The 56711-nt window shown below is 64.5% G+C and carries 49 protein-coding genes and 3 tRNA genes (2 of these 52 cut by a window edge); 37 read left to right on the top strand and 15 right to left on the bottom strand.

The window, feature by feature from the left end; all coding sequences use genetic code 11:
- The 5 genes in view from GB927_RS19935 to hutI are tightly spaced (at most 52 nt apart) and all read right to left on the bottom strand, a layout consistent with a single transcriptional unit that may run on beyond the window.
- Nucleotides 1-78, bottom strand: the start of a protein-coding gene (locus tag GB927_RS19935) for a HutD/Ves family protein (protein ID WP_256118959.1). 498 nt of this gene lie to the left of the window's left edge; only the first 78 of its 576 coding nucleotides appear in the window; its start codon is at nt 76-78; its stop codon lies beyond the left edge, outside the window.
- A gap of 2 nt (nt 79-80) precedes the next feature.
- On the bottom strand, nt 81-1757 hold the full coding sequence (gene hutU / locus GB927_RS19940) for a urocanate hydratase (protein ID WP_256118960.1): 1677 nt from the start codon (nt 1755-1757) through the stop codon (nt 81-83).
- A gap of 18 nt (nt 1758-1775) precedes the next feature.
- Nucleotides 1776-2576 carry an N-formylglutamate deformylase gene (gene hutG / locus GB927_RS19945; protein WP_256118961.1) on the bottom strand — a complete coding sequence of 267 codons (801 nt, stop codon included), beginning with the start codon at nt 2574-2576 and terminating at the stop codon, nt 1776-1778.
- A gap of 1 nt (nt 2577) precedes the next feature.
- On the bottom strand, nt 2578-4113 hold the full coding sequence (hutH, locus tag GB927_RS19950; RefSeq protein WP_256118962.1) for a histidine ammonia-lyase: 1536 nt from the start codon (nt 4111-4113) through the stop codon (nt 2578-2580).
- Between the two features lie 52 nt (nt 4114-4165).
- Nucleotides 4166-5392, bottom strand: a complete 1227-nt coding sequence (gene hutI, locus GB927_RS19955) for an imidazolonepropionase (protein ID WP_256118964.1) — start codon at nt 5390-5392, stop codon at nt 4166-4168.
- 109 nt (nt 5393-5501) lie between these two features.
- Here hutI and GB927_RS19960 point away from each other — a divergent pair, with 109 nt between their 5' ends.
- Together GB927_RS19960 and hutC are read left to right on the top strand one after the other, a co-directional pair.
- Nucleotides 5502-6845 (top strand): formimidoylglutamate deiminase, encoded by a 1344-nt coding sequence (locus GB927_RS19960; protein ID WP_256118965.1) that lies wholly within the window; start codon nt 5502-5504, stop codon nt 6843-6845.
- A gap of 31 nt (nt 6846-6876) precedes the next feature.
- On the top strand, nt 6877-7683 hold the full coding sequence (hutC, locus tag GB927_RS19965) for a histidine utilization transcriptional repressor HutC (protein WP_256118967.1): 807 nt from the start codon (nt 6877-6879) through the stop codon (nt 7681-7683).
- Nucleotides 7684-7832: 149 nt separating this feature from the next.
- Here the strand turns inward: hutC and GB927_RS19970 are convergent, their stop codons facing one another.
- Nucleotides 7833-9791 carry a CHASE2 domain-containing protein gene (locus GB927_RS19970; protein ID WP_256118968.1) on the bottom strand — a complete coding sequence of 653 codons (1959 nt, stop codon included), beginning with the start codon at nt 9789-9791 and terminating at the stop codon, nt 7833-7835.
- A 170-nt stretch (nt 9792-9961) separates the two neighbouring features.
- Here GB927_RS19970 and GB927_RS19975 point away from each other — a divergent pair, with 170 nt between their 5' ends.
- Both GB927_RS19975 and GB927_RS34305 read left to right on the top strand, forming a co-directional pair.
- The gene (locus GB927_RS19975; RefSeq protein ID WP_439655518.1) at nt 9962-10504 is read left to right on the top strand and encodes a Pycsar system effector family protein; all 543 of its coding nucleotides are present in this window, start codon (nt 9962-9964) and stop codon (nt 10502-10504) included.
- Nucleotides 10505-10600: 96 nt separating this feature from the next.
- Nucleotides 10601-11563, top strand: a complete 963-nt coding sequence (locus GB927_RS34305; RefSeq protein WP_305112014.1) for a CatB-related O-acetyltransferase — start codon at nt 10601-10603, stop codon at nt 11561-11563.
- A gap of 18 nt (nt 11564-11581) precedes the next feature.
- Here the strand turns inward: GB927_RS34305 and GB927_RS19985 are convergent, their stop codons facing one another.
- Both GB927_RS19985 and GB927_RS19990 read right to left on the bottom strand, forming a co-directional pair.
- Nucleotides 11582-11773 carry a hypothetical protein gene (locus GB927_RS19985; RefSeq protein ID WP_256118969.1) on the bottom strand — a complete coding sequence of 64 codons (192 nt, stop codon included), beginning with the start codon at nt 11771-11773 and terminating at the stop codon, nt 11582-11584.
- A complete protein-coding gene (locus tag GB927_RS19990) occupies nt 11770-11937 on the bottom strand; it encodes a hypothetical protein (RefSeq protein ID WP_256118970.1) in 168 nt (55 codons plus the stop codon). Before GB927_RS19990 ends, GB927_RS19985 begins: the two co-directional genes overlap by 4 nt.
- Before the next feature lie 291 nt (nt 11938-12228).
- Here GB927_RS19990 and GB927_RS19995 point away from each other — a divergent pair, with 291 nt between their 5' ends.
- The 3 genes from GB927_RS19995 (at nt 12229) to GB927_RS20005 (ending at nt 14917) form a co-directional block, all read left to right on the top strand.
- Nucleotides 12229-13305: an MraY family glycosyltransferase gene (locus tag GB927_RS19995; RefSeq protein ID WP_256118971.1), complete on the top strand. Its 1077-nt coding sequence runs from the start codon at nt 12229-12231 to the stop codon at nt 13303-13305.
- Nucleotides 13306-13321: 16 nt separating this feature from the next.
- Complete coding sequence (locus GB927_RS20000) at nt 13322-14155, top strand: glycosyltransferase family 2 protein (RefSeq protein WP_256118972.1); 834 nt, start codon at nt 13322-13324, stop codon at nt 14153-14155.
- 177 nt (nt 14156-14332) lie between these two features.
- The gene (locus GB927_RS20005; protein WP_256118973.1) at nt 14333-14917 is read left to right on the top strand and encodes a putative colanic acid biosynthesis acetyltransferase; all 585 of its coding nucleotides are present in this window, start codon (nt 14333-14335) and stop codon (nt 14915-14917) included.
- 3 nt (nt 14918-14920) lie between these two features.
- On the opposite strand, the gene GB927_RS20010 is transcribed toward GB927_RS20005, so the two are convergent.
- From GB927_RS20010 to GB927_RS20020, 3 genes are read right to left on the bottom strand one after another with little or no spacing between them, the layout of a single operon-like run.
- Nucleotides 14921-16108: a glycosyltransferase gene (locus GB927_RS20010; protein ID WP_256118974.1), complete on the bottom strand. Its 1188-nt coding sequence runs from the start codon at nt 16106-16108 to the stop codon at nt 14921-14923.
- Nucleotides 16105-17346: a glycosyltransferase family 4 protein gene (locus GB927_RS20015; RefSeq protein ID WP_256118975.1), complete on the bottom strand. Its 1242-nt coding sequence runs from the start codon at nt 17344-17346 to the stop codon at nt 16105-16107. Before GB927_RS20015 ends, GB927_RS20010 begins: the two co-directional genes overlap by 4 nt.
- Complete coding sequence (locus GB927_RS20020) at nt 17343-18605, bottom strand: glycosyltransferase family 4 protein (protein ID WP_256118976.1); 1263 nt, start codon at nt 18603-18605, stop codon at nt 17343-17345. Before GB927_RS20020 ends, GB927_RS20015 begins: the two co-directional genes overlap by 4 nt.
- A gap of 291 nt (nt 18606-18896) precedes the next feature.
- Between GB927_RS20020 and gmd the strand changes: the two genes are divergently transcribed.
- Entirely contained in the window at nt 18897-19967 is a 1071-nt protein-coding gene (gene gmd, locus GB927_RS20025) for a GDP-mannose 4,6-dehydratase (protein ID WP_256118977.1), read from the top strand.
- Nucleotides 19951-20940 carry a GDP-L-fucose synthase family protein gene (locus GB927_RS20030; protein WP_305112021.1) on the top strand — a complete coding sequence of 330 codons (990 nt, stop codon included), beginning with the start codon at nt 19951-19953 and terminating at the stop codon, nt 20938-20940. Before gmd ends, GB927_RS20030 begins: the two co-directional genes overlap by 17 nt.
- Before the next feature lie 2 nt (nt 20941-20942).
- Here GB927_RS20030 and GB927_RS20035 read toward each other — a convergent pair whose 3' ends face one another.
- Entirely contained in the window at nt 20943-25268 is a 4326-nt protein-coding gene (locus GB927_RS20035) for a chemotaxis protein CheB (RefSeq protein WP_256118978.1), read from the bottom strand.
- A 497-nt stretch (nt 25269-25765) separates the two neighbouring features.
- On the opposite strand from GB927_RS20035, the gene GB927_RS20040 reads away from it, so the two are divergent.
- The 4 genes from GB927_RS20040 to GB927_RS20055 all read left to right on the top strand — a co-directional run bounded on the left by GB927_RS20040 (nt 25766) and on the right by GB927_RS20055 (nt 30492).
- Entirely contained in the window at nt 25766-26323 is a 558-nt protein-coding gene (locus GB927_RS20040) for a response regulator transcription factor (RefSeq protein ID WP_256118979.1), read from the top strand.
- Between the two features lie 243 nt (nt 26324-26566).
- Nucleotides 26567-27937, top strand: coding sequence for a glutamate-1-semialdehyde 2,1-aminomutase (locus GB927_RS20045; RefSeq protein ID WP_256118980.1), 1371 nt, complete (start codon nt 26567-26569; stop codon nt 27935-27937).
- Nucleotides 27938-28068: 131 nt separating this feature from the next.
- Nucleotides 28069-29139, top strand: coding sequence for an NAD-dependent epimerase/dehydratase family protein (locus GB927_RS20050; RefSeq protein WP_256118981.1), 1071 nt, complete (start codon nt 28069-28071; stop codon nt 29137-29139).
- Between the two features lie 9 nt (nt 29140-29148).
- Nucleotides 29149-30492: a DUF4910 domain-containing protein gene (locus GB927_RS20055; RefSeq protein WP_256118982.1), complete on the top strand. Its 1344-nt coding sequence runs from the start codon at nt 29149-29151 to the stop codon at nt 30490-30492.
- On the opposite strand, the gene rfbC is transcribed toward GB927_RS20055, so the two are convergent.
- The gene (gene rfbC / locus GB927_RS20060; RefSeq protein WP_256118983.1) at nt 30483-31016 is read right to left on the bottom strand and encodes a dTDP-4-dehydrorhamnose 3,5-epimerase; all 534 of its coding nucleotides are present in this window, start codon (nt 31014-31016) and stop codon (nt 30483-30485) included. The genes GB927_RS20055 and rfbC overlap by 10 nt on opposite strands.
- A 260-nt stretch (nt 31017-31276) precedes the next feature.
- Here rfbC and GB927_RS20065 point away from each other — a divergent pair, with 260 nt between their 5' ends.
- The 6 genes from GB927_RS20065 to GB927_RS20090 all read left to right on the top strand — a co-directional run bounded on the left by GB927_RS20065 (nt 31277) and on the right by GB927_RS20090 (nt 38393).
- Entirely contained in the window at nt 31277-32572 is a 1296-nt protein-coding gene (locus GB927_RS20065) for a class I SAM-dependent methyltransferase (protein WP_256118984.1), read from the top strand.
- Entirely contained in the window at nt 32569-33381 is an 813-nt protein-coding gene (locus tag GB927_RS20070) for a glucose-1-phosphate cytidylyltransferase (RefSeq protein ID WP_256118985.1), read from the top strand. Before GB927_RS20065 ends, GB927_RS20070 begins: the two co-directional genes overlap by 4 nt.
- Nucleotides 33378-34031 carry a PIG-L deacetylase family protein gene (locus GB927_RS20075; protein ID WP_256118987.1) on the top strand — a complete coding sequence of 218 codons (654 nt, stop codon included), beginning with the start codon at nt 33378-33380 and terminating at the stop codon, nt 34029-34031. The genes GB927_RS20070 and GB927_RS20075 overlap by 4 nt, the downstream gene beginning before the upstream one ends.
- 219 nt (nt 34032-34250) lie before the next feature.
- On the top strand, nt 34251-34922 hold the full coding sequence (locus GB927_RS20080) for a response regulator transcription factor (RefSeq protein WP_256118988.1): 672 nt from the start codon (nt 34251-34253) through the stop codon (nt 34920-34922).
- 26 nt (nt 34923-34948) lie between these two features.
- A complete protein-coding gene (locus GB927_RS20085) occupies nt 34949-37120 on the top strand; it encodes a GumC family protein (protein WP_256118989.1) in 2172 nt (723 codons plus the stop codon).
- A 64-nt stretch (nt 37121-37184) separates the two neighbouring features.
- Nucleotides 37185-38393: a polysaccharide biosynthesis/export family protein gene (locus GB927_RS20090; protein WP_256118990.1), complete on the top strand. Its 1209-nt coding sequence runs from the start codon at nt 37185-37187 to the stop codon at nt 38391-38393.
- Between the two features lie 27 nt (nt 38394-38420).
- Here GB927_RS20090 and GB927_RS20095 read toward each other — a convergent pair whose 3' ends face one another.
- Complete coding sequence (locus GB927_RS20095; protein ID WP_256118991.1) at nt 38421-39605, bottom strand: polysaccharide pyruvyl transferase family protein; 1185 nt, start codon at nt 39603-39605, stop codon at nt 38421-38423.
- Nucleotides 39606-39849: 244 nt separating this feature from the next.
- Here GB927_RS20095 and GB927_RS20100 point away from each other — a divergent pair, with 244 nt between their 5' ends.
- Nucleotides 39850-41046, top strand: a complete 1197-nt coding sequence (locus tag GB927_RS20100) for a glycosyltransferase family 4 protein (protein WP_256118992.1) — start codon at nt 39850-39852, stop codon at nt 41044-41046.
- 70 nt (nt 41047-41116) lie between these two features.
- Here GB927_RS20100 and GB927_RS20105 read toward each other — a convergent pair.
- Nucleotides 41117-41192 (bottom strand) — tRNA-Val (locus GB927_RS20105).
- 245 nt (nt 41193-41437) lie between these two features.
- Between GB927_RS20105 and GB927_RS20110 the strand changes: the two genes are divergently transcribed.
- The 17 genes from GB927_RS20110 to GB927_RS20190 form a co-directional block, all read left to right on the top strand.
- Nucleotides 41438-41514 (top strand) — tRNA-Asp (locus GB927_RS20110).
- A 45-nt stretch (nt 41515-41559) separates the two neighbouring features.
- A tRNA-Asp gene (locus GB927_RS20115) sits at nt 41560-41636 on the top strand.
- A gap of 467 nt (nt 41637-42103) precedes the next feature.
- On the top strand, nt 42104-42469 hold the full coding sequence (locus GB927_RS20120; RefSeq protein WP_119258712.1) for an NADH-quinone oxidoreductase subunit A: 366 nt from the start codon (nt 42104-42106) through the stop codon (nt 42467-42469).
- On the top strand, nt 42460-43035 hold the full coding sequence (locus GB927_RS20125; protein WP_256118993.1) for a NuoB/complex I 20 kDa subunit family protein: 576 nt from the start codon (nt 42460-42462) through the stop codon (nt 43033-43035). Before GB927_RS20120 ends, GB927_RS20125 begins: the two co-directional genes overlap by 10 nt.
- A 17-nt stretch (nt 43036-43052) precedes the next feature.
- On the top strand, nt 43053-43655 hold the full coding sequence (locus GB927_RS20130) for an NADH-quinone oxidoreductase subunit C (protein WP_256118994.1): 603 nt from the start codon (nt 43053-43055) through the stop codon (nt 43653-43655).
- Between the two features lie 193 nt (nt 43656-43848).
- Entirely contained in the window at nt 43849-45039 is a 1191-nt protein-coding gene (locus tag GB927_RS20135; RefSeq protein ID WP_256118995.1) for an NADH-quinone oxidoreductase subunit D, read from the top strand.
- Entirely contained in the window at nt 45039-45278 is a 240-nt protein-coding gene (locus tag GB927_RS20140) for a hypothetical protein (RefSeq protein ID WP_256118996.1), read from the top strand. Before GB927_RS20135 ends, GB927_RS20140 begins: the two co-directional genes overlap by 1 nt.
- A 16-nt stretch (nt 45279-45294) precedes the next feature.
- A complete protein-coding gene (locus GB927_RS20145; RefSeq protein ID WP_256118997.1) occupies nt 45295-46428 on the top strand; it encodes an NADH-quinone oxidoreductase subunit E in 1134 nt (377 codons plus the stop codon).
- An 11-nt stretch (nt 46429-46439) separates the two neighbouring features.
- A complete protein-coding gene (gene nuoF / locus GB927_RS20150) occupies nt 46440-47744 on the top strand; it encodes an NADH-quinone oxidoreductase subunit NuoF (protein WP_256118998.1) in 1305 nt (434 codons plus the stop codon).
- Between the two features lie 5 nt (nt 47745-47749).
- Nucleotides 47750-48370, top strand: coding sequence for a helix-hairpin-helix domain-containing protein (locus GB927_RS20155; RefSeq protein ID WP_256118999.1), 621 nt, complete (start codon nt 47750-47752; stop codon nt 48368-48370).
- 121 nt (nt 48371-48491) lie between these two features.
- Nucleotides 48492-50570 (top strand): NADH-quinone oxidoreductase subunit NuoG, encoded by a 2079-nt coding sequence (gene nuoG / locus GB927_RS20160; RefSeq protein WP_256119000.1) that lies wholly within the window; start codon nt 48492-48494, stop codon nt 50568-50570.
- Between the two features lie 20 nt (nt 50571-50590).
- Entirely contained in the window at nt 50591-51637 is a 1047-nt protein-coding gene (gene nuoH, locus GB927_RS20165) for an NADH-quinone oxidoreductase subunit NuoH (protein WP_069059114.1), read from the top strand.
- 36 nt (nt 51638-51673) lie between these two features.
- Nucleotides 51674-52165, top strand: a complete 492-nt coding sequence (nuoI, locus tag GB927_RS20170; protein ID WP_256119002.1) for an NADH-quinone oxidoreductase subunit NuoI — start codon at nt 51674-51676, stop codon at nt 52163-52165.
- Nucleotides 52166-52264: 99 nt separating this feature from the next.
- Nucleotides 52265-52879, top strand: coding sequence for an NADH-quinone oxidoreductase subunit J (locus GB927_RS20175; RefSeq protein WP_256119003.1), 615 nt, complete (start codon nt 52265-52267; stop codon nt 52877-52879).
- A 27-nt stretch (nt 52880-52906) separates the two neighbouring features.
- Nucleotides 52907-53215 (top strand): NADH-quinone oxidoreductase subunit NuoK, encoded by a 309-nt coding sequence (gene nuoK / locus GB927_RS20180; RefSeq protein WP_160860343.1) that lies wholly within the window; start codon nt 52907-52909, stop codon nt 53213-53215.
- Between the two features lie 7 nt (nt 53216-53222).
- Nucleotides 53223-55220, top strand: a complete 1998-nt coding sequence (gene nuoL / locus GB927_RS20185) for an NADH-quinone oxidoreductase subunit L (protein ID WP_256119004.1) — start codon at nt 53223-53225, stop codon at nt 55218-55220.
- A protein-coding gene (locus tag GB927_RS20190; RefSeq protein WP_256119005.1) for an NADH-quinone oxidoreductase subunit M crosses the window boundary here: on the top strand, nt 55220-56711 show its 5' portion. It continues 20 nt past the right edge of the window; only the first 1492 of its 1512 coding nucleotides appear in the window; the start codon lies at nt 55220-55222; its stop codon lies beyond the right edge, outside the window. The genes nuoL and GB927_RS20190 overlap by 1 nt, the downstream gene beginning before the upstream one ends.

Raw genomic sequence — 56711 nt, forward strand, 5'->3', positions numbered from 1 at the left:
GACGATCACCTCGACCGTCTCGCCGCCGCCGTTCTTCCACGGCATGCGGCGATGTTCGACGTTGCGGAGAAGCCGCATCCTCAATTACCGAGGATGCCGGGCAGGCGCAGGCCCTTTTCCTTGGCACAATCGAGCGCGATGTCGTAGCCGGCATCCGCGTGGCGCATGACGCCGGTCGCCGGATCGTTCCACAGCACGCGGCCGAGGCGTTCGGCTGCCGCATCCGTGCCGTCGGCGCAGATGACGACGCCCGAATGCTGCGAGAAGCCCATGCCGACGCCGCCGCCATGGTGCAGCGAGACCCAGGTCGCACCCGAGGCGGTGTTGAGCAGCGCGTTCAGCAGCGGCCAGTCGGACACGGCGTCCGAGCCATCCTTCATCGATTCCGTCTCGCGGTTCGGCGAGGCAACGGAGCCCGAATCGAGGTGGTCGCGGCCGATGACGATCGGCGCGCTCAGTTCGCCGTTCTTGACCATCTCGTTGAACGCGAGGCCGAGGCGGTGGCGATCACCGAGGCCGACCCAGCAGATGCGCGCCGGCAGGCCCTGGAAGGCGATGCGCTCGGCGGCCATGTCGAGCCAGTTGTGCAGGTGCTTGTTGTCGGGCAGCAGTTCCTTGACCTTGGCGTCGGTCTTGCGGATGTCCTCCGGATCGCCGGACAGCGCAGCCCAGCGGAACGGGCCGATGCCGCGGCAGAACAGCGGGCGGATATAGGCCGGCACGAAGCCCGGGAAGGCGAAGGCGTTTTCGAGGCCCTCTTCCTTGGCGACCTGGCGGATGTTGTTGCCGTAGTCGAAGGTCGGGATGCCCATGTCCTGGAAGGCGATCATCGCTTCGACATGCTCGCGCATGGAGGCGCGGGCGGCCTTTTCGACGGCCTTCGGGTCGCTTTCGCGCTTTTCCTTCCACTGCGCCATCGTCCAGCCCTTCGGCAGGTAGCCGTTGATCGGGTCGTGGGCGGACGTCTGGTCGGTGACCATGTCCGGGCGGATGCCGCGGCGGACCATTTCCGGCAGGATCTCGGCGGCGTTGCCGAGCAGGCCGACGGACTTGGCTTCACCGGCCTTCGTCCAGCGATCGATCATTGCGAGCGCCTCGTCGAGCGTGTCGGCCTTTTCGTCGATGTAGCGGGTGCGCAAACGGAAATCGATCGAGTCCGGGTTGCATTCGACGGCAAGGCACGAGGCGCCGGCCATGACGGCGGCGAGCGGCTGGGCGCCGCCCATGCCGCCGAGACCGCCGGTCAGCACCCACTTGCCCTTGAGGTCGCCATTGTAATGCTGGCGGCCGGCTTCCACGAAGGTCTCGTAGGTGCCCTGAACGATGCCCTGGCTGCCGATATAGATCCACGAGCCGGCCGTCATCTGGCCGTACATGGCAAGGCCCTTCTTATCCAGCTCGTTGAAATGGTCCCAATTGGCCCAATGCGGCACGAGGTTGGAATTGGCGATCAGCACGCGCGGCGCATCCTTGTGCGTGCGGAAAATGCCGACCGGCTTGCCGGACTGCACGATCAGCGTCTCGTTTTCTTCGAGGTCACGCAGCGAGGCGACGATCTTGTCGAAATCGGCCCAGGTGCGGGCGGCACGGCCGATGCCGCCATAGACGACCAGTTCATGCGGGTTTTCCGCGACGTCGGGGTCGAGATTGTTCATCAGCATGCGCAGCGGCGCTTCCGTCATCCAGCTCTTGGCGGTGAGCTCGGTGCCGCGGGCAGCGCGGATTTCGCGGATGTTGTGGCGGGGATTGGTGGTCATTGGCTGGTTCTCCCGGGATCAGCGTGGAAGGGTGGAGGCGAGCGCCTCAAGACGGTTCAGGATGTCTGTCAAAACAATGCGCAGCCGCGCGGCCTTCTCCTCGTCGAGGGCGAAGGGCGGGGCTTCCGTGGCAAGATGGCTCACCTGCGCGAGTTCCATCTGGATGGCGTGCGCGCCGGTTTCCGGCTTGCCGTAATGGCGCGTCGTCCAGCCGCCCTTGAAGCGGCCGTTAAGGATGCTGGTGTAGCCCTCTGCCTTCGCACAGGCGTCGAACGTCGCCGTCTCGATGGCCTTGTCGCAGGTGCGGCCCATGTCGGTGCCGACGTTGAAATCCGGCAGCCGGCCTTCGAACAGGAAGGGGATCAGCGAGCGGATAGAGTGGCAATCGTAGAGGATGGCCACGCCGTGGATCGCCTTGACGCGCTCGATTTCGGCGGCAAGGGCCGCATGATAGGGCGCGTGGAAATTGGCGAGCCGGGAGGCGATGTCCGCCTCGGTCGGCGCCTCGCCGTCCTTCCAGATCGGCTTGCCGTCGAAATCCGTTTCCGGAACGAGGCCCGTCGTGTTCTGGCCGGGATAGAGGCTGACGCCGGCCGGATCGCGATTGGCATCGATGACGTAGCGGTGGAAGGTGGCGCGCACGGTCGTCACGTTCGGCAGCAGGCCGTCATACAGACGCTCGATATGCCAGTCCGTATCGGCGAGGATGCGGCCGTTGTCGTTCAGGCGTTCCCATATGTCGGCCGGCACGTCCGTACCGGTGTGCGGGAAGGCGAGGATGACGGGCGAGGTGCCCTGGTGGGTTTCGAACACCGCCATGTCAGGCCTCCAGAACCGGCAGGATGCCCTTGGAAACAGAGGCGCCGAGCGCGCCCGACGAGACGAAGCTGCTGGCGGCGGCGAGATCCGGGGCCATGTAGCGGTCCTCTTCCAGCGTCGCGACGACCGTGCGCAGCGTTGCCACGACCTTCTGCAATTCCGGGCTGGTGACGAGCGGCGCGCGGAACTCGATGCCCTGGGCGGCCGTCAGCGCCTCGATGCCGATGATGGCGGAAAGGTTTTCCGTCATGCGCAGCAGGCGGCGGGCGCCGTGGCAGGCCATGGAGACGTGGTCTTCCTGGTTGGCGGAGGTCGGCGTCGAATCGACCGAGGCCGGATGCGCCATCTGCTTGTTTTCGCTCATCAGCGCGGCCGAGGTGACTTCCGCGATCATCAGGCCGGAATTGAGTCCCGGCTTCTTGGCTAGGAAGGCTGGCAGGCCGAAGGACAGCGCCGGGTCGACGAGCAACGCGATGCGCCGCTGCGAAATCGCGCCGATCTCGCAGACCGCAATGGCGATCTGGTCGGCGGCAAAGGCGACGGGTTCAGCGTGGAAGTTGCCGCCCGAGATGACGCTGTTGTCGGACAGCACCAGCGGATTGTCGGTGACGGCATTGGCTTCGATTTCGAGCGTGCGGGCGGCGGAGCGCAGGATATCAAGGCAGGCGCCGTCGACCTGCGGCTGGCAGCGGATGCAATAGGGGTCCTGCACGCGCTCGTCGCCGGTGATGTGGCTTTCGCGGATGACGGAGCCGGCAAGCAGCGCACGCAGCGACGCGGCGGCATCGATCTGGCCCTTGTGGCCGCGCAGCGTGTGGATGTCCGGATGGAACGGTGCGGAGGAGCCCATGGCGGCATCGGTGGACAGCGCGCCCGTAACCAGCGCAGCCTGCGCGGCGCGGTGGGCGCGGAAGAGGCCAGCGAGCGCCAACGCGGTCGAAACCTGCGTGCCGTTGATGAGCGCGAGGCCCTCCTTGGCGGCGAGCACGACGGGCTTCAGGCCGGCTTTCGCGAGGGCTGCACCGCCGGAGAGGCGTTCTCCGGCATAAATCGCTTCGCCTTCGCCGATCATCACGGCCGCCATATGGGCGAGGGGCGCGAGGTCACCGGAGGCGCCGACGGAACCCTGTTCGGGGATGACCGGGATAACGCCCTTTTCCTGCATGGTTTCCAGCAGGCGGACGATATCGAGGCGCACGCCGGAGGCGCCGCGGCCGAGCGAGATCAGCTTCAGCGCCATGATGAGGCGCACGATGTTTTCGGACAGCGGTTTGCCGACGCCGCAGCAATGCGACAGGATCAGGTTGCGCTGGAGCGTGGCGACATCGGCAGCTGCGATCTTGATGGAGGCGAGTTTGCCGAAGCCGGTGTTGATGCCGTAGACCGGCTCGTCGCCGCCGGCGATTTCCGCGATGCGGGCGGCGGCCTTTTCGATACCGGCGTCGAAGGACGGTTCGAGACGGGCGGAGATGCCGGTCCAGTAGATGGATTCAAGGGTTTTGAGGGGCACGGAGCCCGGATGAAGCGTGATCGTCATTTTGCATTCCTCGATGCAGCCCGGCCTTCGAATTGACCTGCTGCGAATTGACCTAATGTCCGCTGCGGATACGGGCAAACATGGGATTGAAGCCCATGCGGTAGACCAGTTCCGCCGGCCGGCCGATGTCCCAGAGGACGAAATCGGCCCACTTTCCGGCTTCGAGCGTCCCCACTTCGTCGACCAGGCCCAGCGCGCGGGCGGCTTCGCGGGTGGTGCCGGCAATGCATTCCGTGACGGTCATGCCGAAGAGGGTGGCGGCCATGTTCATGGTGAGGAGGAGCGAGGTCAGCGGCGAGGTGCCGGGATTGGAATCCGTCGCGACGGCCATCTTCACGCCGTGCTTGCGGAAGAGCTCGACCGGCGGCTTCTTCGTCTCGCGGATGAAATAGAAGGCGCCCGGCAGGATGACGGCGACCGTGCCCGCCTGCGCCATGGCGGCGGCACCCGCATCGTCGGTATATTCGAGGTGGTCGGCCGAAAGCGCGCCGTAGGAGGCGGCAAGGGCCGCGCCGTTGAGGTTCGAAAGCTGGTCGGCATGCAGCTTGACCGGCAGGCCGAAGCGCTTGGCGGCATCAAAAACCTTCGCCATTTCCCCCGGCGAGAAGGCGATACCTTCGCAAAAACCGTCCACCGCATCGGCAAGGCCTTCCGCCGCGATGGCCGGCAGCATTTCGCCAATGACCTTGTCGATATAGGCGGCCTTGTCGCCGTTCATCTCCGGCGGCAGCGCATGGGCGCCGAGGAAGGTGGTGCGCACGGTCACGTCGCGCTGCTCGGCAATGCGTCGGGCGGCGCGCAGCGACTTCAGTTCGTTTTCGGTATCGAGGCCGTAGCCGGATTTCAGCTCGACGGTCGTGACACCCTCGGCGATCAACGCGTCGAGGCGGGGCAGCGTCTGGCGCACGAGATCGTCTTCGCTGGCAGCGCGCAGCGCCTTGACCGAGGAGACGATGCCGCCGCCGGCGCGCGCGATCTCCTCATAGGAGGCGCCGGCAAGCCGCAGCTCGAATTCATGGGCGCGGTCGCCGGCATGCACGAGATGGGTGTGGCAATCGATGAGGCCGGGGGTGATCCACCGGCCTTCGCAATCGACGGTTTCCGCAGCGGAGAATTCGGCAGGCAGGTCGGCTTCAGGACCGACGAAGGCGATGCGGCCGTCGCGCACGGCGATCGCGCCATCTTCGACGATGCCGAGGCCGGGCAGGCTCTCGTTGAGCGTCGCCAGCCGGGCATTGCGCCAGACGCGCACTGTGTCCTTTTCCGCTGCTGATACCATGATTGCCTCTTCCCTGTGATGAAGATAATGTATATACATAATCGCAGAGGACGCAAGAGCGAATTTGCGGATCGGCGTCGAAGATAGATCGGAAGAGGGAGGGAGCGGCATGGCCGTCATTCATGCAAGGCAGGCGCTGCTTACGGGCGGTTGGGCGAAGAATGTGCGTCTCCATATCGAAGGCGGCCGCATCGCGCGCCTCGAAACGGATGCCGCCGCCGCAGCGGGTGACGAACGCCACGACACCATCGTCGCCGGCATGCCGAACCTGCACAGCCACGCCTTCCAGCGCGGCATGGCGGGCCTTGCGGAAACGCGCGGGCCGGGCAGCGACAGCTTCTGGAGCTGGCGCAACGTCATGTATCGCTTCGCACTGTCCATGACGCCCGATGATGTGGAAGCCGTCGCCGCCCAGCTCTATGTTGAGATGCTGGAGGCCGGCTTTACCCGCGTCGGCGAATTCCACTACCTGCACCATGACAAGGACGGCGGGCACTATGGCGACATCGCCGAAATGGCCGTGCGCATCGCTGCGGCCGCGTCCGACACCGGCATCGCTTTGACGCTGCTGCCCGTCTTCTACGCCCATGCCGGCTTCGGCGGCACGGCGCCGGGCGAAGGGCAGCGCCGTTTCATCAACGACCGGGACTCCTACGCCGTGCTGCTGGAGCGTTGCCGCACGCTGACGGATGCGCTGCCCGGCGGCGTTACCGGCGTCGCCCCGCACAGCCTGCGCGCCGTCACGCCGGAAGAGCTTTCCGCCGTCGTCACCATGGCCGGCGACAAGCCGATCCACATCCACATCGCCGAGCAGGTGAAGGAAGTGGAGGACAGCATCGCCTGGTCCGGCCGCCGCCCGGTGGAATGGCTGCTCGACAACCAGGCCGTCGACGGTCGCTGGTGCTTCATCCACGCCACGCACATGACGGACACCGAGACGCGCGGCATGGCGGAAGCCGGCGCGATCGCCGGCCTCTGCCCGATCACCGAAGCCAATCTCGGCGACGGCATCTTCCCGGCGGAGTTTTTCGCCGCCGGTGGCCGATTCGGCGTGGGTTCTGATTCCAACGTGCTGATCGGCCTGCCGGACGAACTGCGCCAGCTGGAATATTCCGAGCGTCTCGCCCACCGCGCCCGCAATGTGCTCGCCGCCCCCGGCGGCTCGACGGGCCGGGCGCTGTTTGATGGCGCGCTGGTCGGCGGCGCCGCGGCGTTGGGCGTGGATGCGGGGATCGCCGCCGGCAACGCGGCAGACTTCGTCAGCGCCAAGGCCCGTCACGGCCTTGATCTTGCGGGCGACGCACTGCTCGACGGCTGGATTTTTGCCAACGGTGCCGAGGTCGATTGCGTCTGGGTGAACGGGCGCAAGCAGGTCGAGGGTGGCCGCCACGCGGCGCGCGAAAAAATCGGCCGGCGCTTCACCGCGACGATGCGGGCGCTCACGGACGCCTGAGGGCGTATTGTAAGGCGGGCCTGCCTTTCCTATGACTTGTCCCACCGGGCGATTGCGTCCGGCAAGCGCGGAGGCGACCATTTCCATCGACCAGGAGAAGACACGGACCGAGGCCAAGGAGCCGCCGCTGCATCGCCGCATCTTGGAGGAAGTGGAAGGCAAGATCCTCTCGGGCGAATGGCCGCCGGGCCACCGCATTCCCTTCGAGCACGAGCTGACCGAGCAGTACCAGTGCTCGCGCATGACGGTGAACAAGGCAATCACCGAGCTGGTCAAGCGCGGCCTCATCGAGCGGCGGCGCAAATCCGGCAGCTATGTCACCCATCCGCATGCGCAATCGGCCGTGCTGGAGATCCACGATATCCGTCTGGAGGTCGAATCGCTCGGGCTGCGCTATCGCTACGAGAAGCGCACGCGCCTCGACCGCTCGGCAAAAGCGGCCGACCGCCGCCTGATGGACCTGCCGGAACCCGCACCGCTGACGGAGATTTCCGCGCTGCATTTCGCCGGCGCCCAGCCGTTCTGCCTGGAGGATCGCCTGATCAACCTCGTCGCCGTGCCGGAGGCCGCGGCCGAAACCTTTGACGATACCGCGCCCGGCGCCTGGCTGATCAGCCGCGTGCCGTGGAGTGCCGCCGAACACCGCATCCGTGCCGTCGGCGCCGATGCCCGGGCCGCGGACCTGCTGGCGATCGCCCCCGGCACGGCCTGTCTGGTCGTCGAACGGCGCACCTGGAGCGGCGGCGTCTACATCACCCATGTGCGGCTGACCTATCCGGGCGAAAAACACGAGCTCGTCGCCGAATTCGCTCCGTCGCATCCCAAGCAAAACGCCTGAACCCTTAGGACCAATCGACATTCAGCCCATGCCGGTCTGCAGATGGCGCTTTTGCGTGCTTCCGGTGCTCACGTACATTGAGTACGCTGCGCTCCGGGTCACGCAAAACCACCATTTTCGCCACGGCCTGAGCTGAATGTCGATTGGTCCTAGGCGCCGCCCGCGAAATGTTCGGACCGGATGGTGGCGTAATAGGGCGCCAGCGACGGGCTTGCCTCGCTCAGCACATCGAAGGTCGCGTCGTCGGCCGTCAGCCGTCCGGCATATTTGTCCTCGATGAAGCGGGCATGCTGGGCCTTCGCAGCATCCGGCAGGCTGCGCAGGGCGGTGAACACCGGCGCGGCCCCGCTGCGCCCCTTCACCGTGATACGGTCGAGCTCCAGCACGGCGAAATCCGTCGCCGCCAATATCGCCGTGCGCTCGCCGATGAGCAGCGGCACGCCATAGGCCTTCGACGCCCCCTCCAGCCGCGAGGCGAGGTTCACCGCGTCGCCCAATACCGAATAGTCGAAGCGCTGCGAGGAGCCCATGTTTCCGACCACGCAGTCGCCGGTATTGATGCCGATGCCGATGCGCAGGGCGTGATAGGGCGTGCCGCTCGCTGCCGCCTCCGCCTTCAGCTTGGCATTCAGCGTCGCCATCGCATCGAGCATGTCGAGCGCGGCGGCGACCGCATGCCTGGCATGGTGCTCGTCGTCGAGCGGCGCATTCCAGAAGGCCATCACGCAGTCGCCGATATATTTGTCGATCGTGCCGCCATGTTTCAGCACGATGTCGGACAGCGGCGTCAGCAGCCGGTTGATCAGCGTGGTCAGTTGTTCAGGGTCGTCCTTCATCGTCTCGGCGATGGTGGTGAAGCCGCGTACGTCGCAAAACAGGATGGAGAGCGTGCGCCGCTCGCCACCGAGTTTCAGCTGCGAGGGGTCGCGGGCGAGCCGCTCGACGAGGGCGGGCGAGAGATATTGCGAGAAGGCGCGCACGATCTCGCGCCGCCGCCGCCGCTCCTCCGCATAGTCGAGCGCCGTCTGGCCGGCAGCGACCAGCAGCAGCGCGACGGTGGGGCCGATCGGTGAAACGAAGAGCGTCGCCTCGCGGATCAGCGCGAAGCTCAACAGCGCGAGCACCGCCGTGGCAAACATGCTGAGCACGACCGTCTGCCAGCGCGTCGCGCGCCGCACGAGCGCCGCCGAAAAAAGTGCCGCAAGGGCGACGGACGCGATGGCGAGCGGCGTATCGGCGCGGGTGATCGCCGCACCCGTGGTGAGGTTGTCGAAGATCGTCGCCTGGATTTCCGCCCCCGCCACCAGCCGGCCGGTATGCACCGTATAGGGCGTGGCGAAGGCGTCGGCGCCGCCGGAATTGATGACGGGTGCATTCTGCAGGCTGAGGCCGACGATGACCACGCGGCCCTTGAACATGTCCTTCGGCAGCATGTTTTCCGGGTCGAGCGCCTGGTAGTAGGAGACGGTCGGGTAGCTGCGCGAGGGGCCGAAGGATTGCAGCAGTTTTCCCGCGGGCGAGACCGCCGCCTTGCCGGCGATGCGGGCAAGCGCCAGCGCAAAGCCATCCTCGTAGCGCGGCAGGTCGCGAAAGACCCCGTCGCCGCCGAGCGTGATGGAAGCGATGCCGGTCACGGCGCCGGCTTGCGAAAAGGCCGGCAGCGGCGTGGTGCGCAGGAACTGCTCGGCCTGTGGCGTGACGATGACGCTCTCGTCGCCGGCGAGCACCACGTCCGGCCCGAGCGCCTTGGCGAGCGCCGCATCGGAAGCCGGGTTGGACGGCTCGGCGAAGATGATGTCGAGCCCGATCGCCGTGGCGCCGGCCTTGCGCAGGCTTTCGATCAGCCGGGCGTGCAATTCGCGCGGCCAGGGCCATTGCGCGTTGATCTCGGCCAGCGACGGCTCGTCGATTGCCACGATGACGGGGCTTTCGGCCGGCGGGCGTGGGTCGTCGAGGGTGGAAAAATAGTCGAAGGCGCGCAGGTCCGCGAGCGACCAGCCCGGAAGCTGCGGCAGCGCGGAAACCAGCACGATGACCGCGAAGGTGAGCACCGCGAGGCGCTTGCTGCGGCGCGACCATCGGTACGGAAAGCGCAGTCCCGTCTTCATGCGCCGGTGCTCCGGGCAGGGCGCGGCAGGGTAGGACGGGAGGGCGGGACGAGGCTTCGCATGGCGCCAGCACTCGACATCCCCTCAAAAAAGTCAAGCGGCGCCGCATGCATGCCGTTGCTTTCCAAAACCTCTCGGCTATCAGGAAGAAAACGGGGAACGAAAGCGACATGGCGGCGGCGGATGATCGGCAAAGCATTCTCGAACGGGCAATGGGCGGCGCTCCGGGCATTGCGGTCGAGCATTTCGACCATATCCGCCGCATCAACGACGTGTTCTACGACCAGGTGAAGATTTCCGACCAGAAGGCCGCCTATATCTTTACCTTCATGCTGGCGCTGCTCGTCACCTCCACGGAAAGCCGCGCCGTGTTCACCTGGTCGCGCTATGCGGACGCCGACCTGTCCACGATCGTCTTTTCCGGCCTGCTCGCCTTCGCGCTGGTCTTTTCGATGGTCTCTGCGATCCTCGTCGTGCTGCCGCGCCGCGTCGACAAGGCGACCTCGCTCTTCTGGGGCGCCTGGCCGCACCATCGCGAGGGGTTCCGCAAGGCCGCCGAGACCCGCGATATCGACTATCTCTTCGAGCAATACATGCAGAACGCCGACGCCATCGCCGTGATCGCCAACGACAAATACCGCTTCGTCGGCTTCGCCTTCCGCGGCCTGCTGTTGACGGTCATCGCCTATGTCGCGCTGCTCGCGACGCGGTGAAGGCAGCGATAGGGGTTCGGGCGGCATTTTGCTGTTGGCTTTGCCAGCAGGAATTCTAAGGTGCGGGGCGGGTTCACCTCCTAACGAGGATCGAGAATGATGGACATGCACGGCCTGAACGCTGCTGCTTATCGCAATGACAATGCAGAAGAGGGACGGCGTCCGCTCGAAAGCTTCGGCATTGCCAACATTCATGTCCACCGCGCGAAAATCTGGCACAAGGGCCATCTTCTTGTTGAAAGCCCGGTCTGGCTTGCCGGCGATATCTCTTCGCGCGGAATGATCGGCGCCTACACTTTCCTGCGGGGCAATGTCCGGATTTCCGGGCAAACGGCGCATATCGGGCGATACTGTTCGATCGCCCCCGGTGCGGTGATCGGCGACAGCAACCACCCGACCGACTGGCTCTCGACGCATTCCTTCCAGTGGGGAGACGGCCAGTGGATTCCGTCCGAGGCGATGCGGCAGTTCACCAGCCCGCCCAAGCAAGTGCCGCAGCGCACGATCGTGGGCAGCGACGTCTGGATCGGCGCCAACGCGATCATCCTGCCCGGCGTGAACGTGGGCGATGGCGCCATCATTGCGGCGGGCTCCGTCGTCTCGCGCGATGTTCCTCCCTATGCGATCGTCGGCGGCATCCCTGCGCGCATCATCCGGCACCGTTTCGACGAAGAGACGGTCGCCCGCCTGATGCGCGTACGGTGGTGGCGGTTCCGGCTCGACGACCTGTTCGACATACCGTTCAACGATATCCAGCTGGCTCTCGCCGAGCTGGAAAAGCGGCTGGCCGCTGGTAAACTGCGTGAACTGGAGCCGAAACTCTACGCGGTGGCGAAAAAAGAGATCACCGAACTGAACGATGCGAAGGCGCTGCGATTGTTCCGCAAGCGTCTCCACGGTGCCGAAACCAAGGCCAAGACGCCTGCCGCCGCCCCGCCGAATGCGGAGCCGGTTGCCGCCGTGTCCTCGTTTGCCCGGCTCAAGCCGTTCCTACCGTGGATTACGGCGTTCATTGCCGGCATCGTGGGAAGTGCAGCCTGGGAGATCGCGTTCGGCTGACGGCCTGAAACGTTGTCGTCACGAAGGCCGCCATGCCTCGTCGTCTCCGCGCGCCATGATCAATGTCGCGATGGCGAGCCGTTCCTCGACGGCGTCCCGCTCGGCGATCATCGTGCGCAAGGCTTCCAGGGCATTGCCGTTGTGAAAGGCCAGGATTTCCAGCGCTTCCTCGCGAAAAACCTGCTTTTGCCGTCGATCCGCGCGCATCATTGAAGCCGGAGCTCCAGCTGGCGCTTGCTCTTCAGCACGTAAAGGGGCTTGGCGACCGCCTCCAGCTTGCGCTGGAACTCGGCCCGGTGGGCCTGCTGCTTTTCGCGCAGCGCCCGGCAGGCGGCGACTTCGGCAAGGGCACGTTCGACGGCATCGGTTTGCATCGGCACCTCCATTTGTTCTCTTTATGTTCCATTTTCATCGACGGATGTCAAGCCGCGAATCGGCGCGCCAAAACAAGGCGGTGCCGTGTGAAACCTGTCCAAAGGGAGGAGAAGGGCGCGGAAAGGGAGTAGGCGTGTGTACCCCTGCGGGTGGATTCCTTCGCTTCGACGAGGGTCCCTTGACCTTTTGCTCAAATGTCGGCCCCGCATTTCTATCGCTATGCTTGCATCATCGTCCATGCAACCTGATCGCTCCAGATCAGGGCATCGCGGCGATTGCAGGGGCGTCATATGATTTTCTTGCTGCTCGAAAGCTCGGCGTCTCTTGCGTTGAGCGCCTTCTTCGTCGTCCTGTTGCGTTCATTGTCAGTTCCCCTTCACCTCATGGATCTGCCGGATCACCGGAAGATCCATGAGGGTGCCATCCCGCTGTGCGGCGGCATCGCGATCTTCCTGGCGTTCGCCGGCATCAGCCTGCTCGCTTCAGGCCCGATGGCTTGCGGGCCGGGCTTCTGGGCGGCGACGCTGCTGATCGTCGGGCTCGGCGTCGCGGACGATCGGTTCGCGCTGCCCGCCCGCTTCCGCTTCGGGGCGCAGGTGCTGATCGCGATCACGCTGATCTCCGCCGAAGGACTGGGACAAGTGTCGTTCGGCGACCTGCTGGAACTGGGGATCGTCTTCGGCCCCATCGGCCTTCTCGTGCTCTCCGTCGCTTTCATCGTCGGGCTGATCAACGCCTGGAACATGCTGGACGGCGTCGACGGGCTTGCCGGCGGCAGCGCCGTTGCCGCGCTGGTGTGGATCCTCCTCCTGTCGCTGCACGCGGGCGCCGAGGGGCTGGTCGTTCCGGTCGCCCTCCTGCTGGCGGCGATCGGCGGCTTTCTCATCTTCAACCTGCGCAGCCCCTGGCGCGCCCGCGCTTCGGTCTATCTGGGCGATGCCGGCAGCACGGCCCTGGGCGGCATTATCGCCTACCTGATCCTGTGCCTGTCGAACGGCGCGGAGGGGCTCGCCTTCCAGAGCCTGCTCTGGCTGGTGATCATTCCGGTGGTCGATACGCTGAGCCTGATGGTGCGCCGCATGCTCGATCACCGCAGCCCCATGTCGGCGGATCGCCGGCACCTGCATCACCTGCTGATCGATACCGGGTTTTCGCCCGCGGCCACCAGCTATGTCATCGTCCTGGTGTCGTTCCTGTGCGGGGGCGTCGGCTATCTCGGCCTGGTGTTCAATCTTCCGGGGCCTGTGATGGTGATCGGCCTCGTCTTCGTCGCGATCGCCCATACCGCATTCGTGCTCGCCGCCGAGTCCGCCACACGCCGGCGGGTCCATCGCGCCGCCCGTCCCTCAATTAAGCTGCAGATGTAACGGGGGAGGGCGGCCGATGTCGATTTCCGTACTGATCATGACGCTGAACGAGGAGAGAAATCTCCCCGCCTGCCTGGCCTCGCTCGACTGGTGCGACGATATCGTCGTGCTCGATTCCTACAGCACCGACAGGACGGTGGAGATCGCAAAGGCGGCGGGCGCCCGGGTCTACCAGCGGGTGCACGATACCGAATCGCACCAGCGCACCTACGGGCTGAAAGAAATCACCTACAAATATCCCTGGGTCTATACGCCGGACGCCGACGAGGTGACGCCGCCGGACCTGCGCGACGAGATGCTGGCGATCGCCCGCGATCCGGTGCGCCCCGAAAGCTCCTTCCGCATCCGCTACAAGAACATGTTCATGGGACGCTGGATCAAGCACAGCAGCCTCTACCCGACGTGGATCACCCGCCTCGTGCGGCCGGATCGCGTGCGCTACGAGCGCGACGCCCATTCGCGCTGCCTGCCCGAGGGGCCGGAGGGGCGGCTCAACGCCCATTTCATCCATTACAGTTTCAACAAGGGCCTGAACGCCTGGTACGACAAGCACAACCGCTATTCCTCCTCGGAGGCGCGCGAGACGGTGATCAGCCTGCGCGAGAAACGCGTGCCCTGGCGCGACCTGCTGAGCGGGGTGCCCGAGGTGCGGCGCCGCGCCATGAAGGAACTGTCGATGCGCCTGCCGTTCCGCCCGGCCGCGCGTTTCCTCTACATGTATATCCTGCGCGGCGGGTTCAGGGACGGCTGGGAAGGCTACCACTACTGCCGCCTGCTCGCCGCCTATGAATACATGATCGTCATCAAGACGGAGGAGCTGCGGCGGCGGGAGGAAGGCCTGCCCGTTTGACCAGGTTCGTCCGTACGGGGTTGTGGGCGGTACCCCTTGCCTGCGACCGCCGCCGGGAGCGGGAGATGCGAGGCCCCCGCCTCCTGGCGGTTGCTTGTCCGGGGATGCCGACCGTCGTGGCCAGCGGACGCGGCGTTGAAACTCATTGCGTCACGCCGATGCCAGGGAGGCCCATCCATGAAATCCCGTTATGACGATCCGGCCTTCGACACGCTGGGCCTTGCCGCACCGCTGCTCGGCGGGCCGACCTTCGCGCTGCGCTTCCGGCTGATGCGGCTTGCCTGGCTCATCGCCTGGCGGTGCCTTGCGGCATGGACGCCGTCGCCCTTCCATCCCTGGCGCAATCTTTTGCTCCGCCTTTTCGGCGCCAAGCTCGACCCCACGGCGATCGTGCATGGCAGCACGGTCATCTGGTGGCCGGGCAACCTCACCATGGGGCCGAATGCCTCGATGGGGCCGGGCGTGATCTGTTACAATGTCGCGCCCGTGACGCTGGAGGCGCTGGCGATCGTGTCGCAGCGCGCGCATCTGTGCACGGGCACGCACGATATTCAGCAGCCGGCCTTTCCGCTCGTGGCGCGGCCGATCGTGCTGCGCCGCAACGCCTGGATCGCCGCGGAGGCCTTCGTCGGCCCGGGCATGGAGGTGGGCGAGGGGGCGGTTCTCGGTGCGCGTGGTGTCGCGGTCCGGGCGCTGGAGCCGTGGACGGTCTATGCCGGCAATCCGGCGCGCGCCGTCGCCAGCCGCCGGCAGATTGGTTAGCCATCAGGTGGTGGGAAGCCCGACATTCTCGGTTGCCGGCGCATAGGCCTCGTAGAGGCCGATCGTCAGTTGGGCGATGCGCGGCCATGTGTAGTTTTCGAACACCAGCCGACGACCGTTCTGCCCCATGGCGCGGGCTGCCGGCGCATTCGAAAGCGTTTCGACCAGGGCGCTCGCGACATCCCTCGCATCGAGCGCCACGACCGCGCCCGCGCCGGCAACGGCCACTTCCGGAAAATGGCAGGCGCGGGTGATGACGACCGGCGTGCCGCAGGCGAGCGCCTCGGTGATCGCCACGCTGAACCCCTCCTGCCGGCTGGGCAGGCAGAAGCAGGCGGCGGAAACGAAGGCTTGCAGCTTCGTCTCGCCATAGAGCGGGCCGACCATGAAGACGCGCCTTTCGAGCCCGAAGCGGCGGACGAGATCGCGGAAGTCGTCCTCCGCGCCGCCATCCGGCCCCGCCACGACGAGATCGACATCCGGGCATTCCTGCGCGACCCGCTGGAAGGCGTCGGCCAAAAGGTCGAGGCCCTTCTTGTAGTGCAGGCGGGAGAGGAACAGCACGAAGCGCCGTTCTGCCGGCAGGCCGATCAGCGTGGGAAAGGTCTTGGCGGAGGGGAGGTGTTCGAATTCCTCGATGAAGACGCCGTTCGGAATGATCTCGGCCGGCGCCTTCAGGCCGAGCGGCCGCATCAGCTCCGCCTCGTCGCGGTTGAGGGCGTGGATGAAGGCCGCATGGTCGAGCATCCGGCGGCAGCCAAGCGCCAGCGCCAGGCGTTTCTTCCAGGGCTTTTGCGCAAGGCTCCAAGTGTCGAGCATGCCGGCCGGGCACACGCAATAGGGCACGCCGTTGCGGGCGGCGATGGCGGCGGCGAAGACGAGAATCGGTTCCCAGACGCCGTGCAGGTGGACCTGGTGGGCATCGGCGAGGATGCGCGCCAGAAGCGGCCGCGCCTTGCGGCAGAGCACCTCTTCCAGCCTGCCCGGCGGCACGGCGTGCCAGACGATGTGCTGGAAGCCGGGAATGGCCTCGCCGAGCCGCGCCACATGGCCGAGCGTCTGCGTGTCCGCCTGGCTCACCACATGCACCGCATGGCCGAGGTTGGCCTGGGCCGCTGCAAGCCGCATCACGACCGCCTGCGGGCCTCCCTTGTCCGGGTCCATGGTGGTGATGACATGGACGATTTTCATGGCTCGTCGCCATGGGGGGCGTGCAGCCGGGACAGCACGTCGAGAAGGCGCGCGCCGTATCTGTCGACGGTGTGGCTGGCCGCCGTGCGGCGTGCATTGGCCGACATGGTTGCGCGGACGTCCTCGTTGTCGGCGAGGTAGCGCACGGCATCGACGATCGCCTGCGGGTCGCGCTCCGGCACGATCAGGCCCTCGACGCCATGCCGCACGACGCTGCCCGTGCTGTAGGTGGTGATGACCGGAAGGCCGGACGCCAGCGCCTCGTAGATGACGGTGGCCGACCCCTCGCAAAGCGAGGGCAGCAGGAAGACATCCGCCCAGCGGTACTCCCCGGCGATCTCGGCGCGCGGCACGATGCCCCTGAGCTCGATCGACCGGCTCATCCGGCGGCGAACCGGCTCGGGCAGCCGGTGGGGGCCGGCCATGCGCATGCGCACGGCAGTGCCGAGGCGCTCGGCGGCTTGCAGCACATAGGGCGAGCCCTTGCGCAGGCCCACCTCTCCGATCGTCAGGACGTGCAGCGGGCCTGGTGCGCGGGGCGTCGGATCGGAGCGGTCCTTCGCGTCGACGCCGTAGGGCACGACGACGCAGCGTTCCGCCGGCCCACCCTCGGCGATGACATGGTCGCGGACGAAATCGGACGGGCAGACGATGCAGTCCGCCAGCGCCCATTCGGCGCGTTCGCGCGCCGCGAAGGTTTCGGCATGCGGGTTCTTCGCCGGCGGGCCGGCCCAGTCGGGAAAACGCCCCATCTCTTCGGCGAGGATGGCCTCCAGCACGGCGCGAGGCGCCACCATCTGCTCGACGGCGACCCAGAGGCCCTGCTTCTTGGCGGCGCGCATCTGTTCCAGCGCGTCGCCGCTATAGGCATAGAGGCCGGCGGCGTTGTGAAAACCACGGGCCGCGACGAGCGTCGAGAAGCGGCTGCCGGCCCACACGGCATGGGACATTTCTCCGGCCTGGTCCTCCATGCGCAGGCGCCGGATGGCGGAGCGCACGCCGAAGAGCGGAAAATCCGTGATCAGTTCCGGCGGAACCCCATTTGGCACGCGCCCGACCAGCCGCCGCACCGGCCGCGGCAGTATCGATTGGGGCAACCGGTGGAGGAGCGAAGGCCAACTCTTGGTGCCGCAGATATCGGTGAAGAAATGGCCGAGCCGGCCTTCCTTCGCCAGGATGCGGGCGACGGCATAGTGCATGCGGGCGCCGAGCTGGCTGACGACGACGGTGTCGGTCATGACGTCTCCTGCTCCAGCAGGACGGCGCGGGCCGGCGCGGGCGTGGTCTCGGCGAGATCCCGCAGCAGCACGCGCCAGGTGGCGAGCGCGCGGTCATAGGCGTAGTCGGCTTCGAGCACGGCCCTCGCGGTCTCGCCCATCGCGACGACCCTTTCCGGCGATGCCGCCAGCTCGGCGATCGTGCGGGCGAGCCTTTCGGCCTCGCCGATCGCGATGTTCACCCCGCAACCCTCGGCATCGATGACGGCCGCGACGCTGCCTTTCGGATCGCCGATGAAGAGCGTCGGCCTGCCGGCGGCGAGGATGCCGTAGAACTTGCTCGGGATGATGCAATGTTCGAGGCGCGGTAGCAGGGAGACGACGTGCAGATCCGGCACGCCAAGACTTTCGGCAAGCTGTTCGGCCGGTTGCAGCGGCTTGAAGGCGACATTGGCGAGGCCGCGTTCGCGCACGGCACCCTGGACGGAGGCGAGCTTGTGGCCGCCGCCGACCATCAGGAAGCGGATGTCCTGCCGGTCCTGCAAAAGGGTCGCGGCCTCGATCAGCGTGGCGAATTCATGGGCGCGGCCAAAATTGCCGGAATAACCGACGACGAATTTATGGGTGTAGTCCCAGGCGGCGCGAAGGGGGTTTTCGTCGCGCGGCACAGGGCGGATCTCGGCGGCATCGGACCAGTGGTGCAACACGCGCATGCGATCTGCCGGTGCGCCGCGCGCGAGCAGGTAATCCGCCATCCGCTCCGTCGGGCAGATCGTGAGGCGCGCGCGGGCGACCGACCGGTCGCGCAGCCAGGCGGCGATCCGCCCGAGCACGGGCGCCCTTCTGAAGAGGCCGAGTTCGATGGCGGTTTCGGGAAAGAGGTCCATGACCCAGTTGACCATCTCGCCGCCGCGTAGCCGGATGGGCAGCGCGCAGCCGAGCGAAATGAGCGGCGGATCGGTGCAGACCACCACCACGTCGCCGCGCCGGACATTGCGGATGAGCCAGCCGAAGGCCGCGAGGTGGAAGGAGAGGTAGTCGATGGCGCGGCCGGGCAGGGTGCCGCGGCCGAAGCGCGAGGTGGAAAGCCTGACGACATCCACGCCGGAGCAGGTTTCCCGCCCGGCGAGGGGAACGTCGGCCTGGTCATGGCGGGTGCGGCTCGCGACGACCGCGACCTCGCCGCCCTGCCGCGCCAGGCCGAAAGCGAGCGCCGATACCATGCGGCTCGTCGCCGACTGGTCGGGATGGAAATATCGATTGACGAAGATCGTCCGCATGAGCCCCCCGGGATCACAATTCCTGCGGGTTACGATCCTGCAATACGCGGACGGGCGGCAAGTTCTCCAAAGGCGCTAGGGGGTATTTTGCCCCCGCACCCGGCCTACGCCTTCCGACGAGGGTGGCTAGACCTTCGTCGGGCGGAGGTGCGGCCTCGTCCGATCCGGAGAAAGCGAGACGATCCCCGTCCCCCGAACGGCCACCTTGCCGCGCGGACCGCGTCATCGCTAACTCACGAGACGACGGGCAGCGAAGAATTGTGCCCGCATGCCCCTCCTGCGAGAGCGACAATGCCTGAAAAAACAGCCTTGATCATCGGCGTGACGGGCCAGGACGGCTCCTACCTGACCGAGCTTCTGCTTTCCAAGGGATATCGGGTGCACGGCCTCAAGCGCCGCTCGTCCTCCTTCAATACGGCCCGCATCGATCATCTCTATGTCGATCCGCGGTCACCCGGGGTGCGCTTCCACCTGCATTTCGGCGACCTGACCGATGCGACGAACCTCTGCCGGGTTATCCAGGAGGTCCAGCCGGACGAGATCTACAATCTCGGCGCCCAGAGCCATGTGCAGGTAAGTTTCGAGACGCCGGAATATACCGCCAATACCGACGCGCTCGGCACTCTGCGGCTTCTGGAGGCCATGCGGCTCTTGAAGGTCGGCGAACAATGCCGCTTCTACCAGGCATCGACCTCGGAACTCTTCGGCGGCATCAAGGAAACGCCGCAACGGGAGGGAACGCCGTTCCATCCGCGCAGCCCCTATGCCGCCGCGAAACTCTACGCCTACTGGATGACGGTCAACTACCGTGAGGCCTACGGCTTCCACGCGTCGAACGGCATCCTCTTCAACCATGAAAGCCCGCGCAGGGGCGAAACCTTCGTCACACGCAAGATCACCCGGGCGGTCGCGGCTATCGAATGGGGGCTGCAGGACAAGCTCTATCTCGGCAATCTCGATGCGAAGCGCGACTGGGGGCATGCACGTGACTATGTGGAGGGCATGTGGCGGATCGTGCAGCAGGACGTGCCGGACGACTACGTGCTGGCCACGGGAGAGGCCCATACGGTGCGGGAATTCGTCGAGTGCGCCTTCGATGTGGTGGGAAAATCCATCGAATGGGACGGCGTGGGTGTCGACGAGGTCGGTTACGAGCGCAAGAGCGGCAAGCCGCTCATCCAGATCGACCCCCGTTATTTCCGCCCCGCGGAGGTCGATATCCTGCTTGGCGATGCGAGCAAGGCGCGCGAGCGGCTCGGCTGGCGCCAGACGGTGACCTTCGGCGAGCTCGTCTCGGAGATGGTCGAATCGGACCTGCGGGTGATCACCAAGGAGGAGGGGCGAAATGATCTCCACGGCTGAAGACGACACGGTATCCTACGACCTGCGTGGCAAGCGGGTCTGGGTGGCCGGGCATTCCGGAATGGTCGGCTCGGCGCTCATGCGCCGGCTGAAACGGGAGCGCTGCGACATCCAGACGGTGACGCGCGAGGACCTTGACCTCACGCGCCAGTCCGATACGGAAGCCTGGATGCGCAAGGCGCGGCCGGAGGCGATCTTCATCGCCGCCGCAAGGGTCGGCGGCATCGGCGCCAATGCGCGCTACCCGGCGGAGTTTCTCGCCGAAAACGCCCTCATCCTCCTCAACATCATCAAGACGGCCTCCGAACTCGGCGTCGAAAAGCTGCTTTGCCTCGGATCGAGCTGCATCTACCCCAAACATGCCGAGCAGCCGATCACCGAGGACGCCTTGCTGACCGGCAGCCTGGAGCCGACCAACGAGGCCTATGCCATCGCCAAGATCGCCGGCATAAAGCTCGCCAGCGCCTATGCCGAGCAGCATGGCTGTCGCTTCATTTCGGTGATGCCGACGAACCTCTACGGCCAGAACGACAATTTCGACCTCGACCATTCGCATGTCATCCCGGCGCTAATCCGCAAGATGCACGATGCGCGGGTCAGTCATCGCGACAGCGTCGTGGTCTGGGGCACGGGCACGCCGAAGCGGGAGTTCCTGCATGTCGACGACCTCGCCGACGCCTGCGTCTTCCTGATGAAGGGATATGAAAGTCCCAAACTGATCAATATCGGCTCGGGCGAGGAGATCAGCATCGGCGAACTCGCCTTCCTGATCGCCGACGTCATCGATTTTCGCGGCCGCATCGTCTTCGATGCCTTCAAGCCGGATGGCGCGCCTCGCAAGCTCCTGGACAGCTCCCGCCTTCACCGGCTCGGCTGGTCGCACAAGATCGCGCTTCGCGCCGGCATCGAGGAACTCTATCATCGCTGGAGGACATCGGGCCGCAACAGCCTGGTCAAGCAGCACCATCCGTAGGTTCAGCCCGCGCCGCCGCCTTCCGCCGCCGCCATCAGGCGGGCGAGCGCCGGCAGCGAGCCGGCGCCCATACGCTTCATGATCGCGGCGCGGTGCGCCTCGACGGTGCGCTGGCTGAGATCCAGATCCTGGGCGATCACCTTGCTGGACTGACCGGCCAGCACCCGTTCGAGAATTTCCCGCTGGCGGCCGGTCAGCGCCGCCAAGCGGTCCTTCGCCAACCGTTGCCAGACGCCGCGTTTGCCCACGTCGCGATTGCGCTCCAGCGCCGCGGCCACGGAGGCCAGCAGGTCGGACGGGCCGATCGGCTTCTCGATAAAATCGGAGGCGCCGGCCTTCATGGCCTGCACGGCCGTGGAGACGTCGCCCGCGCCGGTGATCATGATGATCGGCAATGTGATGCCCTTGCCGCGCAGGGTTTCCAGCACCTTTAGGCCGCTCATGCCCGGCAGGTTGACGTCCATCAGCACGCATCCCGGTTCCTTGTCTTCAAAAGCGGTGAGAAAGGCCTCGCCGCTTGCGAAGGTCCGCACGGGCCGTTGATGGGCTTCGAACGTCTCGCGCAGCACCTCGCGCATCATGCGGTCGTCGTCGACGATGAAGATCTCCGGTCCGTCGGACAGGGATGGCGGCGGCGCGTCGGGCCGGTCGTCATCGAGCCCCGCATTCGAGCGCAGCAGCAGCTGGATCGCCTTCAAGAGGTCGTCGAGGCTCACCGGCTTCGGCATATGCAGGCAATCTTCGGCCGAGAGAAGGCGCAATGTCTCCGCCGAAATGTCGCCGGTCAGCACGATCGCGGGTACATCGTCGCCGAGGATGGAGCGAAGGTGTTTTGTCACCTCGATGCCGTTCTTGTCGTGCGGCAGGTTGTTGTCGGCCAGGATGAGAGTCGGCACCACCGCACCGCTCGCCACAAGCTCGATCGCGGTCTCGCCGCTCTCCGCCACATGGACGAGGTGCTGTTCGTCGCGCAGCGCAATCTCGATGAGGCTGCGAACCTTCGGGTCGTCCTCCACGACAAGGACGGTGCCGCGCACCGGGGGCGGCGGCGGGCTTTCGCTGATGAAGGCGGGCTTGTCCCTGTGCGGATCTTCGCGGCCGAGTGCCACATGGATCGAGAAGACCGAGCCCTTGCCGGGCACCGAGCGGACCTGGACCTTGTGGCCGAGCAGCAGGCTGAGGCGCCGCACGATCGACAGGCCGAGCCCGAGGCCGAGCTCATCCTCGGTCGTTTCGTTATAGGCCTGGTGGTACTCGTCGAAAATCGACTGGAGCTCGTGGGAGGGAATGCCGACGCCGCTATCCCAGACCTCGATGGCCAGCGCATCGCCATGGCGCCGGCACCCCAGAAGGATCCTGCCCTTCTTGGTGTATTTGACGGCATTGGCCAGAAGATTGCGGACGATCTGTTCCAGCAGGCGCGGATCGGTCCGGATCGGGAGCGTGCAGGGAACGAAGTGGAGCGACAGGTCCTTCTCGATCGCGCTGTAGCTGAATTCCTCATGCAGTCGCTCCAGCACGTCGTTGACGCTGCATGTCACGATGCGCGGATAGACTGTGCCGGCCTCGATCTGGTTGATGTCGAGCAAGGCGTTGAGCATGGCCGACATCGAGCCGAGCGTATCGCGAAAACTCCGCACCAGCCGCTGCGCCTTTTCGCCCTCGACCGATTTTTCTAGCAGGCCCTGGAGCAATGCCAAGGATTGCAGGGGCTGGCGCAGGTCGTGGCTTGCCGTGGCGAGGAAGCGGGATTTCGCCGCATTGGCCCGCTCGGCGGTGTGTTTTGCCCGATCGAGCGCGTCGGTGGCGTGGTGCTGGGTGGTGATATCGGCGAAGGTGATGACCACGCCTTCCGTGTCGCCCTCCTGGGTTCGGTAGGGCATGATGCGGCGCAGATACCAGGTGCCGCTGGTCGTTCTTACCTCGCGCTCCTTGCTGGTGCTGCCCTTCAGCACGGCGGCGGCGTCGCTGAGCAGCGTCGAATCCGGCACGCGCGAATTGAGGTCGCCGAGCGGCCGGCCGATATCGCCGACCAGCACGTTGAAGATCGCGCGGGTCGCCGGCGTGAAGTAGCGGATGCGCAATTCCAGATCGAGGAAGATCGTCGCGACATCGGTGCTGTAGAGCACGTTTTCCAGATCATTCGCCGTGGCGCGCTGCCGCTCCAGCGCCTCCTGGAGCTGGATGTTGAGCGCGGTGAGCTCCTCGTTCAGCGACTGGAGTTCCTCCTTCGAGGTGAGAAGCTCCTCGTTTGCGGATTGGTATTCCTCGTTGAGCGAAAGCGTCTCCGCATTGATTGCCTTCTGCTCCTCCGCCGCGTTTTCCAGGTCGCGGATCGCCGCCTGGAGTTCCGTCCGGGTGGCCGCCAGTTCGCGCTCCAGCGCGCGCGAGCGGGGATCGTCCGGCAGGTCCGTGGTGTCGGTGGCCGGCGCTTCCCGCGCCACGTCGAAGAAGCTGACGAGAAACAGGTCCTCGCCGTCGCTGGTGACGGGCTGCACGACGATATCGTAGCGCGACAGGGTGTCGTCCGCATCGTGGTAAAGGCCGGCGGCGACGGTGCGCACCTTTTCCTGCAAGGCACGGTGCAGCGCCGAGCGCAGTTTCGTGTGAATGCTGCGCGGGGTGATCGTGAAGAGATCCTGGGTCGGATAGCCGGGCGCGATACGCAGGTAGCGCTGCACGGGGCCGAGCGAATAGAGATATTCATATTTCCGGTTGATCAGCACCGTGGCGGGCGCATAGGCGTCAAGGATCGTGCGGCGGCTGAGGTCGGCAAGTGCGGCCTGGCGGTTCGGGAACTGCGCCTGTCCCTGCTGCGCGCGTGCCCGCACCGTGTCGAAGGCGTTGATGGCGAAGCCGTAGCGGCCGCGTTGTCCCTGGCGCCGGAAGATCTTCGCGGCCTTGTCGATGATGTCGAAGCGGCTTGCCCCGCTGCCGACCGTCTCGGTGCTTCCGAGCAGCAGGATGCCGTTTTCATTGAGTGCGAAATGGCAGAGCGCGATGACCTTGGCCTGCGCTTCCGGCCCGAGATAGATGAGAAGATTGCGGCAGGAGATGAGGTCGATGTTAGAGAAGGGCGGGTCGGTCAGGATGTTCTGCACCGCGAAGATCACCGAGGCGCGCAGCTCCGGACCCACGCGGTAGCCGTATTCCTCCGCGATGAAGAAACGCTCCAGGCGCTCCTGCGAGACGTCGGCCTCGATCATCTTCGGATAGTTGCCCTCGCGGGCGAAGGCTATGGCTTCCTCGTCGGCATCGGAGGCGAAGACCTGCAACTTGATCTCCGACTTCGCGTCCGCGATGCATTCCTGCACGAGCATCGCCAGCGAATAGGCTTCCTCGCCGGTGCTGCATCCGGCAACCCACAGCCGCAGCGTCAGCTCTGGCGGATGATGGCGGATAAGCTGGGGCACGATGGTCGAGCGCAGGCGATCGAAGATCTCGGGATCGCGGAAGAAGCTCGTGACATTGATGAGGATGTCGGTGGCGAGCTGGGAGAGCTCGAAGGGGTTTTCTTCGAGGATGCCGAGATAGCGCGCCCGGTCGGACGAAGGGATGCCGGCCATGGCCATGCGCCGCTCCAGCCGCCGGTGGAGCGTGCCCTGCTTGTAGAGCGAAAAGTCCTTGCCGGTCGACTGGCGCAGGAGGGTGAGGATCGCCTCCATGGCCGCCTGCTTGGAGACGTGTTCCTTGTCCTGCGCGATTGCCGGTGAGGGCGCGCCATGCAGGGCCTGGCCGATGGCCGAGAGCGGCATGATCTGGTCGGCCATGCCGGAATCGATCACGCTGTTTGGCATGCCTTCGTAGCTGGCCTCGTTCGGATCCTGCACATAGACGCGGCCGCCCGCCTCGCGAATGAACCGCACGCCGAGACTGCCGTCCGTTCCGGTGCCGGAAAGCACGACCGCGGTCGCGCGTGGCCCGTATTCCGTCGCCAGCGAATGCAGCAGGAAATCGTAGGGCATGCGCATGCCGTCGCGCTCCGACGGCGTGCTCAGCCGGATCGTGCCGGCATTGACGGCGATATAGCGGCCGGGCGGAATGATGAAGAGATGGTCCGGTTCCAGCCGCTGGCCGTCCGCGGCCTCGATCACCGTCATCGGGGTATGGCCGGAGAGCAGGCCCACCAGCATGCTTTCGCGCGCCGGGTCGAGATGCTGGACGAGGATGTAGGCGTTGCCGCCGCCCGACGGCATGGCGTCGAGGAGGCTCCGGCAGGCGTCGAGCCCTCCGGCCGATGCGCCGATCGCGACGACGCCCGCGACGGATCTCGCGCCCAGGTCATCCAGTCCCGACGGAGTGCGTGAGGAGGGTCGACTCGAACTCATGAATGCGATCTCAGGGACACTGCAGACATAGGGAGCGTTCGGTACAACTATAGAGAACTGTGATCAGTATATACGCACGTTAAGCGATTGTATAGCCCCTTTTCTACGTATTTTCCGAATCTGTTCTCAGCTATTTTTTTGATATAATTTAAACCTAACAGAATGCAGCGCCTACCGAAAATGAATATTGTTTTGCGTAGCGTCTTCGGATGTTGCGGCATCTGGAAGTTGTTTTACTTGGTCGGCGCTTAACTGGCAGGGGACAGTTCTCTTTAGGTAAATTGTAGAGTCCGGAGAATTTTGCTGTGGCCGAAATCGCGGGAATAAACGGATGGAGCTACCGGAAGCCTTCGAATGGCGCAGTCCGGTCGGCAGCTTACAAGTCAGCCAATGCGGCGAAGAGTGCGTTCGGAAGTACGCGGGTCCTCGATATCATCGATGAGCGCGCCCTCGACCGGGAATGCCTATCACAAAGCCTTGTATCGCACGGTCTCGATATGACGATCGTGCTTTTCAACTCCATCGAGACTTGGATGGCGAAATATGCCGAAGCATCGAGCGGCGTGCTGATCAATGTCGGCAGCCACGATGTCACCGAGCCGCGCATCGAGGAGGAGATCCGAACGCTCCTCACGCGCTTCCCCGACCTGCCGGTCATCATCCTTTCCGACAGCCATGACCTGCGGCAGGTGCTGACAGCGCTCGAACTCGGCGTCAGGGGCTTCATCCCCTCGGCCGTCGGCATCGCCGTCTGCGTCAAGGCGATCTCGCTGGCACTTTCGGGCGGCATCTTCATCTCCACCGAAAGCCTGCCGGAACTGCGCCGGCTGATGTCCGTCGCCGATCAGCAGGAGCGCAAGCGCGCCGAGATCTTCACCTACCGGGAAGAAGATGTCATCGCGATGCTCAAGCTCGGCAAAGCCAACAAGATCATCGCCTATGAACTCGACCTGCAGGAAAGCACGGTCAAGGTTCATATCCGCAACATCATGAAGAAGCTGAAGGTGCGCAACCGAACGGAAGTGATCTTCAAGCTGAACGAACTGTTCGACTGAGCCCCAGGACCAATCAACATTCAGCCCATGCCGGCCTGCAAACGGCGATTTTCCGCGCTTCCGGTGCTCACGTCCGAAAGTACGCTGCGCTCCGGCTCACGGAAACTCACCATTTTCGGCACGGCCTGAACTGAATCTCGATTGGTCCTACGCCTTTCGGTCAGGTCGCTTTCCCCCAAGAGTGCGGATGCACCCGGCGCTGAAGCGCCGATAGTGCATCGAGGGACCGAACGGGAGAGTTCCATGGACGGCTTCATTCAGGACTTCGCAAATTCCGACAGGCTCCGCCGGCGTGCCCATTGGGTCATCCCCGGCGGCGCCCATACCTATGCCAAGGGGGACGACCAGTATCCGGTGCTGTCCCCCGGTTTCATCGTCGAAGGCCATGGCTGCCATGTCTTTGACGTCGATGGAAACGCCTATATCGAATACGGCATGGGCAACCGCGCGGTCGGCCTCGGCCATGCCTATGCTCCCGTCCTCGATGCCGTGGCACATCAACTGGAGCTCGGCTGCAATTTCACCCGGCCGGCGCGTATCGAGGTCGAGTGCGCCTCGGCCTTCCTCCAGATGGTGCCCGGCGCGGACATGGTGAAATTCTGCAAGGACGGGTCGGATGCGACCTCGGCGGCGGTTCGCCTCGCACGGGCGGCGACCGGCCGGGACTATATTGCGCGCTGCCAGGACCATCCGTTCTTCTCCACCGACGACTGGTTCATCGGCACGACGGAGATGAATGCCGGCATTCCCGAGGCCGTGCGCAACCTGACGCTCGGCTTTCGCTACAACGATCTCGACGACGCGCGCGACCTGTTCGCCCGCCATCCGGGCAAGATCGCCGCCTTCATTCTGGAGGCCTCGCGCGGCGACGATCCCGCGGAGGGCTATCTCCATGACCTTCAGGAGCTGTGCCACCAGAATGGCGCGCTGTTCATTCTCGACGAGATGATCACCGGCTTCCGCTGGGCGAGGGGCGGCGCGCAGGAATATTACGGGCTGCGGCCGGACCTTTCCTGCTTCGGCAAGGCGCTCGGCAACGGCTTCGCCATCTCCGCACTTGCCGGCCGGCGCGAGCTCATGGAGCTCGGCGGCATCGAGCAGGTTGAACGGCCGCGCGTCTTCCTTCTGTCGACCACCCATGGCGCCGAGACCCACGCCATGGCGGCGGCGATCGCGACGATGCATGTCTATGCGCAGGAGCCGGTCATCTCGCGCCTGCGCCGCCAGGGGCTGCGGCTGAAGGCCGGCATCGAGCAGGCGATCGTGCATCACGGCCTCCAGCGCTTCGTCTCCGTCGCGGGGCATCCCGCCTGCCTGACCTATGCCACGCGGGGGCGGGAGGGCACGCCCTCGCAGGCCTTCCGGACGCTGTTGTTGCAGGAGACCATCCGGCGCGGCGTGCTCGCGCCGTCGCTGGTGGTGAGCTACACCCATGGCGACGACGAGATAGACCAGACCATCGCGGCCTTCGACGGCGCGCTCGGCGTCTACCACCTGGCCCTCGAGCACGGCATCGAGAACTACCTCGTCGGGCGCCCGTCCGACGTCGTCTTCCGCCGCTACAACAGCTTGCCGAACGTTGAGGAACCGGTGGCGGCGGCCCGGACCGCCTGACCCTGTCTAAAAGAAGTAGGCTTTGTAACCCAGTGCCTCCTTCCGGTGCGCAGCGCCGTCTTTGTCATCAATCGTGCTCCGCTGCGCACCGTTTTAGCATCCCTTTACAATCACGATGGGGAGATCCGGATATGAAGGTGCTTGTCACGGGACACCAAGGCTATATCGGCGCCGTCATGGTGCCGATCCTCCTGCAGGCGGGGCACGACGTGCATGGCTACGACAGCCGGCTCTACCGCCGCTGCGCCTATGCGCCCGGCGGCCCGATGACCGAGGTTCCCTCCGTCCTGAAGGACGTGCGCGACATTACGGCCCGCGACCTCGAAGGTTTCGACGCGGTCGTGCATCTCGCGGCGCTGTCGAACGATCCGCTGAGCAACCTCGATCCGGACGTCACCTACGATATCAACCACAAGGGTAGCGTGCGGGTTGCGCGCGCCGCAAGGGAGGCCGGCGTCAGCCGCTTTCTCTTCGCCTCTTCGTGCAGCAATTACGGCCTTGCCGGGGACGATCTCGTCAACGAGGATGCGCCGCTCAACCCGGTCTCGGCCTATGGCATTTCCAAGGTCCGGGCGGAGGGGGATATCGGCGCGCTTGCGGATCGCAACTTCTGCACCGTCTTCCTCAGGCCGGCGACGGCCTATGGCCTGTCGCCCATGCTGCGCTTCGATATCGTGCTGAACAACCTCGTCGCCTGGGCGGTCACCAAGAGCCTCATCCTGCTGAAATCGGACGGCACGCCGTGGCGGCCGATCGTGCATGTCGAGGACATTTCCCGCGCCTTCCTGGCGGCGCTGGAGGCGCCGCGGGAGGTCGTCTTCAACCAGGCCTTCAATGTCGGCCAGACCGCACACAACTACCGCATCCGCGACATCGCCGACGTGGTGGCCGAGACCGTGCCGGGCTGCCGGCTGGAATATGCCAGCGAGGCAGGCCCCGATCCACGTTCTTATCGTGTCGATTTCGGCAAGATCGCGCGGATGCTTCCGGCGTTCCGCCCGCAATGGGACGTGGTCGCCGGCGCCCGCCAGCTCTACGCCGCCTATGGCAGCGGCGGGCTGAGCATGGAAGAGTTCGAAGGGCCGCGCTACCAGCGCATCAGCCATATCCGCGATCTCCTGCGCAGCAACACGATCGACCCGGATCTGCGCTGGCTGCCGGCGGCGGAAAGCCCGGCGGCGTTGCGACAGGCGCATGCCTGAGGCCGCGCGATGAACGAAGTTCCAAGGGTCGACGACGGCATAGTGCGGGAGGGGCCTGCCGATCTCGGCGGTGAGCTTCATGCCCTGGTCTCGCGGCTGTTTCCGATCTGCCGCAGCATCACCGGCGAAGGGGTTCGCGAGACGCTGGCGATCCTGTCGGAGCACATTGACATCGCCGTGAGGGAAGTGCCCTCCGGCACGCCGGTCTTCGACTGGACGGTGCCGCAGGAATGGACCGTGCGAAACGCCCATATCCGCACGGCGAGCGGCAGGGTCGTGGTGGATTTCGCCCAATCCAACCTGCACCTCGTCAGCTACAGCGAGCCCGTCGCCCGCCGCATGCCGCTCTCGGAACTGCGTGCACATCTCCACACGTTGCCGGACCAGCCCGACCTGATCCCCTACAGGACCAGCTATTACCGCCGGGACTGGGGCTTTTGCATGCGCCATCGCGACTATCTCGCGCTGGAGGAGGGCGACTACGACGTCTTCATCGACACCACCCTTGCCGATGGTTCGCTCACCTATGGCGAGGTCTTCCTGCCGGGCACGACGGAGCGCGAGGTGCTGCTCACCGCCCATATCTGCCATCCCTCGCTCGCTAACGACAATTGTTCCGGCCTCGCCGTGCTGACCCTCCTCGCAAGGATGCTTGCCGGGCGGCAAAACCGCTACGGCTATCGCTTCCTTTTTGCTCCCGGCACGATCGGCGCGCTCTGCTGGCTTGCCGGCAACGAGGACAGGCTTGCCGGCATCGACCACAGCCTCGTCGTCTCCTGCATCGGCGACGCCGGCGGGCCGGTCTACAAGCGCAGCCGCCGCGGCGACGCGATGATCGACCGCGTCATGGAAAGCGTGCGCTGCGCCGGACGAAAGGTGACGATGCTCGATTTCAGCCCCTACGGTTATGACGAACGGCAGTTCTGTTCGCCGGGCTTCAACCTGCCGGTCGGACTTCTCCAGCGCAGCGCCTTCGGCACCTTCCCCGAATATCACACCTCCGCCGACAACCTGGATCTCGTACGACCGGACCATCTCGCATCCTCCTTCCGGATGATCACGGATATCATCGACATACTCGAAACCGACTGGGTGCCGCTCAACCTCTCGCCGAAGGGGGAGCCGCAACTTGGGCGACGGGGGCTCTATTCGGCAACGGGAGGGCACAAGACGACCTCCGACATCACCATGGCCTATCTCTGGGTGCTGAACCTGGCGGACGGCAGCCATGGCCTGCTCGATATTGCCAGCCGCTCCGGCCTGCCGTTCGCGGATATCGCCTACGCCGCCGACCGACTGAAACAATGCGGACTGCTCGGTAAAGCGGAGGATTCCGTTAACCGTCAAACGTGATTTAGGAGCGGCCAGGCCCTGTCCTTGTCCGAGATCACGGCCGGTTTTGCCGGCCAGTCGATCGAAAAGGCGGGATCGTCGTAGCGGGCGCCGGAGGCTGCGTCGGGCGCGTAGCGCGTCGAGATGAGGTAGCCGACCGCAGCATTCTCCGTCAGCGACAGGAAGCCGTGCGCAAAGCCCTGGGGAATGTAGAACTGGCGCATGTTTTCCGCACTCAGTTCCGCCGCCGTCCAGCGGCCGTAAGTGGGCGATTGCGGGCGCAGGTCCACCGCCACGTCCCAGATCGCGCCCGTAAGGCACGATACCAGCTTCACCTCCTGGTGCGGCTCCTTCTGGAAGTGCAGGCCGCGAAGCGTGTGTTTTTGCGTCGAGCGGGAGAGGCTGTGCTGGACGAAGCGGGTTTCGAGCCCATGCTGCTCCATCTCGTCGGCGCAGAAGGTCCGGGCGAAGGAACCGCGCTCGTCACGGACGGGAGAGGCTTCGATTAGCCAGACGCCATCGAGATCGGTCCTGGTGAAAAGCATGTGATTCTCCCCTTTTTCGGCGCCATCCTGCCCGATGCGGAGCGCCTGCCAAGTGGGGTTTCCGGGGTAGACCGGTACGTGCGGTTTAGGCTTGGTTAAGGTTCGCTTACACGCGTTTCAGAGTGCTACGCCTTTCGGTCAGGGTAGAATGTTCATATAGTAGTATCGAAGGGTTTTTAGGCTGCGCTTACTCTGCCAACACGTCGAGAAACGGTCCCCGAAGGGCTTGAGGACCGAAAATCACTGTTGGAGGCGTTGCCATGAACTTGCAGGCCGGCCATTCGCTCTCGAATTCACACAATTTGTCGCTTCGGCCGGCGTGCCGGCTGTGCGGCGCTACCCTGAAACACACCGTCGTCGACCTCGGCATGTCACCGCCATGCGAAAGTTTCCGGCAGGAAAGCGAACTTGGGCTGATGGAGGCCTATTATCCGCTGCATGCGCGGGTCTGCGAGGCCTGCCTGCTCGTCCAGCTGGAAGAGTTCGTCAGCCCGGAAAGCATCTTCGAGGAGTATGCCTACTTCTCCTCCTACTCCACCAGCTGGGTGGCGCATGCGGAGCGCTATTGCGAAGAGGTGATCAACCGCTTCGCCCTCGACAGGCACAGCTTCGTCGTGGAGCTCGCAAGCAATGACGGCTACCTCCTGCAGCATTTCGTGGCGCGCGACATTCCCGTGCTCGGCGTCGAGCCGGCCAGAAACGTCGCCGATGCCGCGATCGCCAGGGGCATCCCGACGCGGGTCGCCTTCTTCGGCAAGCGCCTTGCCGGCGAGATGGCCGCAGCCGGCCAGAAGGCCGACCTGATCGTCGCCAACAACGTGCTGGCCCAAGTGCCCGACATCAACGACTTCCTGGCGGGCATGAAGCGCATCCTGAAGCCGCAGGGCGTCGTGACCATCGAATTCCCGCATGTCGCCACGCTGATTGCGGAAAACCAGTTCGACCAGATCTATCACGAGCATTTCTCGTATTTCTCGCTGTTCACGGTGCAGATCGCCGCAAGGGTGCACGGCCTGGAGATCTTCGACGTCGAGGAACTGCCCACCCATGGCGGTTCGCTGCGGGTCTATCTCGGCCATGCCGGCCGCTGCGGGGTGATCAGCCCGAATGTCGCCGGCCTGCTGGGGCAGGAGCGCCGCGCCGGCCTGCACGACGTGGAGGCCTACACGTCCTTCTCCGTCCGGGCGCGGCAGGCCAAGCGCAACCTGCTCTATTACCTCATCAGCGTGAAGGAGCGCGGCGGCCGCATCTGCGGCTATGGCGCGCCGGGCAAGGGCAATACGCTTCTGAACTATTGCGGCATCGGCACGGATTTCCTGGATTTCACGGTCGACCGCAATCCCTACAAACACGGCCGCTACACGCCGGGCATGCACATACCGATCCTGCCCGTCGAGGCGATCGACACGCACCGGCCGGACTACATTCTCATCCTGCCCTGGAACCTGAAGGCCGAAATCATCGGCCAGATGCGCCATGTCGGCGAATGGGGCGCGAAGTTCATCGTGCCGATCCCCGAAGTCAGTGTGCTCGATCCGCTGGAGGTGCTGTCATGAAGGTGGTGCTTTTCTGCGGCGGCCGCGGCACGCGCATCCGGGACTATTCGGAAAGCATACCCAAGCCGATGATCCCGCTCGGCGCGCAGCCCATCCTGCGCCATGTCATGCAATATTACGCCTCCTACGGCCATGACGATTTCACCCTGTGCCTCGGCTACAAGTCGAACGTCATCAAGGATTTCTTCCTGAACTGCCGGCCACAGACCTTTTCGGATTGCGTCGTCTCCGGCGAGGGCAGGGTCGAGCTCCTGGGCGATGCGCAGCAGCAATGGCGCATCGCGCTGATCGACACCGGAATCTGGCGCAATATCGGCGAACGCCTCTGGGCGGTGCGCGAGCAGGTGAAGGGCGAGCGCATGTTCCTCGCCAATTACAGCGACGGCCTCACCGACGTCGATCTCGACGACATGGTCGCCCGCTTCGAGGCAAGCGGCAAGATCGCCTGCTTCCTGGCTGTGCGCCCGCCGCTGACCTACCACATCGCCGATATCGACGAGACCGGCCGGGTGCGCGAGTTCCGCTCGTCCGAGACCTCGGAAATCTGGATCAACGGCGGCTACTTCCTGATGCGCCGCGAGATTTTCGACTACATGCGGGAAGGCGAGGAGCTGGTGCTCGAACCCTTCCTGCGGCTGATCGCGGACGACATGCTGATGGCCTACAAACACGAGGGCTTCTGGCGCTCGATGGATACGCTGCGCGACTGGCAGATGCTGGAGGAAATGGTCGAACGCGGCGAGATGCCGTGGGTCCGCCAGGTTCCGGGCGAGCGTGTCTCGAACCTTCGCGTGGCAGGCCGGTCATGAAAGCGTTGCCCATGGCGTCTGCCGGCCACCGGTTGCGCATCCTGTGCCTGGGCGCGCATGCCGACGACATCGAGATCGGTGCCGGCGGCACGATCCTCGGTCTGATCGCCGCGGGCGTGAAGCTGGAGGTCCACTGGTGCGTCATGAGTGCCACCACGGAGCGCGCGGCCGAGACGCGGCGCTCGGCGGCAGCCTTCCTCGAAGGCGCTGCTTCGGCCACGGTCGAGGTGTGCGGTTTCGAGGACAGCTACTTCCCGAGCCAGAGCCGCGAGATCAAGGTTTTCCTGCTGGATTTGCGCGAAAGAGTAGAGCCGGACGTCATTTTTACCCATAGCCGGCGGGATGCGCATCAAGATCATCGAGAGCTAAATAAGTTAACAATGAATATATTCAGGGACCACTTCGTCTTAGAATATGAGATCCCGAAATGGGACGGGGACATCACGGAACGCAATGCCTACGTACCCCTGTTGCCCGGCGTGATCGATCGAAAGATCGACCTGCTCATGGAGCACTTCGCCACGCAGAGGTCCAAGGATTGGTTCCACGAGGATGTCTTTCGGGGTTTGGCCCGCATGCGTGGAATGGAATGCCGGTCGCCTTCGCTCTTCGCGGAAGCTTTCACGGTCCGCAAGATGGCTCTTGCGTAACAAAGCGGCACAGATCGCCGTAGTTCTATCTTGGATGTGGATGGCAGGTACAGACTCGTAAATTCGACCAGGAATCTAGTGAGGGGTATCATGGTAAGAGACGACGAGATGGATTCCGACAGGGAATCGATTGATATTTTCCGGACTGCAGGACTGACCAGTAGCGACATTCGTGTCGACTTCAGGGATCAGATGGAACGGCACTCGCAGCGATATGCCGTGAACGACTACGTCGCGATCTTCGACAAGCGTAACCTCGATCGTGAATGTCTGGCCAACAGCCTCGATTCCCACCAGATCGGCATCAGCATCTTCACCTTTTCGGGCCTGGCGAGCTGGCAGCAGCGCAAGGGCTCGCTCGGCACGCTGCGCGCCGCTCTTCTCAACATCGGCAGCAACGACATCACCGATCCCGGGCTTCGCGACGAGATCACCCAGCTCGTGACCACGCTGGAGCCGGTGCCGGTCGTCGTGCTTTCGGACAATCATGCCATCGAACACGTCTTGCAGGTCATCGATCTCGGCGTGCACGGTCTCATTCCAAGCACGGTCGATATCGACGTCTGCATCGAGGCGATCGGGCTTGCCATCGCCGGCGGGCAGTTCGTTCCGGCCAGCAGCGTGCTTGCGATGCGCGGCCTGCTCGGCAGCTACGCCTCGCGCAAGATCTGCGGCTCCGCCTTCACGGTGCGCCAGGCCGCCGTCGCCGAGGCGCTGCGCCGCGGCAAGGCGAACAAGATGATCGCCCGCGAACTCAACCTCTGCGAAAGCACGGTGAAAGTGCACATTCGCAACATCATGAAGAAGCTCGGCGCCACCAACCGCACGGAAGTCGCCTGCAAGGTCGGCGAAATCCTGACGGACGAGACGCTTCAGAACAGCAGGGCATAAGCCCGCTCCGCAACAGGAAGTCCGTCATGATCTGGTCCGAAAATCAGGCCGGCCCGGAGGAGTCTGCGATTCCCAGGGTGCTTTCGGTCATCGTCGAGCGCCGGTGGCTGATCCTCTTCTGCGTTGCCGTGGGCATGGGGGCTGCCGCCGTCGGCTATCAGGACCAGCCGTCGCGCTACCGCGCAGAGGCGGTGCTGGCGCTCGATGCGCGCAAGTTCCAGGCTTTACCGACTGAATCCGTCATTTCCTCGCTGCCGCAGGAAAGCCCGGTGCTGCGCACCGAGGTCGATATCATCTCGTCGCGCTCGATGGCCGAAAGGGTCCTGGCCTATCTGCAGGCGTCGGGCGTCGATGTCGCCAAGGGTTTCGTCCTGACGGCGGAAAGCGGCACCGCCCAGGCTTCGCCCGGCCACGCCACCCGCGCGATCGCCGACAGGCGCGTGCTCATCGACAAGCTGACCTCCGGCGTGCGCGTCACGAATGACGGCCGCTCCTACACGATCTACGTCGCCTTCAGCGGCACGGAGCCGCAGTTCACCGCCGACGTCGCCAACGCCTATGCGGAAACCTACATCAACTATCAGGTCGATCTCCAGACGACGGCAACACGGCGTGTCAGCGACTGGCTCGGCACGCGCCTCGTCAGCCTGCGCAGCGACCTGGAGCGCTCGGAACACACGGCGACCTCGTTCCGCGAAAAATCCGGCATCGTCAAGTCGAACGGCACGACCCTGCTGTCGCAGCAGATCGCCGGGCTGAATGCGGAGCTGGCGCGGTTGCGTGCCCAGCTTGCCGGCTCGGTCGCGCGGCTCGCCACCGCAATCGACGCATCGGAAGGAAAGGGCGGTCTCGCTTTGTCGGAGGTTCTCAACTCCCCGGCGATCCAGCAGCTGCGCACCGAAGAAGCACGCCTCAAGCGCCTGCTGGCGGCGATCAGCGAGAGCGGCGCGGTGAAGAACCCGCAGATTCCTGACCTGAAATCGCAGCTCGCCACGATCCAGGCACAGATCGACGTCGAGGTGGAGCAGATCGTCGGCAGCCTGCGCAACGAGATCGAGGTCACGCGGCGCCAGCAGTCCGGCCTTGAGGCCAGCCTGAAACAGCTCCAGACCGAAATGTCGACGGCAAACGAATCGATTGTCCAGGCCGACCAGCTTGACCGCGAGGCAAGCGCCAACCGGGCGATCTACGAGAGCTACCTGACGCGCTACAAGCAGACGATCGAACAGGACGGTATCGCCATGGCGGAGGCGCGCATCATTTCGCGCGCCATGCCGTCCGGCACGCCGTCGAGCCCGGACCTTTCGGCCTGGCTGCTGGGCGGGCTGATGTTCGGCCTTGGCGGCGGCGCGTTCTCGACCCTTCTCCTGGAACTGCGCGCGAGCTTCCGGCGTCGTCCCGATCCGGCCGAAAGCAATCTCGGCAGCCCCGTCATCGGCCGCATCCCGGAGCTTTCCCCGCAGCAGCGCTCCAATGTCGCGGGCATCATCCGCGATTCCCTCTCGCCCTTTGCCCAGGCCGTCGCCGACGTGCAGGGCCGCCTGCGGCTTTCCGCCCGGTCGGGCAACGTGCTGGTGGTTTCGGTGACATCGGCAGGCCCCGGCGAGGGCAAGACGCTCGTCGCGTCCTGTCTCGCCCGCTCGCTGGCCGCCACGGGGCTGCGCACCGTCATCGTCGACACCAATCTCACGGCCCCCGGCATCGCCGACGAATTCAGCGTCCTGCCGCTGCGCACGGTGGATACGGTCGCGGCATCCGAGGACGTGCCGATCGACGAGCTCATCCGCCGCGACGGGGCGTCCGGCCTCGACCTGATCTGCGCCGGCAGGGTCGATGTGCCCGCCGAACATATTCTCGGCCACAAGGGTTTTGCGCGCCTGCTCTGTACCCTCCGGCAGACCTATGACGTCGTGATCGTCGACTCGACGGCGCTGTCGAACGGTTCCAGCGCGCTGCTCGTCTCCTCGCTTGCCGATACGACAGTGCTCGTCGTTCCGGCCGGCAGCGATTCCGTGCGCACGGTGCGGGCGCTGCGCACCCTCAAGACGGCCGGCATCGTGGTCGGAGGGCTCGTCATCAACAACGCGGCAAGCCGCCGCAACGTCGTGTCCCTCGTCACGGACCACCACCGGTCCACGGCCGACGCCGGAAAACGCAGCGAAAACCCCATCGACACGCCGTCGATCGTCGGGATGTGAGGCTCGAAACGTCATGGCAAAAGTCCAGGCCCTAACACGCAAAGAGCATCGGCCCCCGCCAGGCATGCTTTGTCTGGCGCTGCTGGCCTGCCTGCTGTTCCTCGCCCAGGCGATTGCTGCGGCGGGTGCTGAGGACCAGCGCTACCGGCTGGCCAGCGGCGACGTGCTGCGCATCACGGTTTACGGCGACCTCGGATTGAGCGGGTCCTTTCCCATCGGCACGGACGGCACGATCGGCTATCCGCTGCTCGGCAACATCACGGCCGCCGGCAAGAGCATCGACGAGGTCCGCGAAACGATCGATGCGGGGCTGAAGGTGCATATCGCCAATCTTTCCGCATCTGTGGTGGTGGAAGCCTATGCGCCGGTCTTCATCGTCGGCGAGGTCCAGAAGCCCGGCCGCTACGAGTTCCGTCCCGGCATGATCGCGCTCGAACTGTTCGCGCTCGGCGGCGGGCAGAAGGAGGCGCTGGCGCAGGGGGAAAATGCCGGCGTGCAACTCGCCGGCCTGCGGCAGGAATATGCCGATCTCGGCATGCAGCTGCTGGCGCAGGATGTGAAGCGGGCGCGCCTTGAAGCGGAACTGAACGAGCGGGACTTCAGCTATGTGGCCCGCGAAGAGCTCGGCACGCCCGATCCGCGCATCGTCCAGCAGGTCGTGCAATCCGAGCGCACGCTGTTCGAACTCCGGCGCGCGACGCTCGCCACCGAGCTCGAAAGCCTGGAAGTCCAGAAGAAAAGTTATGTCGAGGAGATCGACACGCTGGAGCGCAGCGGCAAGCTGCGTGACGGTGAACTCGCCCTCCTGGACGAGGATGTGAAACAGGCCCGCACCATGGTGGATCGCGGCATTACGTCCAAGACCCAGCTTCGCGAAAAACAGCGCGAAATATCCGCGACCAACCGCGACGTGCTGGAGTTCGGCTCCTTCCTTGCCCGCGCCCGCCAGAACCTGACCGCGATCGACGGCCGACTGGTCTCCATGCGCGGGCAGCGCCGCGGAGACGTTGCGGCGGAACTGCGCGAGGTGAACATCGACATCCTGCGCCTTCGCCGCAAGATGGCCTATAGCGTCCAGGCCATGGCCGAGGCCGGCATCGCCCTGCAAAAGAAGGACGGCAGCCGGCAGGCCGCCTTCCGCTTCTCCGCCATCCGGCTGCTCGATGGCCAATATAAAGAAGTCGAGGTCGGCCAGACCGATCCGGTGATGGCCGGCGACATCCTGCGGGTGAGCCTCGCGCTGGAAGAAGGCGACGTCGTCGTCCAGCGGTAGGGAAGACCCTGCCGAATCATTGTGTGTTCAGCGATCGACAAGCACGCGAGCGAGAAGCAGGTTCTGCTGCTTGGCAAGTTCGGAGCGGATCATTGCATTGCGCCGGGCGATCGCCTTGCCCGCGGCATGCAGGTCGCCGAGGACGATCCGGACCTGCCGCAAGAGCAGGTCCACGTCGAATGTCTCTATATGCTGGCAGAACGGGATCCGGCCGAATTCCGCCATCAGCTCATCGTTCTTCTCCGCATAGCCGAGGGAGAGCGTCGGCCGGCCGATTTTCAGGGCGCAGAGCAGGTTGCTGTAGCGCGAGACGATGGCGATATCGACCTTCTGGATTTCTTCCATGACAGCGTGCAGCGAGCTGGTCCGCGCCGCTGACAAACGACCGCCGCCGCTTCCGGCGAAAGCGATGCGTATATCGTCGAGAGTCGTTTCGTCCGACGTATCGCCCATGAAGAGACGCACGTCGTAACCCTCGTCGAGCAGCCCGCGCACCACGCGCAGCATCTTGTCCAGATAGGTCCGGTAGATCGCCTCTGCGCCGACATGGTCGCGCTGCCATCCGCGATAATGCATGACGCCGATGCCGATCGTCGTCGGGCGTTCCGTCGCGGCAGGGCGGACGGGTTTGCGCAGGCCGAAGGCGATGTCGGGAAAACGGTGGTCGGAAGAGGTGTCGATGCCGAGGCCCTGCACATAACGGAGCGAGTAGTCGTCGCGGTAGGAACGGTAATCGGCCAAACGTACCGCCGATTTGAGGAACCATCGGCTGAGCCTGCCGTGGATCGGCCCGGCGCCGATGCTGACGAAGGCTATGCGCGCGCCGCGCAGCCGGGCGGCAAGGCACCAGCCATAGACGATAAAGGGCCATCCGAACGCCGTTTCCTGGAAATCGTCGAGGATGCCGGTGCCGGGCATCACCAGCACGTTGATTCGGCCGGCCGTCCGCAGCATCGAGACGAGGCTGGCGATGCGGCCGGGGATGCGACCGAGCCGGGCATCGAGGGCGCGGAAAAACGGACGGGAGAAGGACGCGCCGCGAATGCCGACCGCCTCAAGCGCAAAACGTTCGCCGATCGCCGCGGGGTCGGAGCAGATGCACAGCAGGCCGGCCTTCGGGCAGGCCCGGCGCAGGAAGACCAGCATCGCCTCCAGCGAGCCGTCATTGCCCGAGTTTCCGGACCCGAACTGTCCGAGCAGGCCGATCTTCATGAAGTTTGTCCACCGCTATCGAGTGGCGCCCCGGAAGTCCGGGCATTCAAAAAATAGGCGAGGGCCGCCAGGACGCCAAACTATCGCGCCGCACCCCGAGACGGAAAACAAGGCCATTCGACGTCCCGCCTCCACCAAAAGAGGTAGGTGCCGGGCCGTCTCCTGCGAAGGGCCGGGGCAGCTTTCCAAGACCCAGCTTTTCCGGTGCCGATCCGTCGGGACAATGGACATCGAGGGACCGACCATGAAGATCGCCTATTTCGTCCTGCCGCATATGGGCGGCACCTATACCGTGTTCAGGCACCTGCGCGGTGGCCTCGCACCGCACGGGATCGACCTGCGCTGGGTCGGGCTGTCCCATGGCGGCTGGAGCCTTCAACCGGGGCTGGAGCACGAAGCGGCCTTCGGCACGCTCGTGGAAACGCCGCCGGGCGACGGGAAAAGTGCCGCACGGCAGCTTGAACGGGCGATCGCCGCGGAAGGCTTCGACGGCGTCATCGTCAATGTGCTCAGCGACCGGGTGCAGACCAATATCGTGCGTTATCTCTCGCCAAAAATCCTGCGCCTGATGGTCGTGCACAACATCACGCCCGGCACCTACGCCGCCGCCCACGCGATCCGGCCGCATGTCCATGCCACCGTCTGCGTCTCGCGACGCTGCCGCGACGATCTGGTGAAGCGCCATCATTTCCCGGCCGAGCGTACCGCCGTCATCGCCAATGCCATCTCGACGGATGCCTACCCCCAGGCCGACCGGCTGCCCCGGCCGATCGGGGAGGGGCTGCGGCTGCTGTTCCTCGGACGAATCGAGGATGCTTCCAAGGGTGTCTTGTGGTTGCCGGAGATCCTTGCCCGGCTGCCGGCCTCGGTGACCCTGACCATTGCCGGCGACGGGCCGGATCTCGCGCGGTTGAAGGCCGCCATGCCCGGCATGGCGCCGCGCATCGTCTATGTCGGCGCGGTCGCGGCCGAAGCGGTGCCGGACCTGCTGGCGGCGCACGACGTCTTTCTCATGCCGTCGCGCTACGAAGGGCTGCCGATGGCGCTGGTGGAGGCCATGGCGGCCGGATGCGTGCCGGTCGCCTCGGCGCTGCGTGGCGTCACGGACATGATCGTCGAGGATGGGCGGGACGGCCTGCTGTTCCCGGTCGGCGACCCGGCGAAGGCCGTAGGCCTCATCCGCAGCCTGGACAAGGACCGCGCGCGTCTGCTCGCCCTTTCCATCGGCGCGCGGCGAAAGGTTGCCGGCGCCTTCACGGTGGACCGCATGGCAGCGCATTATGCCTCGGTGTTGCGTGACATCCAGGCGAACCCGCCGCCGCTCGCCGCTCCCCTTGCCATGGACGGCTGGTCGCTGCCGCCGGGCCTGCGCCCCGGACTGCGCACTTTCCTGCCGCAGCCGTTGAAGAACTGGCTGCGCGTGGTGCGCGAACGGCTCTGATCGAGAGAATCCGCGTCGCCGGCGCGTTGAAATCACGCGCAAAACAGGGGAATTGGGGGAAGGGAAGAAGTGGTGGGCGATGACGGACTCGAACCGCCGACATCCTCGGTGTAAACGAGGCGCTCTACCAACTGAGCTAATCGCCCGCCGCGTTGGTGGCCGTGATCTATGCGGAACCGGATCAAACCGCAAGAGGCAATCGAAAAGTTTTTTGCATTTTTTGAATGTCCCCATGGTGATACAGAAGGGTGTGGAAACATTTCAGGGCGCGTCATTCTTTTGTCGTGAAACCTGCTTGACACCCAAAGGCGAACCCCTTAGTTAGCCGCTCATCGAACGGCTCTGGGCCGCTCGGGACGGGTGCTTCGCCATCCGGACGCTTTCGAGGAATGCGGGTGTAGCTCAGTCGGTTAGAGTGCCGGCCTGTCACGCCGGAGGTCGCGGGTTCGAGCCCCGTCACTCGCGCCACTCGAAAGGCCGGACGAAACAGTCGAGACCGCAAGGTCACAATGCGCGGGTGTAGCTCAGTCGGTTAGAGTGCCGGCCTGTCACGCCGGAGGTCGCGGGTTCGAGCCCCGTCACTCGCGCCATTTCCCCTTCTCCTCCATATATATGGTGCCGTTTCTTCACGCGGCACTTCATGCGATCCAATCGAATCGGCGCAGCGATGCCTCGTATGGTCCCTCGCGGATAATTCGACTTCGTCTTGCTGGTGCAGATTGACGCACCTCAGCTCGCCATTTGGCGTGATTCCGATGATCGATCCCGATGCCAGTTCGAGGTGGGGCAGGGCGTGCGAAGTGATTTCTCTTCGCACCTGCGGCGAAACGCCCGGAATGCCGCCCGTCATGAAATCGTAACGATTTAAATGGCTTTGCCACCTGCCTTTCCGGGCGGTCGGGAAAACAACACAATGATTGCGGCGAAAGCCGGACAAAGCCTTGCGCGGTTGCTCTCACTGCGCTAACGACGTGGCGTTGCAACATACTTTCTCGGCTTGCAGGTCACCGACCAACAGGCGTCTTCCCGGCGCCAGCAGCAGGCAGGATGGACGCCAATGACTGAACTTCTCGGTTCCTATATCCCGATCGCCATCTTCATCGGTATCGCGCTCGTGATCGGCATTGCACTGCTGGTCGCGCCCTTTGCCGTCGCATACAAGGCCCCCGATTCGGAAAAGCTTTCCGCTTACGAGTGCGGCTTCAATGCGTTCGACGATGCGCGCATGAAATTCGACATCCGCTTCTACCTGGTGTCGATCCTCTTCATCATCTTCGACCTCGAAGTGGCCTTCCTCTTCCCCTGGGCCGTCTCCTTCGGCGACATGGGCTGGTTCGGCTTCTGGTCGATGATGGTCTTCCTCGGTGTCCTGACCATCGGCTTCATCTACGAATGGAAGAAGGGAGCACTCGAATGGGAGTAGCATCCACCACGCTCGTCGCGCAGCAGCCGAAGGGGATCATCGATCCCTCGACCGGCAAGCCGATCGGCAGCAACGACGCTTTCTTCGGCGAGATCAACAATGAGCTTGCCGACAAGGGCTTCCTCGTCACCTCGACCGACGAACTCATCACCTGGGCGCGCACCGGTTCGCTGATGTGGATGACCTTTGGTCTTGCCTGCTGCGCCGTCGAGATGATGCAGCTCTCCATGCCGCGTTACGACGTAGAGCGTTTCGGCTTCGCGCCGCGCGCCTCTCCGCGCCAGTCCGACGTCATGATCGTCGCCGGCACGCTGACCAACAAGATGGCGCCCGCGCTCCGCAAGGTCTACGACCAGATGCCGGAGCCGCGTTACGTCATCTCGATGGGCTCCTGCGCAAACGGCGGCGGCTACTATCATTATTCCTATTCGGTGGTGCGCGGCTGTGACCGCGTGGTGCCGGTCGATATCTACGTACCAGGCTGTCCTCCCACGGCAGAAGCGCTCCTCTACGGCGTGCTCCTGCTGCAGAAGAAGATCCGCCGGACCGGTACGATCGAGCGATAAGGGCAGGGGACTGACACATGAGCGAAGCCCTCCAGGAGCTGTCCTCCTATATCGGCGAAGCGGCAGGCCAACTCGTCGCGTCTTCGGATATCGCCTACGGCGAACTCACCCTGAAGACGGACGCTGCACGCATCCTCGATCTTCTGACCTTCCTGCGCGATGACGTGCAGTGCGGGTTCGTCAACCTCATCGATGTCTGCGGCGTCGACTGGCCGGCGCGCGCCGAGCGCTTCGACGTGGTCTACCACCTGCTGTCGCCGCGCCAGAACCAGCGCATCCGCATCAAGGTCGCGACCGGCGAGGACGTTCCCGTTCCTTCCGCTTTCCCGGTCTATCCGGGTGCCGACTGGTTCGAGCGCGAAGCCTACGACATGTACGGCATCCTCTTCACCGGCCACCCGGACCTGCGGCGCATCCTCACCGACTACGGCTTCGAGGGGCACCCGCTGCGAAAGGATTTCCCGACCACCGGCTTCGTTGAAGTGCGTTACGACGACGAGGTCAAGCGTGTCGTGTATGAGCCTGTCGAACTGAAGCAGGAATTCCGCAACTTCGATTTTCTCTCGCCATGGGAAGGCACCGATTACGTGCTGCCGGGCGACGAAAAAGCCAAGCAGTAGGAGTAGGGCGCGGTCATGGGGGCATTCAGCGTATTTCACTGGCTGATCGTGGTCGTCTGCATTGTCAACGTTTTTGCATTGTGGCGATTGCTCCCACGCTCGGGCATTCCGAACTGGGTTGGAATCCTCGGAATTTTCCCGCCTTTTGCCTTCATTCTGCTTTGGATCGTCAGCTTCAAGAAATGGCCTAGCAATGTCTGAGCACAACGTTCGCAATTTCAACATCAACTTCGGCCCGCAGCATCCTGCGGCGCACGGGGTTCTTCGTCTGGTCCTCGAACTGGACGGCGAAATCGTCGAGCGCGTCGATCCGCATATCGGCCTGCTGCATCGCGGCACCGAAAAGCTCATCGAGACGAAGACCTATCTCCAGGCTGTGCCCTATTTCGACCGCCTCGACTACGTGGCGCCGATGAACCAGGAGCATGCCTTCGCGCTCGCCGTCGAGCGCCTGACGGGCACCGAGGTTCCGATCCGCGGCCAGATCATCCGCGTGCTCTATTCCGAAATCGGCCGCATCCTCTCGCATCTCCTCAACGTCACCACGCAGGCCATGGACGTCGGCGCGCTGACGCCGCCGCTCTGGGGTTTCGAAGAGCGCGAAAAGCTGATGGTGTTCTATGAGCGCGCCTGCGGCGCGCGCATGCACTCGGCCTATATCCGTCCGGGCGGCGTGCACCAGGACCTGCCGCACGAGCTGGTGGAAGACATCGGCAAGTGGATCGACCCGTTCCTGAAGACCGTCGACGATATCGACGAACTCTTGACCGGCAACCGCATCTTCAAGCAGCGCAACGTCGATATCGGCGTCGTAAAGCTGGAAGATTGCTGGGCCTGGGGTTTTTCCGGCGTCATGGTGCGCGGCTCGGGCGCTGCCTGGGACCTGCGCCGTTCCCAGCCCTACGAGTGCTATTCCGATTTCGATTTCGACATTCCGATCGGCAAGAACGGCGACTGCTACGACCGTTACGTCATCCGCATGATCGAGATGCGCGAATCGGCGAAGATCATGCGCCAGTGCGTCAACCGCCTGCTCGGCGACGCCAAGGTCGGTCCGGTCTCCTCGGTCGACGGCAAGATGGTTCCGCCGAAGCGCGGCCAGATGAAGCGGTCGATGGAAGCGCTCATCCACCACTTCAAGCTCTACACCGAGGGCTATCACGTGCCTGCCGGCGAAGTTTACGCAGCCGTCGAAGCGCCGAAGGGCGAGTTCGGCGTCTACCTCGTCGCTGACGGCACCAACAAGCCCTATCGCTGCAAGATCCGCGCCCCGGGCTATGCCCACCTCCAGGCGATGGATTTCATCTGTCGCGGGCACCAGCTCGCCGACGTCTCGGCGATCCTGGGCTCCCTCGACATCGTGTTCGGCGAGGTTGACCGCTGATGCCGAGACTGGCCACCGCCATCGCCCTCTTGCTGGTGACCGCTTTCGCTGCGCAGGCGCAGGATGCGGAAGGCAGCGTCTCGTCTGCCACGATGGGCGAACTGGTGGACCAGGGTTACGAGATCAAGGCCGCGGCGCCGAACGGCAGCCGCTATGTCGTATTCATGCAGAAAGAGAAGTCGGCCTACGCCTGCGAATTCGTCAACACGGCGCAAACGCAGTGCAGGCAGATTAACTGAGACAAGGCGTTACAGAATGTCCGTTCGTCGACTAGCCGAAGACAATGTCCAACCCGCGAGCTTCGCCTTCACCAAGGAGAATGCGAGCTGGGCCAAGGCAACGATCAAGAAGTATCCGAAGGGCCGCGAGCAATCGGCGGTCATCCCGCTTCTGATGCGCGCGCAGGAGCAGGACGGCTGGGTCACCAAGGCCTCGATCGAAGCCATCGCCGACATGCTCGGCATGGCCTATATCCGAGTGCTCGAAGTCGCGACCTTCTATACACAGTTCCAGCTCGGGCCGGTCGGCACGCGCGCCCATGTCCAGGTTTGCGGCACGACGCCCTGCATGCTGCGCGGCGCGGAAGACCTCATCAATGTCTGCAAGAAGCGCATCCACGCCGAACCCCATCACCTGAACGAGAGCGGCACGCTGTCCTGGGAAGAGGTCGAGTGTCTGGGCGCCTGCGTCAATGCGCCGATGATCATGATCTTCAAGGACAGCTTTGAAGACCTGACCGCGACGCAGCTCGAACACATCATCGACCGTTTCGATGCCGGCAAGGGATCCACCGTGGAGACCGGCCCGCAGGTCGACCGCATCTTTTCCGCTCCGGTCGGCGGCCTCACCAGCCTGAACGAGCCGGAACCGGCCGCCAGGAAGGTGACGACCCGCGCCAAGAAGACCGAGGGTGACAGCGTCAGCGTTCCCCCGTCGAATGCCGCCAAGCCGACGACCGACGCCGTTGAGACCGATCCCAAGCTGAAGACGCCGGCAACCGCCAAGGCGGAAGCGGCCGCCAACACCAAGGCGACGGGCGACACGCGCGCCGAAGGCGGCGACAATGAAGCCAAGCAGCCGGTGGCTGCGGCCGGCAAGCCGTCGCTCGAAGACAAGGACCGTCCAGCGGGCATCGCGCGCCCCGCGACCGTGGACGACCTGAAGCTCATCTCCGGCGTCGGACCGAAGATCGAGGGCATTCTGCACGAACTCGGCATCTTCACCTTCGCACAGGTTTCCTCCTGGAAGCTGGAAGAGCGCGCCTGGGTCGATTCCTATCTGAATTTCAAGGGCCGCATCGAACGCGACGACTGGGTCAGGCAGGCCGAGGCGCTCGCAAAGGGCGGCGAAGCGGAATACATCCGCGTGTTCGGCAAGAAGCCGCGGTAAAGAGGTGAACCATGCTTAAAGACCAGGATCGCATCTTCACCAATATCTACGGCACCAAGGACAAGTCGCTGAAGGGCGCCATGGCCCGCGGCCATTGGGACGGCACCAAGGAGCTGCTCGAAAAGGGCCGCGACTGGATCATCAACGAGGTCAAGGCATCCGGCCTGCGCGGCCGTGGCGGCGCCGGCTTCCCGACCGGCCTCAAGTGGTCCTTCATGCCGAAGGAATCCGACGGCCGTCCGCACTACCTCGTCGTCAATGCCGACGAATCCGAGCCCGGCACCTGCAAGGACCGCGATATCCTGCGCCACGATCCGCACACGCTGATCGAAGGCTGCGTCGTCGCCTCCTTCGCCATGGGCGCCAACGCCGCTTACATTTATGTGCGCGGCGAGTTCATCCGCGAGCGCGAGGCGCTCCAGGCCGCGATCGACGAGTGCTATGACGCCGGTCTTCTCGGCAAGAACAACAAGCTCGGCTACGACATCGACATCTACGTCCACCACGGCGCCGGCGCCTATATCTGCGGCGAGGAAACCGCGCTGCTGGAAAGCCTGGAAGGCAAGAAGGGCCAGCCGCGCCTGAAGCCGCCGTTCCCGGCCAACATGGGTCTCTACGGTTGCCCGACCACGGTCAACAACGTTGAATCGATTGCCGTCACGCCGACGATCCTGCGCCGCGGCGCCGCCTGGTTCTCCTCCTTCGGCCGCCCGAACAATGTCGGCACCAAGCTGTTCATGATGTCCGGCCACGTCAACCGGCCCTGCACGGTCGAGGAGGCCATGGGCATCTCCTTCAAGGAGATGGTCGAAAAGCACGGCGGCGGCATCCGCGGCGGCTGGGACAATCTTCTCGCCGTCATTCCGGGCGGCGCGTCCTGCCCGGTCGTCAAGGGCGAAGACATGATGAATGTCACGCTCGACTTCGACGGCCTGCGCGAGGTGAAGTCCTCCTTCGGCACCGGCGGCATGATCATCATGGATCGCTCGACGGATATCATCAAGGCGATCTGGCGCATCTCGGCCTTCTTCAAGCACGAGAGCTGCGGCCAGTGCACGCCGTGCCGCGAAGGCACCGGCTGGATGATGCGCGTCATGCAGCGCATGGTCACGGGCAATGCCCAGAAGCGCGAAATCGACATGCTGTTCGACGTGACGAAGCAGATCGAAGGTCACACGATCTGCGCGCTCGGCGATGCGGCCGCCTGGCCGATCCAGGGCCTCATCCGCAACTTCCGTCCGGAGATCGAGGCGCGCATCGACAAGTATACGGCAAACGCCACGGCGCATGGCGCCGTGCTTGAAGCAGCGGAGTAAACGCGATGACGAAGCCGGCAGGACAGGATGCGAATGCAACCAGAGTTCAGCCGGCGCCAGTCGCCGGCGACGACCCTTTCGGTCTGGCGCCGTGGCTGAAGGACATGCCGGGCGTGCCGCTGCATCCGCTGATGGCCCATCCGGTGGCGGCAATGGCCGCCACGACGGCGATCGGTTTCGGTATCGCCGGCCAGATGGCCGGGCTGATGCTGGGTATGATGAAGACCGCGACGGAGCGCGCCAGGGTGGCGCTCGACGAAGCGGCGGATGCCACGGCGGAAACGGTCGCGCCGGTCAAGGCGAAGCCGGTGCTGAACGTGGTGGTGGCGGAACCGAAGATCGAGATGGCGCGCGAAAGCGCGACGCCGAAGAAGGCGGAAGCGAAGCCCGCGCGCAAGGCGCCGGCCGTGAAAGCCGCGAAGGCCGATGACCTGAAAGCGATTTCGGGCATCGGGCCGAAGCTGGAGCAGGTGCTGAACGGCATGGGCGTCCGGCGTTACGCCGACATCGCGGCCCTGAAGGCCGAGGATGTGGCGAGGATTGAAGCCGAACTCGGGTTCGCCGGGCGCATTGCCCGCGATCGCTGGGTGGAGCAGGCAAAGGCGCTGGTGAAGGGCAGGGGCTAAGCCCACCGGAACTGGCGAAACGGAACAAAGGCTGGCGGGACGGGCAGAGAGCCCAAAACAACGGCTGGAGAGAATGGCGCTGGCAAGACGCAGCGACTGCGTCAAAAGCGGGAATTGAGATATGGCAAAGCTGAAAGTCGACGGAAAAGAAATCGAAGTGCCGGATCACTTCACGCTGCTTCAGGCGTGCGAGGATGCGGGCGCCGAAGTTCCGCGCTTCTGTTTCCACGAGCGGCTGTCGGTTGCCGGCAACTGCCGCATGTGCCTCGTCGAGGTGAAGGGCGGCCCGCCGAAGCCGGCGGCCTCCTGCGCCATGAGCGTACGGGACCTCCGTCCCGGCCCGAACGGCGAGCCGCCGGAAGTCTTCACCACCACGCCGATGGTCAAGAAGGCGCGCGAGGGGGTGATGGAGTTCCTGCTCATCAACCATCCGCTCGACTGCCCGATCTGCGACCAGGGCGGCGAATGCGACCTGCAGGACCAGGCGATGGCCTTCGGCATCGACTCGTCGCGCTACCAGGAAAACAAGCGCGCGGTCGAGGACAAGTATATCGGTCCGCTCGTCAAGACGATCATGAACCGCTGCATCCACTGCACGCGTTGTGTTCGTTTCACGACGGAAGTCGCCGGCATCACCGAGCTTGGCCTGATCGGCCGCGGTGAAGATGCCGAGATCACCACCTATCTCGAACAGGCGATGACCTCTGAGCTCCAGGGCAATGTGGTCGACCTCTGCCCGGTCGGCGCTCTGACCTCCAAGCCCTTCGCCTTCACGGCGCGTCCGTGGGAACTGAACAAGACCGAATCGATCGACGTCATGGACGCCGTCGGCTCGGCGATCCGCGTCGATACCCGCGGCCGCGAAGTCATGCGCATCCTGCCGCGCGTCAACGAAGAGATCAACGAAGAGTGGATCTCCGACAAGACCCGCTTCATCTGGGATGGCCTGAAGACCCAGCGCCTCGACCGTCCTTATGTCCGCAAGGACGGCCGTCTCCAGCCCGCCACCTGGGCGGACGCTTTCGGCGCCATCAAGACCGCCGTTGCCGGCACGTCCGGTGACCGCATCGGCGCGATTGCCGGCGACCTTGCCTCCGTCGAGGAAATGTTTGCGCTGCGCGAACTGATGACGGCGCTCGGCTCGACCAACATCGATTGCCGCCAGGACGGTTCCACGCTCGACCCGTCGCTCGGCCGCGCCAGCTACCTGTTCAACCCGACCATCGAAGGCATCGAACAGGCCGATGCGCTGCTGATCGTCGGCTCCAACCCGCGCTTCGAGGCGGCCGTGCTCAACGCGCGCATCCGCAAGCGCTGGCGGATGGACAACTTCCCGATCGGCGTGATCGGCGAACAGGGCGAACTGCGCTACGGCTACGAATATCTCGGCGCCGGCACGGACACGCTCTCCGGCCTCATCGACGGCTCGGTCAAGTTCGCTGCCAAGCTCAAGAAGGCCCAGCGCCCGATGATCATCGTCGGCCAGGGCGCGCTGTCGCGTGCCGATGGCCTCGCCGTGCTCTCGGCCATCACCAAGCTTGCCGAAAGCGTCGGCGCGGTGAAGGCGGACTGGAACGGCCTCGCCGTTCTCCACACCGCGGCATCCCGCGTCGGCGGCCTCGATCTTGGCTTCGTGCCGGGCGAGGGCGGCAAGGCGGCGGCCGACATGCTTGATGGCACGGACGTGCTCTTCCTGCTCGGCGCCGACGAAATGGACTTTGCCAGGAAGACCGCCTTCACGGTCTATATCGGCTCGCATGGCGACAACGCGGCGCATGTCGCCGACGTCATCCTGCCGGGCGCGACCTACACCGAGAAGTCGGGCACCTGGGTCAACACCGAGGGCCGCGTCCAGGTGGGCAACCGCGCCGGCTTCGCGCCGGGCGACGCCCGCGAGGACTGGGCGATCCTGCGGGCACTTTCCGACGTGCTCGGCAAGAAGCTGCCGTTCGATTCGCTCGTGCAGCTGCGCGCAAAACTCCACGCCGCACACCCGCATTTTGCCGCAGTCGACGAGATTGCGACGGGCGAAATCGCCGATCTTTCCGCACTTGCGAAAAAAGGCGGGACGATGGCGAATTCCGGGTTTGCGTCTCCGATCAAAGACTTCTATTTGACGAACCCGATAGCGCGCGCCTCCGCGGTCATGGCCGAGTGCTCGGCGCTGGCCCGCAACAATTTCAAAGCCGCGGCGGAATGAGCGCGAAGGAATAAGACGTTATGGACGCTTTCATTTCGACCTACGTTTGGCCTGGCCTGATCATGGTGGCCCAGTCGCTCCTGCTGCTGGTCGCGCTGCTGGTCTTCATCGCCTACGTGCTTCTCGCCGACCGCAAGATCTGGGCCGCCGTTCAGCTTCGCCGCGGCCCGAACGTCGTCGGCCCCTGGGGCCTGTTCCAGTCCTTCGCCGACCTTCTGAAGTTCGTCTTCAAGGAGCCGGTCATCCCGGCGACGGCCAACAAGGTGATCTTCCTTCTGGCCCCGCTCGTCTCCGTGACGCTGGCGCTCGCCACCTGGGCGGTCGTGCCGCTGAATGACGGATGGGTCATTGCCAACATCAATGTCGGCATCCTCTACATCTTCGCGATCTCCTCGCTCGAAGTGTACGGCATCATCATGGGCGGCTGGGCTTCGAACTCGAAGTATCCGTTCCTCGGTGCGCTGCGCTCCGCCGCACAGATGGTCTCCTACGAAGTCTCGATCGGCTTCGTCATCGTCACCGTGCTGCTCTGCGTCGGCTCGCTCAACCTGACGGACATCGTCAACTCGCAGCGTGACGGCGTCGGCACGATGATCGGCCTGCCGGGTTCGTTCCTCGACTGGCACTGGCTGGCGCTGTTCCCGATGTTCGTGGTGTTCTTCATCTCGGCGCTGGCCGAAACGAACCGCCCGCCCTTCGACCTTCCGGAAGCCGAATCCGAACTCGTTGCCGGCTTCATGGTCGAGTACGGCTCGACCCCGTACATGATGTTCATGCTCGGCGAATATGCCGCCATCTGCCTGATGTGCGCGCTGACGACGATCCTCTTCCTCGGCGGCTGGCTGCCCCCGGTCGACGTCTGGTTCCTCAATTGGGTCCCGGGCATCATCTGGTTCGTGCTCAAGGCCTCCTTCGTCTTCTTCATGTTCGCGATGGTGAAGGCCTTCGTGCCGCGCTACCGCTACGACCAGCTCATGCGTCTGGGCTGGAAGGTCTTCCTTCCGATCTCGCTCGCCATGGTGGTCATCGTTGCATTCGTGCTGAAGCTCACCGGCTGGTCCGCATGAGGACCGCCCCGACCCTCAGCAGCATTGGAGCTTGAAATGGCTAGTCTTTCGCAAGCCGTAAATTCGCTGTTCCTCAAGGAATTCGTCGGCGCCTTCTTCCTGTCGATGCGCTACTTCTTCCGCCCGAAGGCGACGGTGAACTATCCCTTCGAAAAGGGCCCGGTCTCTCCGCGCTTCCGCGGCGAGCATGCGCTGCGCCGTTACCCCAACGGCGAAGAGCGCTGCATTGCCTGCAAGCTGTGCGAGGCGATCTGTCCTGCCCAGGCCATCACCATCGAGGCGGGGCCGCGCCGCAATGACGGCACGCGCCGCACGGTGCGTTACGATATCGACATGGTGAAGTGCATTTATTGCGGCTTCTGCCAGGAAGCCTGCCCGGTCGACGCCATCGTCGAGGGACCGAACTTCGAGTTCGCGACCGAGACGCGCGAGGAGCTCTACTACGACAAGCAGAAGCTGCTCGAGAACGGCGATCGCTGGGAGCGGGAAATCGCCCGCAACATCGGCATGGATTCGCCTTACCGCTGATCGGCGGAAAGGCAAGATGAACGTAAGTGCCTGACGAGTGGTCGTCAGGCTTCGACGGGGAAGGGGGACCTTCTCCGGGGAAGACGAAAAGGCACCAAAATGGGTCTCCAGGCTCTATTCTTCTATCTCTTCGCCTTCGTGGCGGTGGCGTCCGCCTTCATGGTGATCTCGTCCAGGAATCCGGTCTATTCCGTGCTGTTCCTGATTCTCACCTTTTTCAATTCGGCAGGCCTGTTCCTGCTGACGGGCGCCGAATTCCTGGCGATGATCCTGCTGGTCGTCTATGTCGGCGCGGTCGCGGTTCTCTTCCTCTTCGTCGTGATGATGCTCGACATCGACTTTGCCGAATTGCGGGCAGGGGCGCTGGAATATGCGCCGGTCGGCGCGCTGATCGGCCTCATCCTTGCGGCCGAGCTGATCATCGTCGTCGGCGGCTCGACGTTTGCGCCGGAGATCGCCAAGAACATCTCGATGCCGATCCCGCCGGTCTCCGAGCGGACGAACACGGCAGCGCTCGGCGACGTGCTCTACACGCACTATGTCTATTTCTTCCAGATCGCCGGCCTCGTGCTGCTCGTCGCCATGATCGGCGCGATCGTGCTGACGCTGCGCCACAAGCCGAACATCAAACGCCAGAACATCTCGCAGCAGGTTGCCCGCACGCCGGAAACCGCCGTCGAGGTCGTCAAGGTGAAGCCCGGCCAGGGCATCTGAGGCAGCGCGGGACCAAGGAAAAGCAAAATGGAAATCGGTATTTCCCACTATCTCACCGTCAGCGCCATCCTCTTCACCCTCGGCGTCTTCGGCATCTTCCTCAACCGGAAGAACGTCATCGTCATCCTGATGTCGATCGAGCTCATCCTGCTTGCGGTCAACATCAACATGGTCGCGTTCTCGGCCTTCCTGAACGACATCGTCGGCCAGGTCTTCGCACTGTTCATTCTGACCGTCGCGGCTGCGGAAGCCGCCATCGGTCTTGCAATACTCGTCGTCTTCTACCGCAACCGCGGTTCGATCGCCGTCGAAGACGTCAATATGATGAAGGGCTGATCGGGTCATGGATACCATCATCAAGGCAATCGTCTTCCTTCCTTTGACCGGCTTCCTGATCGCCGGCATCGGCGGCAATGCCATCGGCGCCAAGGCGTCCGAATATGTCACCTCCGGTTTCATGATCCTGGCGGCAGTCCTGTCGTGGATCGTCTTCTTCGACGTCGCCATGGGCGAGACGGAGATGATCAAGGTCAGCGTGCTGCGCTGGATCCAGTCCGGCGGCTTCGATGTCGAATGGGCATTCCGCGTCGATACGCTGACGGCCGTCATGCTCGTCGTCGTCAATTCGGTCTCGACGCTCGTGCACATCTATTCGATCGGCTACATGCACCACGACCCGCATCGGCCGCGCTTCTTCGCGTACCTGTCGCTCTTCACCTTCGCCATGCTCATGCTGGTGACGTCGGACAACCTGCTTCAGATGTTCTTCGGCTGGGAAGGCGTGGGCCTCGCGTCCTACCTGCTGATCGGCTTCTGGTACAAGAAGCCGTCCGCCTGCGCGGCCGCGATGAAGGCCTTCATCGTCAACCGCGTCGGCGACTTTGGCTTCGCGCTCGGCATCTTCTCGGTCTTCGTGCTGTTCGGCTCGATCAATTTCGAGACGATCTTCGCCACCGCCGCGACCTACCTGCCGGCGGAAGGGGCTGCGGACGCCACCGCGCCCGTCATCAACCTCTTCGGCATGACACTCGACAAGTCGCATGCGCTGACCGCCACCTGCCTGCTGCTCTTCATGGGCGCGATGGGCAAGTCGGCGCAGTTCCTTCTGCACACCTGGCTGCCGGACGCCATGGAAGGCCCGACCCCGGTTTCGGCCCTCATCCATGCCGCGACCATGGTCACCGCCGGCGTCTTCCTCGTCGCCCGCATGTCGCCGCTGTTCGAACTGTCGCACACCGCCCTCATGGTCGTGACGCTGATCGGCGCGATCACCGCCTTCTTCGCGGCGACCGTCGGCCTCGTGCAGAACGACATCAAGCGCGTCATCGCCTATTCGACCTGCTCGCAGCTCGGCTACATGTTCGTGGCGCTCGGCATCGGCGCCTACGGCGCGGCGATCTTCCACCTCTTCACGCACGCCTTCTTCAAGGCATTGCTGTTCCTTGGCGCAGGCTCCGTCATCCACGCCGTCGATGGCGAGCAGGACATGCGCTACATGGGGGGCCTTCGCAAACACATCCCGATTACCTTCTGGATGATGACGATCGGCACGCTGGCGCTGACCGGCGTCGGCATCCCGGGCACGATCATCGGTTTCGCCGGCTTCTTCTCGAAGGACGCGATCATCGAATCGGCCTTTGCCTCGCACAGCCCGGTCGCCGGCTTCGCCTTCGTGCTGCTGGTCATCGCAGCGCTCTTCACAAGCTTCTACTCCTGGCGCCTGGCCTTCATGACCTTCTTCGGCAAGCCGCGCGCGTCGGCGGATGTCATGCACCACGTCCATGAAAGCCCGGCCGTGATGCTGATCCCGCTCTACCTGCTGGCCGCCGGCGCGGTCGTCGCGGGCGTGATCTTCGTCGAATATTTCTACGGCCATCACTATGGCGAGTTCTGGCAGGGCGCCCTGTTCACGCTGCCTGAGAACGAGCTGGTCAACGAGTACCACCACGTTCCACTTTGGGTGAAGTGGAGCCCGTTCGCCGCCATGGCGCTCGGCTTCGTCACCGCCTGGTACATGTACATCCGCTCGCCGGAAACGCCGAAATACCTCGCCGAGCAGCATCGCGGTCTCTACCAGTTCCTGCTCAACAAGTGGTACTTCGACGAACTCTACGACTTCCTCTTCGTCCGTCCCGCCATGCGGATCGGCAAGTTCCTCTGGAAGAAGGGTGACGGCACCGTCATCGACGGCCTCGGCCCGAACGGCATCGCCGCCCGCGTCATGGACGTCACGGATCGCGTCGTGCGCCTCCAGACCGGTTACCTCTATCACTACGCATTCGCGATGCTGCTGGGTATTGCAGCACTCGTCACCTGGATGATGCTCGGGAGCTCCCTCTGATGACCGATTGGCCCATTCTTTCAGCGGTCACATTCCTCCCGCTCGTCGGCGTGGCGCTTCTGCTGCTGACCCGCGAGGATAGCCCCTATGGTCGCCGCAACATCCTGAATGTCGCGCTTCTGACGACGGTCTTCACCTTCGTCCTCTCGCTCTTCATCTGGATCGGCTTCGACAATGCGAACCCGGGCTTCCAGATGGTCGAGAAGGCCGAATGGCTCGGCACCGGCATTTCATACCATCTCGGCGTCGACGGCATCTCCATGCTGTTCGTCATCCTGTCGACGTTCCTGATGCCCTTCTGCGTGCTTGCAAGCTGGCATTCGGTCGAAAAGCGCCTGCGCGAATACATGATCGCCTTCCTGCTCCTGGAAGTGTTCATGGTCGGCGTCTTCGTGTCGCTCGATATCGTGCTGTTCTACGTCTTCTTCGAAGCCGGCCTCATCCCGATGTTCATCATCATCGGCGTGTGGGGCGGCAAGGATCGCGTCTACGCCTCCTACAAGTTCTTCCTCTACACGCTGCTCGGCTCGGTGCTGATGCTGCTCGCCATCATGGCGATGTACTGGCAGGCCGGCACGACCGATATCACCGAACTGCTCGCCTACAACTTCCCGGCCCACATGCAGACCTGGCTGTGGCTCGCCTTCTTCGCCTCCTTCGCGGTGAAGATGCCGATGTGGCCGGTGCACACCTGGCTTCCGGATGCGCACGTCCAGGCGCCGACGGCGGGCTCGGTCATCCTGGCCGGCGTGCTCTTGAAGCTCGGCGGCTACGGTTTCATCCGCTTCTCGCTCGCCATGTTCCCGCTGGCTTCGGACTACTTCGCACCCTTCGTCTTCGCGCTGTCGGTCATCGCCATCATCTACACCTCGCTGGTGGCGCTGATGCAGGACGACATCAAGAAGCTGATCGCCTATTCGTCGGTCGCCCACATGGGCTACGTCACCATGGGCATCTTCGCGGCGAATGCGCAGGGTCTCCAGGGCGCCATTTTCCAGATGCTGTCGCACGGCATCGTCTCCGGCGCGCTCTTCCTCTGCGTCGGCGTCGTCTATGACCGGCTGCACACCCGCGAGATCTCGGCTTACGGCGGCCTCGTCAACAACATGCCGAAATATGCCGTCGCCTTCATGATCCTCACCATGGCGAATGTCGGCCTTCCCGGCACCTCGGGCTTCGTCGGCGAAATCATGACGCTGGTCGGCGTCTTCCGCGCCAACACCTGGGTCGCCTTCTTCGCCACGACGGGCGTCATCCTTTCGGCCTCCTATGCGCTCTGGCTCTATCGCCGGGTGATCTTCGGTGCGCTGGAGAAGGAAAGCCTGAAATCGCTGCTCGACCTCGATCTGCGCGAGAAGCTGCTGCTTTATCCGCTCGTGATCCTCACGATCTTCTACGGCGTCTATCCGGCGCCGGTGTTCGATGCGACGGCGGCTTCGGTCGACGCGCTGCTCAATAACTACTCCGCGGCTCTGCAGGCGGCGCAACCTG

The sequence above is a fragment of the Shinella lacus genome, assembly GCF_010994755.1.
Classification (GTDB): domain Bacteria; phylum Pseudomonadota; class Alphaproteobacteria; order Rhizobiales; family Rhizobiaceae; genus Shinella; species Shinella lacus.

Excerpts from the sequence above, each read along its gene's own strand:
- GB927_RS20130 (WP_256118994.1), top strand. The coding sequence starts at position 43,053 with ATGAGCGAAGCCCTCCAGGAGCTGTCCTCCTATATCGGCGAAGCGGCA.
- GB927_RS20135 (WP_256118995.1), top strand. The coding sequence starts at position 43,849 with ATGTCTGAGCACAACGTTCGCAATTTCAACATCAACTTCGGCCCGCAG.
- GB927_RS20035 (WP_256118978.1), bottom strand. The coding sequence starts at position 25,268 with ATGAGTTCGAGTCGACCCTCCTCACGCACTCCGTCGGGACTGGATGAC.
- GB927_RS20010 (WP_256118974.1), bottom strand. The coding sequence starts at position 16,108 with ATGAAAATCGTCCATGTCATCACCACCATGGACCCGGACAAGGGAGGC.
- GB927_RS20015 (WP_256118975.1), bottom strand. The coding sequence starts at position 17,346 with ATGACCGACACCGTCGTCGTCAGCCAGCTCGGCGCCCGCATGCACTAT.
- GB927_RS20070 (WP_256118985.1), top strand. The coding sequence starts at position 32,569 with ATGAAGGTGGTGCTTTTCTGCGGCGGCCGCGGCACGCGCATCCGGGAC.
- GB927_RS19985 (WP_256118969.1), bottom strand. The coding sequence starts at position 11,773 with ATGATGCGCGCGGATCGACGGCAAAAGCAGGTTTTTCGCGAGGAAGCG.
- GB927_RS19960 (WP_256118965.1), top strand. The coding sequence starts at position 5,502 with ATGGCCGTCATTCATGCAAGGCAGGCGCTGCTTACGGGCGGTTGGGCG.
- GB927_RS20045 (WP_256118980.1), top strand. The coding sequence starts at position 26,567 with ATGGACGGCTTCATTCAGGACTTCGCAAATTCCGACAGGCTCCGCCGG.
- GB927_RS20050 (WP_256118981.1), top strand. The coding sequence starts at position 28,069 with ATGAAGGTGCTTGTCACGGGACACCAAGGCTATATCGGCGCCGTCATG.
- nuoF (WP_256118998.1), top strand. The coding sequence starts at position 46,440 with ATGCTTAAAGACCAGGATCGCATCTTCACCAATATCTACGGCACCAAG.
- GB927_RS19970 (WP_256118968.1), bottom strand. The coding sequence starts at position 9,791 with ATGAAGACGGGACTGCGCTTTCCGTACCGATGGTCGCGCCGCAGCAAG.
- GB927_RS20020 (WP_256118976.1), bottom strand. The coding sequence starts at position 18,605 with ATGCGGACGATCTTCGTCAATCGATATTTCCATCCCGACCAGTCGGCG.
- GB927_RS34305 (WP_305112014.1), top strand. The coding sequence starts at position 10,601 with ATGATGGACATGCACGGCCTGAACGCTGCTGCTTATCGCAATGACAAT.
- rfbC (WP_256118983.1), bottom strand. The coding sequence starts at position 31,016 with ATGCTTTTCACCAGGACCGATCTCGATGGCGTCTGGCTAATCGAAGCC.
- nuoH (WP_069059114.1), top strand. The coding sequence starts at position 50,591 with ATGGACGCTTTCATTTCGACCTACGTTTGGCCTGGCCTGATCATGGTG.
- GB927_RS20090 (WP_256118990.1), top strand. The coding sequence starts at position 37,185 with ATGCTTTGTCTGGCGCTGCTGGCCTGCCTGCTGTTCCTCGCCCAGGCG.
- GB927_RS20095 (WP_256118991.1), bottom strand. The coding sequence starts at position 39,605 with ATGAAGATCGGCCTGCTCGGACAGTTCGGGTCCGGAAACTCGGGCAAT.
- GB927_RS20085 (WP_256118989.1), top strand. The coding sequence starts at position 34,949 with ATGATCTGGTCCGAAAATCAGGCCGGCCCGGAGGAGTCTGCGATTCCC.
- GB927_RS20100 (WP_256118992.1), top strand. The coding sequence starts at position 39,850 with ATGAAGATCGCCTATTTCGTCCTGCCGCATATGGGCGGCACCTATACC.
- gmd (WP_256118977.1), top strand. The coding sequence starts at position 18,897 with ATGCCTGAAAAAACAGCCTTGATCATCGGCGTGACGGGCCAGGACGGC.
- nuoI (WP_256119002.1), top strand. The coding sequence starts at position 51,674 with ATGGCTAGTCTTTCGCAAGCCGTAAATTCGCTGTTCCTCAAGGAATTC.
- GB927_RS20145 (WP_256118997.1), top strand. The coding sequence starts at position 45,295 with ATGTCCGTTCGTCGACTAGCCGAAGACAATGTCCAACCCGCGAGCTTC.
- hutC (WP_256118967.1), top strand. The coding sequence starts at position 6,877 with ATGACTTGTCCCACCGGGCGATTGCGTCCGGCAAGCGCGGAGGCGACC.
- hutU (WP_256118960.1), bottom strand. The coding sequence starts at position 1,757 with ATGACCACCAATCCCCGCCACAACATCCGCGAAATCCGCGCTGCCCGC.
- GB927_RS20040 (WP_256118979.1), top strand. The coding sequence starts at position 25,766 with ATGACGATCGTGCTTTTCAACTCCATCGAGACTTGGATGGCGAAATAT.
- GB927_RS20005 (WP_256118973.1), top strand. The coding sequence starts at position 14,333 with ATGAAATCCCGTTATGACGATCCGGCCTTCGACACGCTGGGCCTTGCC.
- GB927_RS20120 (WP_119258712.1), top strand. The coding sequence starts at position 42,104 with ATGACTGAACTTCTCGGTTCCTATATCCCGATCGCCATCTTCATCGGT.
- nuoK (WP_160860343.1), top strand. The coding sequence starts at position 52,907 with ATGGAAATCGGTATTTCCCACTATCTCACCGTCAGCGCCATCCTCTTC.
- hutG (WP_256118961.1), bottom strand. The coding sequence starts at position 2,576 with ATGGCGGTGTTCGAAACCCACCAGGGCACCTCGCCCGTCATCCTCGCC.
- GB927_RS20155 (WP_256118999.1), top strand. The coding sequence starts at position 47,750 with ATGACGAAGCCGGCAGGACAGGATGCGAATGCAACCAGAGTTCAGCCG.
- GB927_RS20000 (WP_256118972.1), top strand. The coding sequence starts at position 13,322 with ATGTCGATTTCCGTACTGATCATGACGCTGAACGAGGAGAGAAATCTC.
- GB927_RS19995 (WP_256118971.1), top strand. The coding sequence starts at position 12,229 with ATGATTTTCTTGCTGCTCGAAAGCTCGGCGTCTCTTGCGTTGAGCGCC.
- GB927_RS19990 (WP_256118970.1), bottom strand. The coding sequence starts at position 11,937 with ATGCAAACCGATGCCGTCGAACGTGCCCTTGCCGAAGTCGCCGCCTGC.
- nuoL (WP_256119004.1), top strand. The coding sequence starts at position 53,223 with ATGGATACCATCATCAAGGCAATCGTCTTCCTTCCTTTGACCGGCTTC.
- hutH (WP_256118962.1), bottom strand. The coding sequence starts at position 4,113 with ATGACGATCACGCTTCATCCGGGCTCCGTGCCCCTCAAAACCCTTGAA.
- GB927_RS20055 (WP_256118982.1), top strand. The coding sequence starts at position 29,149 with ATGAACGAAGTTCCAAGGGTCGACGACGGCATAGTGCGGGAGGGGCCT.
- GB927_RS20175 (WP_256119003.1), top strand. The coding sequence starts at position 52,265 with ATGGGTCTCCAGGCTCTATTCTTCTATCTCTTCGCCTTCGTGGCGGTG.
- GB927_RS19975 (WP_439655518.1), top strand. The coding sequence starts at position 9,962 with ATGGCGGCGGCGGATGATCGGCAAAGCATTCTCGAACGGGCAATGGGC.
- GB927_RS20125 (WP_256118993.1), top strand. The coding sequence starts at position 42,460 with ATGGGAGTAGCATCCACCACGCTCGTCGCGCAGCAGCCGAAGGGGATC.
- GB927_RS20065 (WP_256118984.1), top strand. The coding sequence starts at position 31,277 with ATGAACTTGCAGGCCGGCCATTCGCTCTCGAATTCACACAATTTGTCG.
- GB927_RS20030 (WP_305112021.1), top strand. The coding sequence starts at position 19,951 with ATGATCTCCACGGCTGAAGACGACACGGTATCCTACGACCTGCGTGGC.
- GB927_RS20075 (WP_256118987.1), top strand. The coding sequence starts at position 33,378 with ATGAAAGCGTTGCCCATGGCGTCTGCCGGCCACCGGTTGCGCATCCTG.
- hutI (WP_256118964.1), bottom strand. The coding sequence starts at position 5,392 with ATGGTATCAGCAGCGGAAAAGGACACAGTGCGCGTCTGGCGCAATGCC.
- nuoG (WP_256119000.1), top strand. The coding sequence starts at position 48,492 with ATGGCAAAGCTGAAAGTCGACGGAAAAGAAATCGAAGTGCCGGATCAC.
- GB927_RS20140 (WP_256118996.1), top strand. The coding sequence starts at position 45,039 with ATGCCGAGACTGGCCACCGCCATCGCCCTCTTGCTGGTGACCGCTTTC.